The organism is Deinococcus multiflagellatus, from assembly GCF_020166415.1.
Classification (GTDB): Bacteria; Deinococcota; Deinococci; order Deinococcales; family Deinococcaceae; genus Deinococcus; species Deinococcus multiflagellatus.
The window spans coordinates 110,515-163,778 of sequence record NZ_JAIQXV010000007.1 but is presented as its reverse complement, the minus strand read 5'-3'; the positions used below and the strand labels follow the sequence as shown (position 1 = coordinate 163,778).

General features: G+C 69.2%; 67 protein-coding genes and 1 pseudogene. 62 read left to right on the top strand and 6 right to left on the bottom strand.

Annotated elements, in window-relative coordinates:
• Window positions 1-32: 32 nt before the first annotated feature.
• The 4 genes from K7W41_RS10995 to K7W41_RS10980 all read right to left on the bottom strand — a co-directional run bounded on the left by K7W41_RS10995 (window position 33) and on the right by K7W41_RS10980 (window position 2,075).
• On the bottom strand, window positions 33-218 hold the full coding sequence (locus K7W41_RS10995; protein WP_224608081.1) for a hypothetical protein: 186 nt from the start codon (window positions 216-218) through the stop codon (window positions 33-35).
• A gap of 87 nt (window positions 219-305) precedes the next feature.
• The gene (locus tag K7W41_RS10990; protein ID WP_224608079.1) at window positions 306-959 is read right to left on the bottom strand and encodes a hypothetical protein; all 654 of its coding nucleotides are present in this window, start codon (window positions 957-959) and stop codon (window positions 306-308) included.
• Complete coding sequence (locus K7W41_RS10985) at window positions 917-1,384, bottom strand: S24 family peptidase (RefSeq protein ID WP_224608076.1); 468 nt, start codon at window positions 1,382-1,384, stop codon at window positions 917-919. Before K7W41_RS10985 ends, K7W41_RS10990 begins: the two co-directional genes overlap by 43 nt.
• A gap of 16 nt (window positions 1,385-1,400) precedes the next feature.
• Window positions 1,401-2,075 carry an XRE family transcriptional regulator gene (locus tag K7W41_RS10980; RefSeq protein WP_224608074.1) on the bottom strand — a complete coding sequence of 225 codons (675 nt, stop codon included), beginning with the start codon at window positions 2,073-2,075 and terminating at the stop codon, window positions 1,401-1,403.
• 141 nt (window positions 2,076-2,216) lie between these two features.
• On the opposite strand from K7W41_RS10980, the gene K7W41_RS10975 reads away from it, so the two are divergent.
• The 22 genes and pseudogenes from K7W41_RS10975 to K7W41_RS10870 all read left to right on the top strand — a co-directional run bounded on the left by K7W41_RS10975 (window position 2,217) and on the right by K7W41_RS10870 (window position 16,478).
• Window positions 2,217-2,462 carry a helix-turn-helix transcriptional regulator gene (locus K7W41_RS10975; protein ID WP_224608071.1) on the top strand — a complete coding sequence of 82 codons (246 nt, stop codon included), beginning with the start codon at window positions 2,217-2,219 and terminating at the stop codon, window positions 2,460-2,462.
• On the top strand, window positions 2,459-2,731 hold the full coding sequence (locus tag K7W41_RS10970) for a helix-turn-helix domain-containing protein (RefSeq protein WP_224608069.1): 273 nt from the start codon (window positions 2,459-2,461) through the stop codon (window positions 2,729-2,731). The genes K7W41_RS10975 and K7W41_RS10970 overlap by 4 nt, the downstream gene beginning before the upstream one ends.
• Window positions 2,732-2,790: 59 nt before the next feature.
• Complete coding sequence (locus tag K7W41_RS10965; RefSeq protein ID WP_224608066.1) at window positions 2,791-3,231, top strand: hypothetical protein; 441 nt, start codon at window positions 2,791-2,793, stop codon at window positions 3,229-3,231.
• Window positions 3,228-3,473, top strand: coding sequence for a hypothetical protein (locus K7W41_RS10960; protein WP_224608063.1), 246 nt, complete (start codon window positions 3,228-3,230; stop codon window positions 3,471-3,473). Before K7W41_RS10965 ends, K7W41_RS10960 begins: the two co-directional genes overlap by 4 nt.
• Window positions 3,470-3,853 carry a hypothetical protein gene (locus K7W41_RS10955; RefSeq protein ID WP_224608060.1) on the top strand — a complete coding sequence of 128 codons (384 nt, stop codon included), beginning with the start codon at window positions 3,470-3,472 and terminating at the stop codon, window positions 3,851-3,853. Before K7W41_RS10960 ends, K7W41_RS10955 begins: the two co-directional genes overlap by 4 nt.
• Window positions 3,850-4,137, top strand: a complete 288-nt coding sequence (locus K7W41_RS10950) for a hypothetical protein (protein ID WP_224608057.1) — start codon at window positions 3,850-3,852, stop codon at window positions 4,135-4,137. The genes K7W41_RS10955 and K7W41_RS10950 overlap by 4 nt, the downstream gene beginning before the upstream one ends.
• Window positions 4,124-4,746 (top strand): annotated as a pseudogene (locus K7W41_RS10945) (Rad52/Rad22 family DNA repair protein); the annotation flags it as partial. The gene K7W41_RS10950 and the pseudogene K7W41_RS10945, both read left to right, overlap by 14 nt.
• Window positions 4,713-5,213: an HNH endonuclease gene (locus tag K7W41_RS10940; RefSeq protein ID WP_224608051.1), complete on the top strand. Its 501-nt coding sequence runs from the start codon at window positions 4,713-4,715 to the stop codon at window positions 5,211-5,213. The pseudogene K7W41_RS10945 and the gene K7W41_RS10940, both read left to right, overlap by 34 nt.
• Entirely contained in the window at window positions 5,200-6,177 is a 978-nt protein-coding gene (locus K7W41_RS10935; protein WP_224608048.1) for a hypothetical protein, read from the top strand. The genes K7W41_RS10940 and K7W41_RS10935 overlap by 14 nt, the downstream gene beginning before the upstream one ends.
• Complete coding sequence (locus K7W41_RS10930) at window positions 6,174-7,169, top strand: helix-turn-helix domain-containing protein (RefSeq protein ID WP_224608045.1); 996 nt, start codon at window positions 6,174-6,176, stop codon at window positions 7,167-7,169. The genes K7W41_RS10935 and K7W41_RS10930 overlap by 4 nt, the downstream gene beginning before the upstream one ends.
• Window positions 7,166-8,134 (top strand): ATP-binding protein, encoded by a 969-nt coding sequence (locus K7W41_RS10925; RefSeq protein ID WP_224608042.1) that lies wholly within the window; start codon window positions 7,166-7,168, stop codon window positions 8,132-8,134. Before K7W41_RS10930 ends, K7W41_RS10925 begins: the two co-directional genes overlap by 4 nt.
• Window positions 8,131-8,946, top strand: a complete 816-nt coding sequence (locus K7W41_RS10920) for an N-6 DNA methylase (protein ID WP_224608039.1) — start codon at window positions 8,131-8,133, stop codon at window positions 8,944-8,946. Before K7W41_RS10925 ends, K7W41_RS10920 begins: the two co-directional genes overlap by 4 nt.
• A 44-nt stretch (window positions 8,947-8,990) precedes the next feature.
• Entirely contained in the window at window positions 8,991-11,291 is a 2,301-nt protein-coding gene (locus tag K7W41_RS10915; protein WP_224608036.1) for a ParB/RepB/Spo0J family partition protein, read from the top strand.
• 57 nt (window positions 11,292-11,348) lie between these two features.
• A complete protein-coding gene (locus K7W41_RS10910) occupies window positions 11,349-11,831 on the top strand; it encodes a hypothetical protein (RefSeq protein ID WP_224608033.1) in 483 nt (160 codons plus the stop codon).
• Window positions 11,828-12,334, top strand: coding sequence for a hypothetical protein (locus K7W41_RS10905; protein WP_224608030.1), 507 nt, complete (start codon window positions 11,828-11,830; stop codon window positions 12,332-12,334). The genes K7W41_RS10910 and K7W41_RS10905 overlap by 4 nt, the downstream gene beginning before the upstream one ends.
• 2 nt (window positions 12,335-12,336) lie before the next feature.
• Entirely contained in the window at window positions 12,337-12,831 is a 495-nt protein-coding gene (locus tag K7W41_RS10900; protein ID WP_224608027.1) for a hypothetical protein, read from the top strand.
• Window positions 12,828-13,436, top strand: a complete 609-nt coding sequence (locus K7W41_RS10895) for an ASCH domain-containing protein (RefSeq protein ID WP_224608024.1) — start codon at window positions 12,828-12,830, stop codon at window positions 13,434-13,436. The genes K7W41_RS10900 and K7W41_RS10895 overlap by 4 nt, the downstream gene beginning before the upstream one ends.
• Window positions 13,433-13,927, top strand: a complete 495-nt coding sequence (locus tag K7W41_RS10890; protein WP_224608021.1) for a hypothetical protein — start codon at window positions 13,433-13,435, stop codon at window positions 13,925-13,927. The genes K7W41_RS10895 and K7W41_RS10890 overlap by 4 nt, the downstream gene beginning before the upstream one ends.
• A 31-nt stretch (window positions 13,928-13,958) precedes the next feature.
• Complete coding sequence (locus K7W41_RS10885) at window positions 13,959-14,378, top strand: hypothetical protein (protein ID WP_224608018.1); 420 nt, start codon at window positions 13,959-13,961, stop codon at window positions 14,376-14,378.
• A 2-nt stretch (window positions 14,379-14,380) separates the two neighbouring features.
• The gene (locus K7W41_RS10880) at window positions 14,381-15,682 is read left to right on the top strand and encodes a hypothetical protein (protein ID WP_224608014.1); all 1,302 of its coding nucleotides are present in this window, start codon (window positions 14,381-14,383) and stop codon (window positions 15,680-15,682) included.
• On the top strand, window positions 15,679-16,056 hold the full coding sequence (locus K7W41_RS10875) for a hypothetical protein (RefSeq protein ID WP_224608011.1): 378 nt from the start codon (window positions 15,679-15,681) through the stop codon (window positions 16,054-16,056). Before K7W41_RS10880 ends, K7W41_RS10875 begins: the two co-directional genes overlap by 4 nt.
• 2 nt (window positions 16,057-16,058) lie before the next feature.
• Window positions 16,059-16,478 (top strand): VRR-NUC domain-containing protein, encoded by a 420-nt coding sequence (locus tag K7W41_RS10870; protein WP_224608008.1) that lies wholly within the window; start codon window positions 16,059-16,061, stop codon window positions 16,476-16,478.
• A 1-nt stretch (window position 16,479) separates the two neighbouring features.
• Here K7W41_RS10870 and K7W41_RS10865 read toward each other — a convergent pair whose 3' ends face one another.
• On the bottom strand, window positions 16,480-16,947 hold the full coding sequence (locus tag K7W41_RS10865; RefSeq protein ID WP_224608005.1) for a hypothetical protein: 468 nt from the start codon (window positions 16,945-16,947) through the stop codon (window positions 16,480-16,482).
• 36 nt (window positions 16,948-16,983) lie between these two features.
• Here K7W41_RS10865 and K7W41_RS10860 point away from each other — a divergent pair, with 36 nt between their 5' ends.
• The 26 genes from K7W41_RS10860 to K7W41_RS10730 all read left to right on the top strand — a co-directional run bounded on the left by K7W41_RS10860 (window position 16,984) and on the right by K7W41_RS10730 (window position 36,244).
• Window positions 16,984-17,592, top strand: a complete 609-nt coding sequence (locus tag K7W41_RS10860) for a hypothetical protein (RefSeq protein ID WP_224608002.1) — start codon at window positions 16,984-16,986, stop codon at window positions 17,590-17,592.
• The gene (locus K7W41_RS10855) at window positions 17,589-19,019 is read left to right on the top strand and encodes a hypothetical protein (RefSeq protein ID WP_224607999.1); all 1,431 of its coding nucleotides are present in this window, start codon (window positions 17,589-17,591) and stop codon (window positions 19,017-19,019) included. Before K7W41_RS10860 ends, K7W41_RS10855 begins: the two co-directional genes overlap by 4 nt.
• A gap of 411 nt (window positions 19,020-19,430) precedes the next feature.
• On the top strand, window positions 19,431-20,276 hold the full coding sequence (locus K7W41_RS10850) for a ParB N-terminal domain-containing protein (protein ID WP_224607997.1): 846 nt from the start codon (window positions 19,431-19,433) through the stop codon (window positions 20,274-20,276).
• On the top strand, window positions 20,273-21,004 hold the full coding sequence (locus K7W41_RS10845; protein WP_224607994.1) for a hypothetical protein: 732 nt from the start codon (window positions 20,273-20,275) through the stop codon (window positions 21,002-21,004). Before K7W41_RS10850 ends, K7W41_RS10845 begins: the two co-directional genes overlap by 4 nt.
• Window positions 21,001-21,792 (top strand): phosphoadenosine phosphosulfate reductase domain-containing protein, encoded by a 792-nt coding sequence (locus tag K7W41_RS10840; RefSeq protein WP_224607991.1) that lies wholly within the window; start codon window positions 21,001-21,003, stop codon window positions 21,790-21,792. Before K7W41_RS10845 ends, K7W41_RS10840 begins: the two co-directional genes overlap by 4 nt.
• Complete coding sequence (locus K7W41_RS10835) at window positions 21,792-22,454, top strand: class II glutamine amidotransferase (protein WP_224607988.1); 663 nt, start codon at window positions 21,792-21,794, stop codon at window positions 22,452-22,454. Before K7W41_RS10840 ends, K7W41_RS10835 begins: the two co-directional genes overlap by 1 nt.
• On the top strand, window positions 22,442-23,791 hold the full coding sequence (locus tag K7W41_RS23505) for a DUF3440 domain-containing protein (protein WP_263489750.1): 1,350 nt from the start codon (window positions 22,442-22,444) through the stop codon (window positions 23,789-23,791). The genes K7W41_RS10835 and K7W41_RS23505 overlap by 13 nt, the downstream gene beginning before the upstream one ends.
• Window positions 23,788-24,306 carry an IbrB-like domain-containing protein gene (locus tag K7W41_RS10820; RefSeq protein ID WP_224607985.1) on the top strand — a complete coding sequence of 173 codons (519 nt, stop codon included), beginning with the start codon at window positions 23,788-23,790 and terminating at the stop codon, window positions 24,304-24,306. Before K7W41_RS23505 ends, K7W41_RS10820 begins: the two co-directional genes overlap by 4 nt.
• Before the next feature lie 9 nt (window positions 24,307-24,315).
• The gene (locus K7W41_RS10815; RefSeq protein ID WP_224607982.1) at window positions 24,316-24,675 is read left to right on the top strand and encodes a hypothetical protein; all 360 of its coding nucleotides are present in this window, start codon (window positions 24,316-24,318) and stop codon (window positions 24,673-24,675) included.
• A gap of 26 nt (window positions 24,676-24,701) precedes the next feature.
• Entirely contained in the window at window positions 24,702-24,968 is a 267-nt protein-coding gene (locus tag K7W41_RS10810; RefSeq protein ID WP_224607979.1) for a hypothetical protein, read from the top strand.
• Between the two features lie 64 nt (window positions 24,969-25,032).
• Window positions 25,033-25,659, top strand: a complete 627-nt coding sequence (locus K7W41_RS10805; protein ID WP_224607978.1) for a hypothetical protein — start codon at window positions 25,033-25,035, stop codon at window positions 25,657-25,659.
• Window positions 25,643-25,828 (top strand): hypothetical protein, encoded by a 186-nt coding sequence (locus tag K7W41_RS10800; RefSeq protein ID WP_224607975.1) that lies wholly within the window; start codon window positions 25,643-25,645, stop codon window positions 25,826-25,828. The genes K7W41_RS10805 and K7W41_RS10800 overlap by 17 nt, the downstream gene beginning before the upstream one ends.
• Window positions 25,825-27,726 carry a hypothetical protein gene (locus K7W41_RS10795; RefSeq protein WP_224607972.1) on the top strand — a complete coding sequence of 634 codons (1,902 nt, stop codon included), beginning with the start codon at window positions 25,825-25,827 and terminating at the stop codon, window positions 27,724-27,726. The genes K7W41_RS10800 and K7W41_RS10795 overlap by 4 nt, the downstream gene beginning before the upstream one ends.
• Before the next feature lie 16 nt (window positions 27,727-27,742).
• A complete protein-coding gene (locus K7W41_RS10790; RefSeq protein WP_224607970.1) occupies window positions 27,743-29,143 on the top strand; it encodes a hypothetical protein in 1,401 nt (466 codons plus the stop codon).
• A complete protein-coding gene (locus K7W41_RS10785) occupies window positions 29,130-29,291 on the top strand; it encodes a hypothetical protein (protein WP_224607966.1) in 162 nt (53 codons plus the stop codon). The genes K7W41_RS10790 and K7W41_RS10785 overlap by 14 nt, the downstream gene beginning before the upstream one ends.
• Window positions 29,292-29,301: 10 nt before the next feature.
• Window positions 29,302-30,621: a hypothetical protein gene (locus K7W41_RS23500; RefSeq protein ID WP_263489749.1), complete on the top strand. Its 1,320-nt coding sequence runs from the start codon at window positions 29,302-29,304 to the stop codon at window positions 30,619-30,621.
• Between the two features lie 73 nt (window positions 30,622-30,694).
• Entirely contained in the window at window positions 30,695-31,066 is a 372-nt protein-coding gene (locus K7W41_RS10775; protein WP_224607963.1) for a hypothetical protein, read from the top strand.
• 77 nt (window positions 31,067-31,143) lie between these two features.
• Window positions 31,144-32,349, top strand: a complete 1,206-nt coding sequence (locus tag K7W41_RS10770; protein WP_224607960.1) for a phage major capsid protein — start codon at window positions 31,144-31,146, stop codon at window positions 32,347-32,349.
• Between the two features lie 70 nt (window positions 32,350-32,419).
• Entirely contained in the window at window positions 32,420-32,998 is a 579-nt protein-coding gene (locus K7W41_RS10765) for a hypothetical protein (RefSeq protein ID WP_224607957.1), read from the top strand.
• Window positions 32,999-33,001: 3 nt separating this feature from the next.
• Window positions 33,002-33,403 carry a hypothetical protein gene (locus K7W41_RS10760; RefSeq protein ID WP_224607954.1) on the top strand — a complete coding sequence of 134 codons (402 nt, stop codon included), beginning with the start codon at window positions 33,002-33,004 and terminating at the stop codon, window positions 33,401-33,403.
• The gene (locus tag K7W41_RS10755; protein ID WP_224607950.1) at window positions 33,400-33,762 is read left to right on the top strand and encodes a hypothetical protein; all 363 of its coding nucleotides are present in this window, start codon (window positions 33,400-33,402) and stop codon (window positions 33,760-33,762) included. Before K7W41_RS10760 ends, K7W41_RS10755 begins: the two co-directional genes overlap by 4 nt.
• Window positions 33,759-34,214 (top strand): hypothetical protein, encoded by a 456-nt coding sequence (locus tag K7W41_RS10750; RefSeq protein WP_224607947.1) that lies wholly within the window; start codon window positions 33,759-33,761, stop codon window positions 34,212-34,214. Before K7W41_RS10755 ends, K7W41_RS10750 begins: the two co-directional genes overlap by 4 nt.
• Window positions 34,215-34,222: 8 nt before the next feature.
• On the top strand, window positions 34,223-34,918 hold the full coding sequence (locus tag K7W41_RS10745; protein WP_224607944.1) for a hypothetical protein: 696 nt from the start codon (window positions 34,223-34,225) through the stop codon (window positions 34,916-34,918).
• An 80-nt stretch (window positions 34,919-34,998) separates the two neighbouring features.
• Entirely contained in the window at window positions 34,999-35,409 is a 411-nt protein-coding gene (locus K7W41_RS10740) for a hypothetical protein (protein ID WP_224607941.1), read from the top strand.
• A 2-nt stretch (window positions 35,410-35,411) separates the two neighbouring features.
• Entirely contained in the window at window positions 35,412-35,771 is a 360-nt protein-coding gene (locus K7W41_RS10735; protein WP_224607938.1) for a hypothetical protein, read from the top strand.
• Complete coding sequence (locus K7W41_RS10730; RefSeq protein ID WP_224607935.1) at window positions 35,768-36,244, top strand: hypothetical protein; 477 nt, start codon at window positions 35,768-35,770, stop codon at window positions 36,242-36,244. Before K7W41_RS10735 ends, K7W41_RS10730 begins: the two co-directional genes overlap by 4 nt.
• A gap of 3 nt (window positions 36,245-36,247) precedes the next feature.
• Here the strand turns inward: K7W41_RS10730 and K7W41_RS10725 are convergent, their stop codons facing one another.
• On the bottom strand, window positions 36,248-36,703 hold the full coding sequence (locus K7W41_RS10725) for a hypothetical protein (protein ID WP_224607932.1): 456 nt from the start codon (window positions 36,701-36,703) through the stop codon (window positions 36,248-36,250).
• Between the two features lie 41 nt (window positions 36,704-36,744).
• Between K7W41_RS10725 and K7W41_RS10720 the strand changes: the two genes are divergently transcribed.
• The 14 genes from K7W41_RS10720 (at window position 36,745) to K7W41_RS10655 (ending at window position 53,065) form a co-directional block, all read left to right on the top strand.
• A complete protein-coding gene (locus K7W41_RS10720; protein ID WP_224608139.1) occupies window positions 36,745-42,306 on the top strand; it encodes a coiled-coil domain-containing protein in 5,562 nt (1,853 codons plus the stop codon).
• Entirely contained in the window at window positions 42,303-42,683 is a 381-nt protein-coding gene (locus K7W41_RS10715; RefSeq protein ID WP_224607928.1) for a hypothetical protein, read from the top strand. The genes K7W41_RS10720 and K7W41_RS10715 overlap by 4 nt, the downstream gene beginning before the upstream one ends.
• Before the next feature lie 7 nt (window positions 42,684-42,690).
• Window positions 42,691-43,026 carry a hypothetical protein gene (locus K7W41_RS10710; RefSeq protein WP_224607925.1) on the top strand — a complete coding sequence of 112 codons (336 nt, stop codon included), beginning with the start codon at window positions 42,691-42,693 and terminating at the stop codon, window positions 43,024-43,026.
• A gap of 3 nt (window positions 43,027-43,029) precedes the next feature.
• The gene (locus K7W41_RS10705) at window positions 43,030-45,246 is read left to right on the top strand and encodes a hypothetical protein (protein ID WP_224607923.1); all 2,217 of its coding nucleotides are present in this window, start codon (window positions 43,030-43,032) and stop codon (window positions 45,244-45,246) included.
• A complete protein-coding gene (locus K7W41_RS10700) occupies window positions 45,236-46,846 on the top strand; it encodes a hypothetical protein (protein WP_224607921.1) in 1,611 nt (536 codons plus the stop codon). The genes K7W41_RS10705 and K7W41_RS10700 overlap by 11 nt, the downstream gene beginning before the upstream one ends.
• Window positions 46,843-47,313 (top strand): hypothetical protein, encoded by a 471-nt coding sequence (locus tag K7W41_RS10695; protein ID WP_224607919.1) that lies wholly within the window; start codon window positions 46,843-46,845, stop codon window positions 47,311-47,313. The genes K7W41_RS10700 and K7W41_RS10695 overlap by 4 nt, the downstream gene beginning before the upstream one ends.
• Window positions 47,310-48,698: a hypothetical protein gene (locus tag K7W41_RS10690; RefSeq protein WP_224607916.1), complete on the top strand. Its 1,389-nt coding sequence runs from the start codon at window positions 47,310-47,312 to the stop codon at window positions 48,696-48,698. Before K7W41_RS10695 ends, K7W41_RS10690 begins: the two co-directional genes overlap by 4 nt.
• Entirely contained in the window at window positions 48,698-49,507 is an 810-nt protein-coding gene (locus tag K7W41_RS10685; protein WP_224607913.1) for a hypothetical protein, read from the top strand. Before K7W41_RS10690 ends, K7W41_RS10685 begins: the two co-directional genes overlap by 1 nt.
• A 94-nt stretch (window positions 49,508-49,601) precedes the next feature.
• Window positions 49,602-50,063, top strand: coding sequence for a hypothetical protein (locus tag K7W41_RS10680; RefSeq protein ID WP_224607910.1), 462 nt, complete (start codon window positions 49,602-49,604; stop codon window positions 50,061-50,063).
• Window positions 50,063-51,019 carry a hypothetical protein gene (locus tag K7W41_RS10675; protein WP_224607907.1) on the top strand — a complete coding sequence of 319 codons (957 nt, stop codon included), beginning with the start codon at window positions 50,063-50,065 and terminating at the stop codon, window positions 51,017-51,019. Before K7W41_RS10680 ends, K7W41_RS10675 begins: the two co-directional genes overlap by 1 nt.
• Before the next feature lie 78 nt (window positions 51,020-51,097).
• Window positions 51,098-51,478, top strand: coding sequence for a hypothetical protein (locus K7W41_RS10670; RefSeq protein WP_224607904.1), 381 nt, complete (start codon window positions 51,098-51,100; stop codon window positions 51,476-51,478).
• Window positions 51,479-51,487: 9 nt separating this feature from the next.
• Window positions 51,488-51,946, top strand: a complete 459-nt coding sequence (locus tag K7W41_RS10665) for a hypothetical protein (protein WP_224607901.1) — start codon at window positions 51,488-51,490, stop codon at window positions 51,944-51,946.
• On the top strand, window positions 51,900-52,442 hold the full coding sequence (locus K7W41_RS10660) for a hypothetical protein (RefSeq protein ID WP_224607899.1): 543 nt from the start codon (window positions 51,900-51,902) through the stop codon (window positions 52,440-52,442). Before K7W41_RS10665 ends, K7W41_RS10660 begins: the two co-directional genes overlap by 47 nt.
• Window positions 52,439-53,065: a glycoside hydrolase family 19 protein gene (locus K7W41_RS10655; RefSeq protein WP_224607896.1), complete on the top strand. Its 627-nt coding sequence runs from the start codon at window positions 52,439-52,441 to the stop codon at window positions 53,063-53,065. Before K7W41_RS10660 ends, K7W41_RS10655 begins: the two co-directional genes overlap by 4 nt.
• The last annotated feature ends 199 nt before the right edge of the window (window positions 53,066-53,264 follow it).

The following is a 53,264-nucleotide window of genomic DNA, read 5'->3' as shown; positions in this document are numbered from 1 at the left end:
AGAAGATGCGGTCCTGGTTCAGGTAAAGGAAGTCACGAATCGGAGCCGTGACGCTCGGCCCAGCGCCGCCGCCGGGCGTCCCGCTCCCGCTCGAATTCCGTCCGGGCGTCCCTGAAGCGCTGCTCATTCTCGGCCACACCCTTTTGAGCAGTTTCCAGCACCAGGCGCGCCGTGCTCCCTTTGGGAAGCTTGCGGGCGAGTTCGCGCAAGGCCTTCATAGGATTTCATCATAAGAGGAACCTCCAAAAGAATTTCAAGAGCCTGCCCACAGTAAGGGGGCGAGACTACCCCCAACGTGCTCGACATCAAGTAGCGACCTCCCCGCCTGCAGGTCGCTTAGCCCAGGGAAAGTACGGCGTTTTCTGCTCTTCGCTAAAAACCACCCGGACAGGCGCGTCTGGGGTACTCAGTGATTCAAGCGCGTCGCAGATGTAGTCCTCTTCGGTCCGTGCGCGCCAAGCGGACGCCACCGAGAATCGCAGGGTGAAGCCAGAACCCTCAGCGGTAACCGCTGGCCATTGAAAGAACCGGCCGTCGACTTTCAGGCGCACCACAGCGTCGCGCAGCGTGTCCGGGAGGTGGTCGCCTTCAGGCCACAGCAGCGGGTTGCGAAGTCGGCCGCGCCACCACTGGTGCACGATCTTGCCGTGATCCAGCAGATCCGGCTGCATACGGTACGGAGGCTCAATCACGTCGGTGTACAGCGTGCTTTGCATCTTGATTTCCCGAAGGATGCCATTCACCAGATGGTAGATGCCGAAGATCTCCACCTCGCGGCTGTCCCAGGTGACACACAGGATGCTGCGGGCGGCGCCATGTCGACTGAACTGCGGATCAACATCGTTGCGCTTGAACAGGCGGCGCCAGCCGTAGTCGTCAAGACAGTCATACATTTCCAGGACGTGGTGCTGTGGAGTCACGACGAGCGGCCCCACGCCCGGTACTTGGTAAACGCCCACGCCTGCCCGTCCACGCTGTAGGCGTACACCCGGCCCTGATTACGAATGTCGGCGTTCAGCCGCTGGGGCGCATACGCCACGTTGTCGCTGTACATACCCGGGCGCCCGCCCAGAAGGCGGTACCGCTTGGCCACCAAGCTCCCGTCAGGCATGCGGAACGCAAACACGTGTCCGTCGCTTGTGAACAGGTCGTGACTGTCCACGAGTACCCATGCACCCTGCACCAGGCCCGTGCCGTCCGGCAGAGTCATGCTGTCGCCGCTGATCTGGAATGCGAACATCCCGAACCGCCGGAAGGGGGCTGGAATCGGCAGGCGGCGCTGTTGATTGAAGGGCGAGGCATCCAACAGATTTCCAGCCCCGATGAAACCCAGGACGGGCGCTTTGGTGGGGACATAACGGCGGGGCAAAAAGAATGACTGCATGCGGAAGTTCCTCCTCTCAGTTCAGGTTCGGGCTGTAATCGGTGGCGACGGTGACAACCTTCCCGATCACCTGAACGTCACCAGCGGGTATGTCTTCGTGGGTGCGGTTTTCGGCACGGAACACCGCCCCCAGGCGCGTTTGGGCATAGAGGCGGCAGTGCACGCCAGCTTCGTCCGCAATCACGTACACGCGCCCTTCGGACAGCTCACGCTCGGCGCGATCAATGTGGAGCACACTTCCCGGCCGAATGCTGGCTGGCCCCGTCCCCACCATCTCGTCACTGTCCAGTTGCAGCAGCAGCGGCTGCTTGATACCTGGCGCTACCGCGTCGTGGGACACCGGCAGGCCCAGGTTCTCCAGGTCACGCGCGGCCTGCATGGGATAAACGTCGGCGCTCCCCTCCCCCACCAGCGTCAATGGGGCGATGCCGAGGTCAATGCCAGTTTCCTTCTGGAGTTGCGGAAGGGTCCATCCCAGCGCGGTAGCTAAGGCCACCACTTTTGAGAAGCCCGCGTTGCGCAAATCCACCTTGCCACGCTCCACGTCGCTGACCCACCCCTGTGTCATGAGGTCACCAGCCTCAGCCACAATGTCTTCCTGACCCTTTCCCAGCTGCAGGCGGCGCATTTTTAGCCGGAGCGCCCAAGTCGGTGGGGCTGAGCGGTTGGGTTTGGTCTTGGGGTTTGGCATAGTCGTGAGAGCGTACATTTCGCCTGTACTACGCTCACTGTACGGATAGAGTTCCGTTTCATCTAACGATAAATCCGAGTAAGCGCCCCTGGTCCGCGTGGGTACATTGACAATGTACGGATGGATTTATATTCTTGGCATATGCGAATGACCCAATTACGGCGGCTGCGCGAGGAGCGCGACCTAACCCGCGATCAACTCGCAGCGAAGTCAGGCGTCTCCTCGCTGACCATTCGTGCCCATGAGCTTGGAAACGTAAAGGGCACAGAGACACGCACCTCTGAAGCCCTAGCGGAAGCGCTTAGTGTCCCCGTACAAGCTCTTTTTTTTCCTCTCTTTACGGATAAATCTGTAAATATTACCCAGTCCGATCAGGTGCCTGTATGACGGCCCCTGCCACCCAAATTGACGCAGATCTGCTGACCGTCGACGACCTGCGTGCCCTGACCCAGTTGGGCCGGGACCACGTGTACCGGCTGCTGGAGACCGGCGAGATCAAGAGCCTGCGCATCGGGCGCCAGTACCGCGTGCCGCGCAGTGAGTACGAGGCCTGGAAGCAGCGTGCCCTGAAGGCCAGCACGCCCCAGCCCATCTCCATCCCCATCACCCTCGCCGCCCCTCGCGGGCGTGGGCAGCGAACCGAAACCCGGCGCTGAAACACCAAACCCTCCCGGTCATGGCTGTTGGAGCAGCTCTCGGGAGGGTCAGGAGACACATGAACCGTACACCAGCACCACCCACCCCGACTAGTCCCCCCCTGAAGGCCGCGCTCGCCATTGAGCTGCGCGTGCTCGGGGACACCCAGCCCCGCCTGTACCCCGTGGCCAGCCTGGAGGGCAAGCGCCGGCTGTTCAGCCACCGCGCCTGGGCCGAGCGCACCTGCGAGGGCTGGCTGCGCGTGCTGTTCGCACCCGGCTGGCTGATCACCCGCCCCAGCGGCGTGATCGAGCACGTCACCAACGCCGTCTGCCCTGACGAGCCCGGCGCCGTGGAGCGCGTGCTGGCCGACATGGAGGCCCGCTACTGCGTGCACCTGTGGGTGGCGCCGATCAAGCTGCCGCGCAACGTCGAGCCGTTCGGTCAGCGCTACCGGGCGGGCGCCTGCCCCCCCAACGATCACGCCCTGGAGATGGCGCAGGCCTGGGGGGCCGCGTGAGCGCCGACCCAGCCTTTACCGGGTCCCTGACTGGCCTGTTGTCCGGCGGGCTGATCACCGCAGAGGTCGTTCGCAACCCCACCACCGGCGAACACGGCCTGCAGCTGATGGTCGAACTGGCCGGGGGCGAGGGTGAAAACCTGACCGTCACCCTGGACGCCGAGGAGGCCGTGGACGTGGCCACCGATCTGCTGCTGCTGGCCCAGACCTGCCGCGAGCGCAACCGGGGCGGTGGCGCGTGAACGCCCACGATGTCGCCAACCGCCAGCAGATTGAAGTCCTGCTGGCTGACCTGCAGGAGAACGCCCAGACCCAGCGCGAAGCAGCCGAGCGGCTGGCCGAACTGCCGGACGGCCACCCCGACCGCGACCGCTATGCGCGCGTCCTGGCGCAGCAGCGGCAGCAGCGGATCGAGCAGCTGGAGGGCACCGGGGCCTACCGCCCCACCGTCTGGTGCCTCAACCCGGGCTGCCACGCGCCCTACCCGGCCGAGCTGCCCGCGTGCCCCGAGTGCGGCGCCGCCACGCGCCCGCCCCGCCGGCTGGCGGCCACACCCTGCGCGTGCGGGCAGCCGCGCCTGGACAACGTGACGCGCTGCGAGGACTGCGAGGCCCTGCTGTGAGCCCGCTGACCCTCGCCCTGATCGTCGTGCCCGGCGCCCTGGTCGGCTGTGTCTTCTGTGACGGCCAGCGCCTCTCGCCGCGCATGTTTGCCGCCGTCGTGGTTGTGGCCGCAGCGGTCGGCACGTCCTACGGCACGCTGCTGACCCTGGCCCCAGACGCGCGCCCCGACATGCCCGGCGCCCTGAAGGTTCTGCTGGCCCTGCTGGGCGTCCTGGCCGTGGTCCTGCTGCTGACCCTGTTCAACCTGCTCACCAAAAAGGCGGTGCCCAATGAAGCTCAGTGAACTCCAGAAGCGCCTCCAGGCCGCGTTTCCGGCCCACATGATCAACTGGAAGCCCGGGGTGATCAGCAAAGACCGGAAGCGCGCCCTGATGCTGGCCCACATTGACGCCCGCGCGGTGCAGGACCGCCTGGACGCCACCTGCCCCGACGACTGGTCGTTTGAAGTGGAGGTGGTGCCCGGCACCCGCCTGCCCACCGTGAAAGGCCGCCTGACCGTGCTGGGCGTGACCCGCGAGGACATTGGCGAGGCCCAGGAAGGCGACCTGGGCACGCTGAAGGCGGCCAGCAGCGACGCCCTGAAGCGCTGCGCCGTGCACTTCGGCATTGGCCGCTACCTCTACGACCTGCCCAAGACTTGGGCTGACTGGGACGACGCGGGGCGCAAGCCGATGACCACCCCCGAGCTGCCCGACTGGGCGCGGCCGGACCACGAGCGCACCCCCGGCGGCGCCCACCTCGCGCAGGCCATGGAGCAGCTGCGTTACGAACTGCCCGAGGACCTGGAGCTGCAGCGCGAGATCTACAAGCACCTGAAGGCCGCCCTGGGGCGCCTGGACGAATACCGGAAGGCGAATCATGCCTGAACTCGCCCTCCACGGGAAGCGCGGCGCCGGCCGCGTGGCCCTGGTGGATGACGCCGACATGGCCCAGGTCAGCCAGCACCGCTGGCACCTGGGCAAGGACGGGTACGCCCGGACGCACGTCCGGGGCCAGGTCGTCACCCTGCACCGGTTCCTGGCCGGTGAGGGCCGTGAGCAGTACAAGGACCACAAAAACGGCGACAAGCTGGACAACCGCCGCCGCAACCTGCGGGCGTGCTCGCAGCGCGAGAACAGCTACAACCGCCGCCGGCACCGCAACAACCGCAGCGGCTACAAGGGGGTTACCCGCTGGAAGGGCCAGTGGCGGGCCTCCATCCATCAGGACGGCCGGCAGCGGCACCTGGGGCTCTATCCCCACCCCATGCTGGCCGCGCTGGCGTACAACGCGGCGGCCCGCGCCCTGTTCGGGGAATACGCGCAGCTGAACGTCCTGGATCTCGCCGCCTTTGCGGAGGTGCCCCATGCCGCCGACTGAGGCCAACCTGCCCGGGGTACTGGACGATCTGTTCGCCGCCGCCGCTGCACGCGGGAACGGCGTGCGGCACAAGCTGGCCAACGGCCTGCGCCTGAAAGCAGGCCTGCGGGGCGAGCGGCGCCTGCTGCTGGTGTGGCGCTCGGGCGACCGGCTGCCCAGCGCCACCGAGTGCGAGATCGTGGGCCACGACGCGGGCTTCTTCCAGCCCAGATACCAGTTGCGGCCCTGCGCGGAGTCCCCGAACGCCTTTCTGATCACCGAGGGCTACCGGGGCGACGTATGCGAGCACACCTGGGGGCCCACCGACCCGCTGCAGATGGGCAAGGTCAAGGGTGAGCGCTGTGTCTGTACCCACTGCGGCGCGCAGTGGACCCGCCTGGACGGCCGGCGCCCCACCACCACCTACAACGGGCAGAAGGTGCGCCCGGCGGTGCTGGAGCGCTGGCAGGTGCGTGGCCCGGTGCCGCCCCAGATCACGGAGGAGGTGCCGGCCGAGGTGCTCGAGGCCCTGGCCGAGGACCGGGCCGACGTGCCGGTGTACGAACCGGCGCCGAGCTGGCGTGATCGCAAGGCGGCGAAGAAGGCCGCGCCCGTGGACCGCGAGGCCGAGGCCCGTCAGCAGGCGCGCGACGCCGCCGAACGGAAGCGACTGAGTGGGCTGCTGGGCCTCGTGGATTTCTGGTGCATCTTCTGGGATCCGTGGTTTCAGCGGGCCACTGTTATCGCCGTCCGGCGCGACTACCTCAAAGGCGCGGACCTAGAGGACCTGCGCGCCGAGGTGCGGGGCCGGTATTTCCAACAGACCTTGCCGCACGCCCTGCCGTACGTGCTGCTGGCCCTGCGCTGGCGGCACGTGGCGCGCGCCCTGCCCGAGGTGGCCACGCCCGCCCCGGTGGCGTCCAAGCGGGGGCGGAAGGCCAGCACAACCCGGAAGCCCCGCAGCCGGAAGGCGGCAGCGGCATGAGCATCGTCGTGCTGAACGAAGTGCTGGACAGCAGCACCACGAAGGGCAGCGCCCGCTGCGTGATGGTGGTCCTGGCCGAGCAGGCGGGCGAGGACGGCCGGTGCTGGCCAGGACTCGCCCGCGTCGCCCGGCGAGTCAACGTCACCGAGCGCCAGGCGAAAAACCTGATTCACGAACTGGAGACTCTGGGCGAACTGCTGGTGGATTACGGCACAGGCCGGAGCAACACCAACACGTACTGGGTCATCCCGCCAGCGACCGCCGCCCGGTTGATTCAAGAGCTGACCGAGCAGGCCGAAAGGGTGAAATCCAGCGCAGAAAGGGTGAAACTTTTGACCCTGCTGGAAAGGGTGAAATCTAGCGCAGAAAGGGTGAAAAATTCTGCGCAAAGGGTGAAATCCAGCGCCGAAAGGGTGAAGCCCGTTTCACCCGAACCGCCAAGAACCTTAGAACCAAAAGAAGAACCAACAGCAGCAGCAGGGGAAGCCAACCCGGACACTTCCGCTGCGGCGGCTGCCGGTCAGGACCAGGAAGGGCGACACGCTCAGCAGGGCAGCGCCGGTGGCGCTGACGCCCCTCACGGGGCGGATGGAGCGGACGCACCTTCGGTCACGGGTTCAGCTCAGTCGCCAGCAGCTCAGAAACACGGCGCCACCAGCACGGAAAACATTCCGGGCGCGGCGGCGGGCAGCGCGGCGCTGGCCGTGATCGTGGGGGCCCTCCGGGGCATGAAGACCACAGTGCCCGAGCTGATTTCGGAATTCGATTACCGCGCCGAATGGCTCAACATCCCTGCCGAGCAGCTGCGCCAGATGGTGGCCGACGCCCGGAGCAAAGGCACCCGGTACCGGGGGGACTTGATTGCCGCCCTGGACGACGAGGCCCTGCGCCGCCTCGCACCCCCTGAACCCGCTGACACCCATGAAGAGGAATTCGACTTCACCGCTGTCCTGAACAGCGCGCCGCTCGACGGCAACCGGAGGCGTCCATGACCACCACCGCCACCCCAAGAGAACAGGCTGTCGTGACCTTCGCGCAGCAACAGCTGGAACAGGCCCGCGCGAACCACGCCCAGCAGCACCCCCGCCCCGCACCCATCCCCACCGTGGCTGACCTGCTGGACCGCGTGCGCACGGGCAAACCCGCACCCCTGTATCCCCGCCTCTCGGCCGTGCAGGCTCTGGGCCGCGTGCAAAGCGTGCCGGCCTACGTGCGCGCCGTGGCCCTGGCGCTGCATGAGCGTGACTGCCAGGACGGCCAGATCTTTGCGGCGCCTGCACCCGGTGCGTCGCCCATCAGTGTGCCCTGCACGGTCTGCGAGCAGGCCCGCAAGGAAAGCGCGCTGCGCGCCCAGTTGGAAGCCAGTGGCGTGGCCGGACGCTACCTCGATCCTGAATGGCGCGACCTGCAACTGCCACCACCACTGGACCGCGTGGAACGCAAGTGCCGTGATATCTCCAAGCTGCTGGACGCGGGCGTGAACCTGTTGCTGCACAGCGAAAATACGGGCAGCGGCAAAACGCAGGCGGCCATGCTCGCCGCCAAGGCCACCATCCGCGCGGGCCGCACGGTCGCCGTGGTGAACATGGCGCGCCTGGCGCTGGACGTGCGCGAGAAGTACGACAACAAGACCGGCGAAGCCCTCAGCGAGAAGGCCGCGCTGCTGCGCATGGTGAAGCCGGATCTTCTGATCATTGACGACCTGGGCGCGGGCGAGCCCGACGCGGCCAGCATTGAGCGCCGCCTGCTGTTCCTGGCGCTCGACGAACGGCAGGTGCGCCGCAAGTCGGTCATTGTCACCACAAACCTGAAGCTGGCCACGCCGCAGGGCACGAAGGAGCCCAGTCTGGCCAGCATTTTCGGTGCGCGCGTTCTGGCGCGGCTGCAACCGTTGACCATCTTGCACGTCAACCACGGCATCAACTTTCGCGCCCAGCCGGGGCAGGTGAGCTGGTGAGCCACATTGGAGATCCGCTCAAACTGCCGTTTGCCAAAGTGCTGCAGCAGGTCACCCGCCTGCGCGTCAGCGAAGCCTTCCGGATTTTGGTGACGGCTGGGGCCTGCGCCCTGACGGCGGGCCAGCAGGAGGCCCTGTACCTCGACACCATCAAGGGCCTGCACCGCCAGGACCTGGAAACCATCGCTCACGCCTTCGCGCAGCTGCGCCTGGACATGGAGGCCCACCCGTTTGTGGACCTGCTGGGCCCGGTGTACATGGAGATCGCCCACCAGCTCGACAAACAGGCGCGCGGCGAGTTTTTCACGCCCTACGCCCTGAGCTACGCCATGGCGAAGATGACGGCGGGCGACGTGCGCGACCTGATCGAGCCGGGCAAGATCCTGGCGTGCAATGAGCCCGCCTGTGGCAGCGGCGGCATGATTCTGGCGTTCAGCCACGTCCTCGTGGACGGGGGCGTGAGCCCGCTGCACACGCGCTGGGTGGCCCAGGACATCAGCGACACCAGCTGCTACGCCACCTACATCAACCTCACGCTGTGGGGCATCCCCGCCACCGTCGTCTGCGGCAACACGATCACGCGGGAAACCCGCTGGGCGTGGCCGAACTTGTTCTGGAGCATGGCCCGCCCCTACGGCATGTCCGAGGACGAGGCCCGCGCCCGCCGCCTGCTGGACGCCGTGCGGTCCCTGATCGCCGCGCCCGCCCCTGAACCCGCACCCCCGCCCCCGGCCGCGCCAGCCCCCGTGGTGGACGCAAAGCCCGCCCCCTTCGGGGCTGAATTCGGCCCCTTGTTCGGCGGTCCGTCGTGACCCCTACCAAGTCGCCCACCCTCTCCCCCGCCCCGGAGGTTTCTATGCCCGCAACCGACACTGCCGCCACCCCGAAGAAAACCCGCACCAAAAAGGGCAGCGAGGCGCCCGCCGAGCCGGTGGATTTCAAGACGATGGCGGCCCAGACGCGCGCCAAGATGCAGGCCAGCCACGAGCGCGGCAAGGCGCTGGGCGGCAAAAAGGCCGCTGCCGCTGCCCCCGTGGCGGCCGAGGGCGTGCCGGCCGACACCGACCTGCCCTTCCCCGTGAGTGAGGCGCAGCTGGAGGCGGCCAGCACCGAAGGTCAGCCCTTTGCGGCGGCGGTCGTGTCGCCAACTGCCGAGAGTTTCCCCGTGGGCAGCCGCGTGCGCTTTGAGGAATCCGAAGGCGTGTGGCTGGACGGCATTCTGGAACAGCACCTCCAGGGGGACGGCATGGGCACCTGCCTGATCGCGGTGCCGGTCGAATCTGGGCCGCCCCAGCACTTCACGGGCGCCTACGGAGACCTCCAGCTGGTGGCGCTGCCCGGCACGCTGGCCGCCAAGGTCCTGCGCGACCTTGTGCCCGGCGAGCTGATCGGGGAGATGCCAGCCGCCGCCCCCGAGTTGCCCGGCACGCCGGTCCTGATCAGCCCTACAGATCTGGCGCCCGGCACCCTGGGCCTGCACGCGGTGCCCCTGCACCAGACCGCCCGCAGCGGCTGCAACGTCCGCCACCACTACGACCCGGCCGCGATCGAGGAGCTGGCCGCCAGCCTACGCGCGGAGGGCCAGATCGAAAACGCCACCGGCCGCTGGAACGCCGAGGGTGTGGTGGAGATCGTGGCCGGGGAGTCGCGCCGCCGCGCGCAGCTGCTGCGTGCAGAAGGCGGCGAACAGGGCCTGACCCTGCTGGTCAACATCCGCGAACTGACCGACGCCGAGGCCCTGAGCATCTCCGCGACGGAAAACATGCGCCGCCGCCAGATGACGGCCCTGGAGGAGTGCGAGGCCATGCACCGCCTAAACGAGGCCGGGCGCAGCGTGGAAGAGATCCAGGCGATGTTCGGATACAAGTCGGCGCAGCCGGTGGCCGACCGGATTCTGGTGGCCAAGAATCTGCACACCACCCCGCGCGAGCTGCTGGACCGGGGCGAGCTGAGCCTCGCGTGCGCCATGGTGATCGCCCGGGCACCCGGCCAGGACCTGCAGCTGAGCATGACTCAGGACGCCACCCGTGCCTGGAACCGGGCCACCGCCGCCGAGCTGAGCAAGCGCCTCACGCAGGGCCAGTTCCTGGTAACTGAGGCCCGGTTCGACGTGGACACGTCCGGCCTGCAGGTGAAGCGGGACCTGTTCGACGCCTTCGAGCCCTACTTTGAGGACAAGGCCGCCGCGCTGAACCTGCAGATCCAGTGGGCGCAGGCCCGCGCGGACAAATTGCGCCAGAAGGGCAAGCAGGAGTTCGTGCACGTCGTGACGGACGGCTCCTTCGACCGGTACGGCCGCGTGTACTACGGTCACGCCGGGGCAGGCCGTGGGGGCTACGTGATCACCGTCAGCCCACAGACCGGCGCGGTGAATGAGCACGACCAGGTGCTGCTGCGCCCGGGCAAAAGCGTGACCACCGACGAGACGGGCAAAAGCAAGGTGGAGTCCGTCAAGCCCATGCCTGACAGCGCGTATCTGGCCGCCCACCAGATGCGGGCCACCGCCGCCCGGACGACCATCCTCGGCAACAACCACCTGACCCTGGCGATGGCCGTGTGGGGGCTGGTGCTGGGCGGCAGTGACAGCGGCGTGGGCCGCGTCAACCTGACCAGCGTGAACCGGGAGCACGCGCCCATCCCGGCGCTGGAGGAGCGTGCTGAGGCTCTGGGGCAACTGCTGGCGCCATACACCTCCGGCACGTCCGTCCACATTGCGGCGCTGAGCGTGTCAGGGGTTCGCCCGGATCCGGCGCGGCTGCTGGAACGCCTGATCGCCATGACCGACGAGGAACTGCTAGGGCACCTGAACACCCTGATCGCCCGCAGCGCCTACGACTGGTCCCAGTACAACAACAAGGACGCGGCGAAACCAGAATACGCCCTGCTGGCCAGCCTGACCGGTGCTGCGGCGCATCTGGCGCAGTCGTTCAAGTTGACCGACGAGTGGCTGAAGCGGTACCCGCGCCAGGACCTCGTGGCGCTGGCTGAGGAGGCCGGGCTGGGCCGGGCGCTCGTCGAAGACTGCGGAACCCTCAAGGAAATGCGCGCCCGGATCCTGGAGCACGCTGATCAGTTGCACGCGGCGGGCTTCGTGCCCCGGCTGGTGCAGTTCCCCGCACCGCCCACCCCTGCCGCCCCCGCAACCGCCGCCGACTGAACCCCGCACCGGAGGCCACCCGGTGCGGTGGCCTCCGCTCCCCCAAGGAGCAGCGACATGGACGTACTGACCGCCCACAACCCCAGAGGCTTCCTGCACGCCGTCACCCTGGACTGGCAGGCGGGTTTCGGCGCCAGCTTTGAGCAGACGATGCAGCGCCAGGGCTGCACGGTGCGCCGCTACCCCCTGGCCGACTATCTGGCCCAGCAACAGGCCGGGCGCCAAAACAAGCCCACCCCCGCCCCCGCGTCCAGCACGTCGGAAACGCCCGCCAGCGGCACAGTTCCCGACGTGGGTGCCGAATTGGTCCACCCCCTGCTGGGCCGGGCCACCGTGACCCACCACGTCACCCTGGACGGCCGCCCGGTGGCGGTGGCCGCCAGCCCGCGTGGCGCCGGGCTGGTGCGCGAGTGGCAGCCGGTGCCGGCCGAGGTGGCGCCGGTCCTGCCGGCCCCGGTGGCAGCAGCGGCGGCGGCGGAAACGGGCCCGCCCCCCCGCGCGGCGGCCGTCATGCCCAGCCTGTTTGGGGGCCTCGCGTGAGCCGCCCAACCCAAACGCAGGTCAATGCCGCCGTTGAGCAGGAATTCACTGTGCAGGCACCAAGCGAGAACGCGCGTGAGTGGCTGCCCGACGCGGCCCTGCGCTTCACCATCCCCGGCCCGGTGGCCCTGACTGTGGATTCGGAAATGTCCAGCCATGACGAGGACCTGCTGTTCCGGGTGCAGGTGGGCGGGCTGCACCTGCGCGTGAACTGGGGGGGTGCTGAGACCCTGGTGTTCGCCCTGCTGGAACAGATGTACGGCCAGCAGTGGGCGCGCGTCGTCATGGCCCTGTGCATCCGCTGCCCCGTGGACTACGACGAACTCTCGTTTGACCAAGACGAGGACACCGTGCCTGACGACGCCGTGCAGGCGCTCTGGAAGGCCGCCTACAGCTACCGCGACCGCTGGCCCGCCCGGGCGGGCGGCTTCAACGACCACATCTGGGGCGTGCCCGTACCGAAGGGCGTGAAGCCCACCTACCCGAAACCCGAAGGAGCCTGATCATGTCCGACCAACAAACCCCCGCCGTTGCCACCGACACTTCGCTGCCGAAGCGCCCCCGTTTTCAGGTGCTCCTGCCCCAATCCGCCCAGGTCTCGCCATTCACGATGGTGGGCGACGACGAGTACACCGTGGCCCAGGACGTGGCGAAGATGCTCAAGCCCGGCTGCTATGCCAAACGCCACGCCACCAACCCTTTCGAGTGGGAGGTGTACCGGCATTTCCGGGGCGAGGACTGGGCGCAGGGCCGCCGCTTCAAACTCGTTGAGGCCATCGTCAAGCCCGCGCCGCTGCTGCGCGAGGACAGGCTGAAACGGCTGCTGGGCGAGGTGCTCGACGCCCGTGAGTGGGTGGAGGCGTCCAGCCACCTACACCGCAATCAGGCCAGCGGCGTGCTGGGGGCCCTGGCCGGCGCCCTCGGGGACGCCGTGCGCGGGGCGATGCCGGTGCTGGACGACTTGGATATTCAGCAGATGAAGGGGGGTGAGGCGCCGTGAGGGCCCTCTCCCTGTCCCGCCCCTGGACCACGGCGATTGAGCTGCACGGCAAGCGCACGGAAAACCGCACGCGCTGGACCGACCACCCCCACCTCATGGCCCAGGCCCAGCGCATGGTGGGCGAGGACCTGGCCCTGCACAGCAGCGGCACCTATGACAAACAGGGCGCGCTGTACGTGCAGCGGCACACGGGCGTGCTGTACGGCCGCAAGGACACGGCCGACAAGGCCATTACGAGCGTGGCGCGTGTCGAGTGCCTGCTGCGCGCCGGCGACCCCTGCCCACCCGGGCAGGAGGCGTGGTACTTCGGGGACACCGCCCTGCTGCTGGCCAACGTGCGCGTGCTGCCCGAGCCGGTGTGGGTGGCGGGGGGCCTGGGCTTCTGGACCGTGCAGGCCGCCGAGTTGGAGAAGGTGGAAGCCGGACTGGCGGCGCTCGCCAACCAGTGCGAGTGCGGCGCCCAGGCCGACCCGCGCCAGCGGTGCGTGAGCTGCCGTGAGCCGGTGTGCATCCGCTGCGCGGCCTACGACGACGACGGCGAGCTGTTCTGCCCCTCGTGCGCCGATGCCAGGGAAAGCGGGCCGGACGAAGGGCGGTGGGCATGAGCGCCGCCGGACTGGAGCGCCGCACGGGTGAGGCCCACCTGTACATGCAGCTGGCCGAGCAGGCCCAGCGCGGCCCCCTGAACACGGCCGAGGCCTACCTGCTGGGCCTGCTACACGACCGGCTGCGCGCCTTCCGCAAGACGTGGCTGGGCCTCGTCGCGCCCCCGCCCCCCCGCCCAGGGGTGCAGCTGCACATCGTGGCCGAACTGGACCCCGCCCAGGTGCCGCCCCTGGAGGAGGTCATGGACGCGATGGAGCGCGCGGGCTGGGCGTTTCGCCTGACCAGCCGCATGGTGGGCGGCCACCGCATCTACAGCGCGCGGGCGTGGCGCGAGGAAGAAGATCCGGGCCGGCTGCCCACCTGCCGGGACCCCTTCCCGAAGGTGGCCCTGGCCGGGGCATGGGTGGCCACCGAACAGCACTACCGGCGCCGCCTGAACCACCTGGCCGATCAGGTGCCGGCCGACCCCGACGTGGCGAGGGCCGTATGACAGTCACGCATCCCCTGGAAGGAGAACGCTGATGGGCAAGAAGACCCCTCAAGCCGGCCGCAAGCCGGCGCAGGCCCAGCAGCGGCGCCAGTTCATGCGCGGCCTGGACCGCACCCGCCCGGGTGGCGACCACACGGTGATCACGTTTGACGGCCGCCCCATCCCGGCGGCGGGCGAGATCGCTGAACTGGTCCGCGAAGTCATGCACCGCGAGCTGGCCCGCCGCGCGTCGGCACCACCCGCACCGTCCATTCCTGACGTTGGCCGACGGATTGACGCCGCCCTGGCCGAGCTGCAAGAGCCCTTGGCCCCCTGGCAGGAAGAAGTGCTGGACCTGCTGCACCTCGCCCTTGAGCGCGGCGGCCCTGACGCCCTGACCCCTGAGTTCGCCGCCCGTGCGCGCGACGCCGTGCACATGGCCCTGTACGGCCGCCCGGCCCCGAGGTGCTGACCATGACCAGTCTGCTGCACGACGAGCCCCTGTCTGTCCGCATTGCCGCCCTGGAGCGCGCCTGCGCCCTGGGCCTGGATGCCCGGACCCGCGCCCAGGAGTTGGGGCGCCAAATCGCCGCACTGGAAGAGGAGCAACACCGGGCCTGGGATGCCGTGGACGAAGGTGAACGCGCCGCCCGACTGCTGGCCGATCTGGAGCAGCAGGTGGCCCGCCTGCTGGCCGCCGACGAGGCGCAGCAGCGCCACCAGGAGTCTGCCTGGCCGACCGCCGAGGACACCCCCCCGGCGCCGGCTGACTCCAGCCCGCCAGCCGCTCAAGAGACCGCTGCCGCCGCTCCGGCGCAGCCGGAAGAGGGATCGGGCACTCCGGAAATGCCAGCACACGAAGACCACGCCCCCGCATCAGTGAATGAGGCGTCGCAGGCGACAACGCCAGTAGCAGCCGTCGAGACCGAAGAGACGGCCGCCACGCCGCAGGCGGACGGCAAAGAGGATCGCCCTGGGCTCAGCAACCGGCAGCGGGTGGAGGCCTGGGTCCAGGCGCTGCCGCCGGGCAGCATCTGCACGGTGCGCCAGATCTCGCAGCACCTAGGGTTGCCCGAAAAATCTGTGGCCACCCAGCTCCCCAAACTCATGCCGGTCCTGGTGGAACGAGTACCGGACACCGGGGTGATTGGCATCCCCAGCGAGTACCGCCGGGTGGGTGAGCCGGTTGTCGAGTCCATTGCTGAGCCTGTTGCGAAGTTGGCAAGTCCCGAGCCGACCGAACCCGACCAAGACGAGGCGCCCGCCAGCGACCCGGGCAGCGCAGCCGCCCTCATCGCCAACATGACCCCCTCCACCGGCCCCGCCCTGCTGGCCTTCCTGCAGGCACACGAGGGGGAGGAGTTCACGGCCGAGCGGTTGGCGCTGGAGGTGGGGGCGCCCCTGGCCGAGGTGCAGGCGAGCCTGCAGGCCCTGCACCGGCAGGGCACCGTCTCGGCCGGGCCTCAGCTGCCCAGCGGTGAGCAGTGGTTTGGGCTGCCCCGGGCGGCCGGGCACGCATCTGCCCCCGCCCAGGGCGACGCCCTGCCCACCATCCCGCCCCGACTGACCTTTGAGGAGCGCAGTGTGTTTGACGCCCTGCGCCGCGAGCCTGACGGGCTCAGCCGCCGGACGTTGGCCGCCCGGCTGAACTGGGGCCAGGGCCGCACCGACAAAGTGGTGGCCGCGCTCCAGCAGGCCGGCCACCTGGGGACCAACGGCGACCGTGTGCGTGTGATGATGCCCCCTGAGTTGCAGGGCCAGGACGGTGCGGCGTGAGCGGCGACCCCACCCCCTGCCCCTATTGCGGGCGGCGGCACGGCCTGCACCGCGATAACTGCGCCACGCGCCGCTCGCTGCCCGCCCTCCTGCACGCGAGCTGCACGGGGGGCGTGACGGACTGCAGCCTGTTTGACCCCGTGCGGACCACGGTCACGCTCCCCTACGGCGATGACGCCCAGCAGCGCGTGCTGTGCGGCGTGTACAGGGGCATGCCGGTGTGGGACGCCTCGCGGCATGTCGCCTCGGCGCTCACCGAGCACTGGCACCACATCCGGGTGACCGACGTGGTGGTGCGCCCCTGGTGGCGGCTGTGGCGCCGCACGCCGGCCAAGCGCGTCATTCCCAGTCAGCCGCGAGGGGGGCAACCCTGAAGATGTCGGCCGCCGAGCTGCACGCGTACCAGCGCCGGCACCCTCACCTGTTCCCCGAGGTGGGGCAGCGGCCCGCCCCGAAGGGGGCGGGTGTGCCGCGCAGTGTCAGCAACGGCTACGCCTCAGAGGCCCTGTTCCAGGCCGACGCGGTGGAGCAGCTGATTCTGCGCGGCTGGCATGTGCAGGAGACCCTGAAGGGCAGCGCCGGGAATAGCGCCGTGTACGTCACGCCCGGCTGGCCAGACCTCGTGCTGTACCGCGCGCCCCGGCGCATCTGGTTTGCCGAACTCAAACAGCCGGGCCGCAAGCCCAGCGACGCCCAACTGGCCTGCCACGCCCGTCTGCGGGCCGCTGGCTTCCGCGTGGTCGTTGCCTATTTCCTCTCTGACCTGCTGGCCGTCGAGGCCGAGGAGCGTGCGTGAATCACCACGGCAAATCTCCAGGATCAATCAAGACACCAAATGCACCGGATAAGCCTGCCAGGGGCTTAAAGAGCAGCTTGATCTCCAGCACCTGCCCCGGCACGGCCACGCGGTACGTCATCCGGGTAGCTGGGACCGCCTGTGTGCGGCCCATCTGGACCGCACGCCCCCCAGCTTTGAGCACACCCTCAACGGTGCCGGGCGTCATGACGACCAATCCCGCACCCGGCTCAATCCGCTCCGCCAGGGGCAGGTACGAGTGCTCCTGCTGCCCACCCACAGCCCAAGTCGCCATGGCCGATTCGATCCACAAGAAGCCAGGACCCAGGTTCAGCAGGCGCACGTCCAGGGATGCCGTGGGTTCCCGCCGCACATCCGCATCCCGATATGACCGCAGCACGGCGCACGGGCCGAACACTTCCATCACCTGCTGGGCCACGTCCCGTCCCTGCTCGCCAGATTCACCCATGCCTGAAGGTATCGCGCCCCAGGAGGCCGCCCGCAAATGACCAACCACCGCGCACGCCAGGAGGCCGTTCCCATGCTGCAAAAAGACGAAAAACCCGACCTCTACCGCCTGCTGGCTGTGTTCAGTGGCATCCCCCTGCAGACCCTGCCCGCGCTGGTAGCCGCCCGTTTCCACTCGGGGGACCCGCGCGAACCCATTCAGGAGGAGCACCGCGCGCTGCTGCGACTGCTGGCCGATCAGCGGCGGATTCAATGGGTGTCCTGGGGGCCGGATGGCCCCGGGCACGTCCTGACCGGCTTTGGCGAGGTGGCCCTGAAAACCTACGAGGCGAAGTACGGCCCAGCGCTGGCCCCCCGGCGTGGCCCCCCACTGCGCGAGCTCCTGATTCACCGCCTGCTGGCTGGGTTCGACGACACTGCGGTCCGGTCCTTGCAAGCCGCGCTGGTGGGGGCCGAGATGCTGGCCGCCACCGCCACGCCCAGCCGCGCCCACGGCGAGTTCCTGGAGCTGCTGGCCCGGCGCGGCCACGTCGCCCCCGCGCCGGGCGGCTACACGCGCACCGAACTCGGCACGCTGGCCCTGCAGGAGCACCAGCGGCACACGCAGGCGCCGGCCCCCCGCCGCGCCCCCCGGGAGCGCCAGTGAGCGGCCCGAAGCCCGCCGGGCACGCCCCTTCCCTGCTGGCCCTGAAGCCCGGTGATCAGGTGTGGTACCTGCCCCGCCGCATGGACGTGCCTCACGCGGGCGAGCGCTGCACGGTCGTGCGCGGACCCCGCCGCGACGTGACCACGGCCACGGTGCGCCTGGAGTTCAAGGACGGGCAGCAGCGGACCGTGCGCCTGCCGCTGGTCAGCCTCGTGGCCCCGCGCACGGATCCGGCCCCGTTCGTGCAGGAGGCCCGGCGCCTGCCCATCTGGAAGCGGCTGCTGGAGCTGGTGGCCCTGGAGGGCGAGGCCGCCCGGCAGCGGGCCGAGGACCGCGCCCGCCAGATCGTCGGCATGGTCGTCCCCAGGCCGCAGCGCAAGCTCCTGGCCCAGGACCTCACGGCCACACTGTTGGAGGCCGCCCGAGCAGAGCTGGCCGCCGCCGCCGCGAAGCAGGCTGGGCGTGGGGGCAAGGGGCCGCCCCCGGCCACCCACCTGCCCGTGCCGACCGACGAGCTGGCCACGCTGACCCTGAACCAGGAACGCCGGGCGATGATCAACAACATCGCCAAGTGCATTCACCGGCGGTACTTCCTCAGCGACGCCGAGCTGCGCGACCTGACGGACGGTGAGCGCGAGCAGGCCCGCATTGACGGCGTGCTGAGCGCCTTCATTCGCAGCGCCCAGGCGGACAGCGGCCTCGTGCCCGTCAAGGACAGTGGAAAGGGCAAAGGCAACGTCCTGTACGGGCAGTTGCATGACAGCCTCGCCGAGGCGTACCCCCTCGCGCTCGAAGCCTGCCAGATGCTGATTGCCGGCAAGAGCGATCATGCCCTGACCCTGGCCCTGCAGGTGCGTGAGCGGCTGGCGGAGCACGTCGCGGCCAACACGGAGCTGGAGCGCGCGCGGCGCAAGCACCACACGGGGCGGTACTTTCATGGCGACGTGCTGTCCGTCCGTGAAGCGCACGACGACGGCAGCATGACCCAGTTCTACGCGCGGCTGACCATCGTGTACGCCGAGGACGGCCACAGCCTCGTGGTGGCCAACGCCGCCGAGTTAGAAAGCCTGACCGCCACGCGCGCCGGGCCGCAGGCGTGGCAGAGCCTGTGCCGCTGGATGGAAGACCTCAGCGAGCGCGCCGGCGGCCGCAAGCAGGGGCGGCGCCAGGACGACGACGAGCACCTGATCTACCGCGAGGACGACGACCGCCTGAAGCTGCGCGAGTCGGTGGCCGCGTATCCGAACATCCTGCGGGCCTTCGAGTGCATCCGCCGGGCGCTGATGATGCCCGAACGCGCCAAGGACGTGCTGCGCAGCGAAATCCCCGAGCACCACCCCCTCCCGGGCTACCACGCACCGCCTCAAAACCTTCCAAAAACAGGGGGGCTTGACAAATCCGGGCAGAAATCGCCTAATTCCGACTAAGCTGCACAACATGTATCTACGAAAAACCCCCGCCCAGCGCGGGGCTTTGTCATGTGTGTAGCAATTCAACGCCCGGAGGTTCCGAATGGCCCATGGGAACGACTTCGCGTTCTGAGCCGTAAGGGCTCTCAGTACCACCCGCCCGAGTGAAGGCGGTTCAACCTACCCCCGCTTCGGCGGGGCTTTTTCATGCGCCAGCCGAGAGGCTAGCTGCCGCCGTTGCCCGCCAGGGCTCAGGCGAGAGCGGTGACCACCAGGGGCAGGACCTGGGGAGGCGCGCCACCGGGCAGTCGGAATCACCGGCCCCGTGATCACCTCAAGACGCCGCTGCCAGAAGGCAAATCTTTGTGCGTCGCCCCGATGGGAGCCTGCCCCCGACGACGTGGGGCAGGCAGTCGGGTTGGAGCCCCAATGCCCAGGAAAACCCAGAGCCCCGACGCCGCACCGACCCTGCGGATTGAGTACCTGCCCCTGGATCAGCTGGCCCGCTGGCCCGGCAACCCGAAGGAGCACGCCGAGGGCGCCATTGCCGCCAGCATCAGCCGCTTCGGGTTCCGCGACCCCCTGGCGATCGACGAGGCCAGCGGGCGCCTGATCGCCGGCCACGGCCGCCTCAGCGTGCTGGAGCGAGCGCACGCGGCCGGGCAGCCCGCGCCGCAATTCGTGCAGGTGCGCGAGGACGGCATGTGGCTGGTGCCCGTCACGCGCGGCGGCTCGTTTGCCGATCGGGACGAGGCCAGCGCCTACCTGATCGCCCACAACCGCACTGGCGAGCTGGGCGGCTGGAATGACGAGCTGCTGGCCGGGATGCTGGGCAGCCTGGACGACGCCCTGCGCTCAGTGGCCGGGTTTGATTTGGACGGTTTCCTGCAGGAACAGACCGCCGCCGCCGCGAGTGTCCAGTTGCCACCCCCGCCGCCCAGCGAGTTCCTGAACGACCTGATCACGCCCAGCGCGCCGCCTGCTGCGCCCCCACCGGCTGCCGACACGGTGGCCACGCCCGCCGCTCCAGCAGCGCCCGGTGCCGTGGTGGCCCCCGAAGCCCCGCCGGCCCCCGCTGCGCCCAGCATCACGTCCCCGCCCGCCCAGGGCGCCGAGGAGTACGTGCAGCTGGCGTTCGTGTTGCCGGTCAGCGAGCGCGCGGAGGTCACGGCCGCCATCAAGCACGCCAAAGGCCACTTCGGCGCCGAGACCAGCCCGGCGGCCTTCATGGCGATCATCCGCGCGTATGCCCAGCAGCACGGGGTGGGCGCATGACCGGCGAGCGCCTGAAGCACCACGCGGACGACGAGAACGAAATCCACGACGTGGCCACCTTCCAGGATCCGGCCCGCAACGTGGTGACGCCCGTGCTCCAGCTGCCGCCCGAACTGGCCCTGCCCATCGTTGAAGCGCTTGCAGGCCTCGTGCGCGCCGCCCACGTGGCGCCCGTGGCCCTGGCGCCCGACGAGGACGGCATCACGCGCGCCCAGACCTTCGAAGAGGGCGACGTGTACATGCTGGAAAAGCCCTTTGACGGCTACTTCTCCAGCCGGTACCTGATGGACTTCTATGACGTGACCGAGCGCGGGATCTGCAGTCGGATGCATCTGCACACGGGGCTCAGGTTCGTGCGCATGATGACCGGCCCGGGCACCACCATCCGCGTGGGCAGTCTCTCCCCCTTCGTGGTGACCGACGTGCCGGGCGTCACGCCCTTCGCGCCCGAGCAGTTCACCGACGCCCTGCCAGATCTGCCAGAGGGCGTGCAGCGCACCCGGTACAACCTCGTGGTGCCGGAGAACAGCTTCGTGGACATGCAGATTCCGCGCGGGGTCAGCCACCAGTTCAACGCGATTGGGCCTCATGCCGTCATTGACAGCGTTCACCCTGAGGAGAGCATCGAGGTGTTCCGCGAGCGCATGAGCGGCTTCCGGATGATGGCCCAGACCATCTTCCTGACCGAGGACCGGCCCGACGTGGCCAGCTGCACGGGGGACGCATGACGGCCGCCCTGATTCCCCGCAAGCAGATCTCGGGGCAGCAGGCCTGGCACGATGCCTGGGCGAACGTCGAGCAGGTGTTTCCTGCCCCGCGCCTGGACGCCCTGGTGGCCCGCACGCTGGAGGAAATGACGGTGCAGCTGCACGGGAAGCGCGCCGCCTTCGCGTGGTCTGGGGGCAAAGACAGCCTCGTGATCGAGTGGCTGTGCGCGCAGCTCGGCGTGCAGGCCTGCGTGTTTGCCATGACCAACTTGGAGTACCCGGAGTTCCTGGCCTGGGTCACCGACCACATGCCGCCCCTCCTGCAGGTGATCAACACGGGGCAGGACCTCGCGTGGCTGCGCGGCCAGCCGCGCCTGCTGTTCCCGCAGACGCCGCAGGACAACGCCCGCTGGTTCCGACTGGTGCAGCACACGGCCCAGAAGCGGTACTTCGGGCAGCACCGCCTCGACGTCCTGGTGCTCGGCCGCCGGCACGCGGAGGGGAACCACTGCGGCCCGGGCGGCGTGTACACCAACCGCGAGGGCGTCACGCGCTACAGCCCCATCCGCGACTGGCCGCACGAAGCAGTCCTCGCGCTCCTGAAACGCGAAGGCTACAGCCTGCCGCCCATTTACGGGTACCCGCGTGGCTGGCAGGTGGGCACCGGCAACTGGGCGCAGCGCCTGTACACGTCCTCGCCGGAACAGGGCTGGGACGAAACCTGGCAGATCGACCCGGCCATCGTGCACGAGGCCGCCCGGGTGCTGCCCCAGGCCCAGGCGTACCTCCAGCGCCGGGGGGTGGCCTGATGTGCGGCCTCTATGGCTTCCACAGCCGCGGCCGCCCGCCGCAGGCGGACCTGCTGCGCGCCCTGGCCGGGCTGGCTGGCACCCGGGGCCCCCACGCCCACGGGCACGCGAACCAGGGCGTGCGCCACGTCGCACTGGGCGCCCTGCGGCCCGAGGGGGTGGCCGGCGTGACCGGCAGCGTCATCGGGCACGCGCGCATGGCCACCGCTGGCCACTACCAGGACCTCGCAGCCGCCCAGCCCCTGCAGGCAGGCCGCCTGTTCCTGGCCCATAACGGCACCGTGCCCGGCCACGAGCTGCTGGCCGCCGCGCACGGCCTGACGTTGGCCACCGGCAGTGACAGCGAGGTCCTCGCGCAGCTGCTCGCCCAGGCCGGCACGCTGGCCGGACAAGCAGCAGTACTCGAGGCGCTGACCCCAGGGCTGCCGCTCGCGCTGCTGGCCCTGGAGGGTGACACGCTCACCTCTGCCCGGCGTGGCCACCCGCTGCACGTCCGGCGCGCCCCCGAAGGCACGTACCTGTGCAGCCTGCCCTTTGCGGGCAGTGAACCTCTGCCCGACGCCACGGTCTGGCACTTCGGACCCCAGGGCGAGGCCTCGCACGCGCTGGCCACCACGGCGGACCTGCGCCGCAACCAGGGAGGCCCCGCATGGACCCCCTGAGCCAGCAGGCCATGCGCGAGGCGCTGGGCATCGCGGCCCCCGCCGAGGGCCTCAAGCCCTTCCGGTACAACCCCGCCAATAGCCGCCTGAAGTCGGCCGAGACAGACGAGGACGTGCTGACCCTGGCCCGCGCCCGGATCCGGCACATCTTCGAGCTGTTCGACCACGTGAGTGTGTCCTTCTCGGGGGGCAAGGATTCGACGATCGTGCTGAACCTGGCGCTGGAGGCGGCCCGCGAACTCGGCCGCACGCCGCTGGAAGTCGTGTTCTGGGATGAGGAGTGCATTTACACCGAGAACATCGACTACGTGCGCCGCGTGGCCGCCGACCCGGACGTGCTGCTGAAGTGGCTGTGCATCCCGGTCAAGCACCGCAACGCCTGTTCCAGCGAGTCGCCTGTCTGGTACCCCTGGGCGCCCGAGGACCGCCACCTGTGGGTGCGCGACCTGCCGCCCGAGGCCATCACCAGCCTGCCGGGCTACGACCCTGCGGACCCGGCCGCGCGCCTCAGCATCCCGGAGCTGTCGGGGCTGCTGTTCCCGCCGCACCTGGGCAACTGCGTGCAGCTGCTGGGCATCCGCGCCGACGAGTCCCTGATTCGCCGGGCAGCCGTCAGTCGCCGGGTCGAAGACAACTACATCATCAAGGACTCGGGCGGCTATGGCGGTGCGGACAACGTGCAGCACGCTGGCAACGTCTATAAGGCGTATCCCATCTACGACTGGCGCACGGACGACGTGTGGCTGGCGCCCAAGCTGCTGGGCTGGGATTACTGCCGGGTGTACGACCTGCTGGACCAGATCGGCTTCACGCCGGGCAAGCAGCGCCTCGCGCCGCCCTTTGGCGAGGAGCCCATGCAGCGCCTCGACCAGTACCACCAGTGCGAGCCCGCCCTGTGGGACCGCATGCTCTCCCGCGTGCCGGGCGCCCAGACGGCCAAGCGGTACAGCCGCACCGAGCTGTACGCCTTCGGGGACGTGCCGGACAAACCGCCGGGCATCACGTACGAGGCGTGGCTGCGTGACCTCGTCCAGGCGAATTTCCCGCCCAAGGAACAAGTCCAGGTCAGCAAGGCGATCAGAGCCCACCTCCGGATGCACTACCGGAAAACGGCAGACATGCTCGCCCCCACCGTCGCCCACCCCCTGACGGGTTACGACTGGGCGTTCTTCGTGAAGATGGCCGTGCGCGGCAACTTCAAGGGCCGCCGCCAACCGCGCATCGGCCGCAAAACCGAGGCCGAGTTCGCGGCCGCCACCGCCAAGTACCGCGCCGACCTCCAGCCCTACCTGCAGGAACTGGCTGAGATCCGCGCCCTCACAGGAGAGACCGAATGAAGCGAGGCCGCGACGCGCAGCCCCTGAGCCGCATTGAGTGGGTCCACCGCGACGACCTGCACGCCAACGGCTACAACCCCAACCACGTCGCCAAGCCGGAACTGGAGCTGCTGAAGGTCAGCATTCTCGAAGACGGCTGGACCCAGCCCATCGTGGCCCGCCCCGACGGCGAGATCGTGGACGGCTTCCACCGCTGGACGTGCAGCGGCGACCCCCGCCTGTACGCCCTCACAGACGGCTACGTGCCCGTGGTGCGTCTGGAGCCGCCCGCCACCGGAGACCAGATGCTCAGCACCATCCGGCACAACCGCGCCCGGGGCGAGCACGGCGTGCTGCCCATGGCGGCTATCGTGCGCCGCCTCAGGGATGAAGAGGGCCTGACCGTGGAAGAGGTCATGGTCCGGTGTGGCATGGAGCGCGAGGAAGTCACCCGCCTGTACGACCGGGGCGGGATGACAGAGCGGGGCACGGTGGGCAAGGCCGAGTTCAGCAAGGGCTGGACGCCCACGCGATAAGCTCGGTCCATGACGCGTGCGCTGTTCGAAGCCGTAACCCAGCAGCCAGACCAGAACAGCCAACTTGCTGTCCTGCAGGAGTATGTGGAGCGGAATGCAGATCCTAAGCATTTCGCGCACATCCTCGAACAAGCCGATTGGGACGTCTTCTTTCAGCCAGAAACTGAGACCGTCGTTTTTCGCCTGAAACTGCGACGCTCCCCGCCGATCAAGGGTCTTGCGGTCGCCATTGACATTGATGATCTAGGCGTGATGCCGGAGCCGCGGTTTGTACACATGGTGGGCAATATCTTCTTGAAGCACTTGGAAAATGGCCTGCCGCTCCGCGCACGAGGCGCCGCTTATCACACCGTCTTTGTGGAGAATTGACTTCAGACGCTTGATACCCTGAGGGCATGGACACTGACCTGCAAGAGAGTCCCTCCGGCGCTTTCCTCCGTCTTCCCAATGGCGAGTGGGTTCGTGCAGCTGCAGTCGAGTCCCTGAGCTTTGAACGTGGAGACAATGAAGGCCGCACGCAGGCCTACCTGCTGACCACGACGGGGCAAAAGCATTACGTGTACGAAGACCCCGAAGAACACGACGACACACTTGAACGGTTGCAGCGGCTGGCTGCGCAGCTTGACCGAATGCTCAACTCGTTCAACGCTCCTCAGCGCTAAATCTGCTTCCCTCGCTCGCCCCACTTCGGTGGGGCTTTTTCATGCCCATAGGAGGTGATCAACCATGCCCAGCCCCGCCAAGCCCCGCAAGCCCGTGGCCAAGCGCCCCCCGCCCCCTCAGGCACCCACAACGGCCGCCACGAAGAAAGAAAAGTCCAAGAAGGACCGCCGCCGCAGCGGGGCGAAGCCCCAGGAAGACAAGCGCGTCAAGCACGACTGGCTGGCTATCCGCCGCGAATACATACGCGGAGAAGACGCCGTCACACTGGCCACCCTCGCCGACAAACCTGGTGCACCGAGCCTGAGGCAGATTGAACGCCGTTCCAGCGAAGAAGACTGGCCCGAGCTTCGGCTGCAGATGCGTCGGGAAGTTGACGGTCGTTTGAGGGCCGCTGACCTCGACATGAAGACCGAGGTGCGGCGGCGCCAGCTGAAGATCGGCACGGCGCTGACCACGCTGGGCGTGCAGGGCATGGCCCACCAGAAACCCGAAGAGATGGACATGCTCGACGTGGCGCGCGCCATCAAGATCGGGACGGATCTGGAGCGCAAGGCCCTGGGCATGGAAGAGCTCAACGTAAACCTTCGGGGCATCAAGTCCCCCGAGGATCTCGACAAGCTGGGCGAGGCCGCGCTCTGGCAGTTGGCGGCCATGCTGCCGCCAGAGGATGAAAATGACGATGACTTTTGACAAATCGGACGATCAGGCGCAGGTGCGTGCGCTGGCGCAGGTGAAGCCTGAGGACCTGACGACCATGGACGTGGAACAACTGACCGCACTGGGCAGGCAGCTGGAGCAGAGAGCGCGTCAGCTGGAAGAACAGCAGGGCACCCTGCCTGCCCCAGAGGCTCAGCCATGACCAAACAGTCCACCGGCCGCCTGCCGGGCTGGTTGAACCGCAGCGCCGTCATTCAGGCCATTGCCCGGCGCCGCCTGCGGGACGCCGGCAAGCTGAAGACGCAGCAGCCGACGCGGGATGAGCAGGCAAAGTGGCGGGAACGCTACGGCCACGACCTGATCGGCTTCTGCGAACGCGTGCTGGGCATGACGCCCTGGAAAGGCGTGAACGGCCACCCGGGACAGTACGAGATCCTGCAGGCGATTCAGGAGAGCGTGACTCGCCAGCTGGCCGGCGAGCAGGCCGTGCCCTACGTGTTCGTGATCGAGGCGGCGCACGGCGTGGGGAAAACGTACGGCATCGGTGCGCCGGTGATGATCTGGTTCTATCGGTGCTTCGGCCCCTGCGTGGTGCAGTCCACGGCGAACACCAACGACCAGGTGCGCGACACGCTCTGGAAGAACATCCGCATGCACGTCGCCAGCGCCCTGATGCGCCGCCGCAACGTCATGCCCGGCCTGATGCCCAAAGACATGCGCGCCGAACAGTCGGCCGACCACTTCGCCATGGGCTTCGTGACCAACGACGCGGGCGGCACCGGCACCGAGCGCGTGCAGGGCCAGCACAACGACTTCCACCTCTGGGTCTTCGAAGAGGCGGAGGGCATCGCGGAATTTATGTATGACGCGGCGAAGCGCCAGTTCACGGGCAACACGGTGCGCCTGTGGCTGCTGTACGCCAACCCCAAGACGAGCACCAGCGCCTTCCAGGAAATGATGCGCCACCCCCTGGCCCAGGTGTTCCGGCTGTCCCTCATCAACTTCCCGAACGTCTGGAACGGCACGTCAGAGGTGCCGGGCGGCACCATGCGCAGCGTCTTCAACGAGATGATCGAAGACCAGCGCACCTTCGGCTGCGAGGTGGTGCCCAAGATGGATGAGGCCCGCCACACGTTCGTCGTGCCCTGGGATGTCCCCAAGGCGGGCGGCGGCTTCCACCCAGCCGGCACGGTCTTTGCCCCCAAGCGCGGCTTCCTGTACGGCGCCCTGGGCATTCCGCCCACGGGCGGCGGCGGCGACACCTTCATCAGCGCGGGCCGCTTCGACGCCTGCGTGACCCGTGAGGTCACACCTGTGCCCGACTTCCAGGTCATGCCCCCGCTGGGGCTGGGGCTCACGGTGCAGGACCTGTTCCCCCATCTGGACCCCACCACCCTGGACCCGGGCATCACCCACCGGGCACAGGGTCACGAGGTGCGGGTGATTTGGAGCGCGCAGATCGGTGTGGACTGCGGGCGCTACGGCGACGACGCGGGCACCATCTACAGCTTGGCGCGGCGGATCCTGCGCTTTGAGGAGGCCATTCAGGGCGCCCAGGAACTCGACGCCATGACGCGCACCGACCGCTACGTGCAGGCGGTGGCTAAGGCCGCCCGGCGACTGGCCGCCCAGGGCATCACGCGCCTGAGCATCCGCGTGGACGCCGGGTATGGCAGCGGCATCATTGACGGCCTGCGCAAACTCGAGGAGCTGGCTGCCCTCTTTCCGGACGGCTACGTGGTGCACGAGGTGCCTTTTGGCAGCGCGGCCACGGACGGCGATCAATACGCGAACCTCGTGACCGAGATGTACGCCCAGGCCGACGAGGTGCTGAGCGTCGTGCGCATCGAGCACCCGCCCCTGCTGCTCAAGCGCGACCTGACCGAACGCAAGTATGGGTACGTCACGCGCGGCGACCGCGACGTGCGCCAGCTGGAGAAAAAGCAGGTGTTCAAGAAACGGAGCAAGGGCCAGTCGCCCGACGACGGCGACGGCGCGGTGCTGGCTCTGGCGCCGGAGCGCTTGTTTAAGGACCGCACCCCGGACCTGACCAGCGCGATTGCTGCCCTGGCGGAACTGGAACTCGACGACCTGAACTGACCCAAGGAGGTGAACGATGCTGCTCTACGGCCCAGACGGTGAACCCATCACCGAAAGCAACAGCGAGACCACCCAGGGGGCCGGCCCCTGGTGGCACGAGGGCGCCCTGGGCGACAGCCTGCAGGGCGGCCCCCGGATTTATGGCCTTGACCGGGCGGCCACCCGGCGGCGCACCCGGCGCGCCTTCTTCACGAACCCGCTGTTCGGCGCGGCCGTGGAGATCGCGGTGGCCCTCCTGATCGGCGACGAATTCACGTACAGCCCCCTGAACGCGGACAAGACCGCGCAGCAGGCCCTGGCCGACCTGTGGGACACCAACGACCTCGGCCAGCTGATGAGTAACCGGCTGGTGACGGAATACCTGCTCGACGGCGAGCTGTGCGCGGTGTTTCCCCTCGAAGACCTGGGCGACCAACCCGCCCGCCTCGCCCACCTGGACATTGACCGGGGCGTGACCCTGAAGGCGGACGTGCTCCAGGGCGTCACGCAGGTGCGTGCCCCCAGCGGCAGCGGCGGTGAGCTCACCTGGGATGCCGGCGAGTTCGTGTGGACGGCCCACAACGCCCTGTGGAACGACGTGCGCGGCTGGCCGGTCGCCATGCGTGCTGTCGCGCCTGCTGAGGCCTACCTGAACCTGCTGGGCCACCGGCTCAACACCCACGACCTGCAGGGCCGCATTCTGGGCGTGCAGACCGTGTTCGTGGACCGCAAGGATCCGAACAGCCGGGCCATTTTCAACGAGAAGCGCGCGGCCTACCGCCGCCTCCCCAGCAAGGGCGGGGTCCTCACGCTGGCCAAGGTGCTGGCCGACGACGGCAAGACCGTGATCAGCGACGAGATCAACTTCAACACCCCCGCCTCGGGCGCCGCCAACGCCCAGCACGACGCCCGGGCGTTCGTGCGCCTGACCGCCCTGTGCCTGCTGGGCCTGCCCGAGCACTACATGGGCGAGGGCGGGACCGTGACGCGCACCACGGCCGACAGCATGACCCTGCCGGCCATCCGGAGCGTGCTGCGCATCCACGCGGCGCTGCGCTCGCACCTGGACCGGATCTACCGCGCGGACCTCGTGCGGCGGCATGGGCCAGAGCGGGTGTACACGGTGAGGACCTACGACGTGCGCGACGGGGGCCTGACCCGCGTGGAGAAGAAAAAGCGGGTCAAGGCCGGGCAAATCGAGGTGCCGTGGAGCTTCCCCACCATCTCGCAGGACACGCTGGACGAACGCATTCGCCGCGCGGAGGCCGCCCAGCGCCACAACTGGGCCAGTCCGCAGACGCTCAGCGCCTCGCTGGGCTTCGACACCGCCGAGGAGGTGCAGCGCCTGGCCGCCGCCGGGCAGCCCTTCGGGCGAAGCGGCACACCGCCGCCGCCGCCACCCGACCCGGAAGGAGGTGACAAGAATGCCGGATCCTAAACCTGAAGTGCGGGAACGCCACACGCTGCGCGAACCCGCCCCCGATGAACAGGGCCGCCCCACGCATGAAGCGGGCGGCCCTGAAGCGCCAGACCGCCGCCAGCGCGAGCAGCGCACCCGCCCCACCGTTCTGCGCGAGGAGCGCTAAAGGAGGCTCTATGCCCGACCAGCTGAACCGTTCGCCCTGCCCGCCCGCCCCCGAGCGTCCCCTGCCGCCTGGGCGCCTGCTGCTGCAGGAAAGCGTGACCACAGAGCACGGCATGCGCCTCACCGAGCAGCTGGGCCCCGACCGGGGGAACGCCTCGCTGCGCGAGGAAAAGCGCAACGGCGAGACGGTCACCCTCGTGGACGTCACGGTGGCCACCGCCGGGCGCGTCAACCGGAACAAGCGCTACTACTCGCGCGAGGTGTGGCAGGCGGCCATTGACGCCGCCCAGCCCGAGATTGAAGCCGGGCGCCTGTGGGGCCTGCTCGAGCACCCGAAAGACGGGTGGAACGACTGGGACCCCCTCAAGGGCCGCCTGGAAACCATCTGGGTGATCTACGAGAAGCTGTGGCTCGAAGGCGACGTGGTGAAAGCCACCGGCATCCTGATTGACGACCACGCCTCGGGGCAGACCATGCGCGCCCTGCTGAAGAAGAAAGTCGCCGTGGGCATCAGCAGCAACGGCACGGGCAGCGCCCAGTACCTGCCGGCCAAGGAAATCCCCGGCCTGCAGGGCTACCCCGACCCGGAAGAAACCATCTGCGTGATTCAGACGGACTTCCGGCTGCTGACCATTGATGCGGTCTCCGACCCTTCCGACCTGTCGGGCCTGGCCCGGCAGAAGGAAACCCACCGCCCGAAGGAGGGCAAGATGCACCCGAAACTGAAAGCACTGCTGGAACGCTTCCCCGGGCTCACGCTGGAGCAGATCAAGGCCCAGCACCAGACCGAGTACGCGGCGGCCATGATCGAAATGGCGGAAGCCGTGGCCCGCGAGGGGGCGCCCACGCCGGCCCCCGCCCCCACGCCGACCCCCACCCCTGCGCCCACCCCGGCCCCGAGCCCCACGCCGGCCAGCAACGTGGAGAACACGCTGGAGCGCACGGTGCTCGGCCTGACCAGCGAGCTGCAGCGCGAGCGCCGCGAGAAGGTCATCGAGAAGCGCACCAACATCGCCATCACGGCGCTGGAGGCCGCCGGGCTGCCCAAGGCACCGAAGGTCAAGGACATTGACCTCGACGCGCGCTTCCGCGACTCGCTGATCGCGGCCGCAACGGCCGCCAACAGCGACACCGAGGCCCAGGAACTCGTGGCCGAGATGATCGCCGAGCGCCGGGCGCTCATGCAGGGCGCGGCCCAGGAAGGCCAGCGCGGGCGGGGGGGCGGCCACATCAACCTGCCCGTGGGCGACAACAGCCGCGAGGACACCCGCCGCACCGACGAGGGCGTGCGCCGCATGGAGGGCGTGCGCTCGCGCGCCGGCCTGATCTGAAGCCTCCCCCCGGCCCCTGGCCCTCTCACCGCCCGCCCCTCTCGCCGGGGCGGGCGCCCTTACGGAGGCGAGCATGAAGAACAAAAAGCACCACGCCTACACTGGCGGCTCGGTCACCCTCGCCCTGCCCGTGCCTGCGGGCACCAAGAGCGGCCACATCGTCAAGCTCGGCAACGCCGGGTTCTACGGCATCGCCGCCACCGACGTGGTCAGCCCCGAGCAGGCCACGTCTGGTAAGCACCCCCAGGGCCTGATCGAAGGGCAGGCCAGCGTGTTCCTGCCGGGCATTGTGCTCACGGTGGGCGTGCCGGCCGCCGACGTGGCGGCCGTGGCCGACTTCGGCAAGGTGGACTGGGACGCCGGCACCAAGAAGTTTGTGGCCGCCGGCGCCGCCTTCGTCGGTTACAAGCTGGGCGCCACCACCATCGGCCTGCGCGCGAACTAAGCCGCCCCCCGGTTCCAGCCCTGGCCAGCCCGCCCCCCCGCGCGGCTGGCCCTTTTCCGTGCCTCACAAGGAGCCCCATGAGCATCAAAGACATTCGCCACGAGCTGGAGCGCGCGGCCGACCGCAAGATCATCCCCGAGCACCGCGTGGTGCCCCTGACCATCCTCACGGTGCTCGAAGCCGGCCAGCAGTCGTTCCACAAGGCGTACTACGGCGAAATTCTGGACAAGCAGATTGCCAGCGTGCGCGCCATGGACCACGTGGCGACCGACCTGGCGCTGGCCAAGGTGGAACACACCATCCAGGACCTGACCAAGGTGCGCCGCATGCACCAGGAAACGCACACCACCAGCGACTTCCCCCTGGCGCTGGCGCAGGCGCGCGACTTCGCGCAGCGGGACGCCTACACCCTGCCGGAAAGCGACCTGATTCAGTTCGCCTTCCGGCGCCCCGCCCCCAACTTCAAGCCCCTGAACGCCACGCGCCCGGGCGTGCTGAGCCACCGCTTCGCGCCCATCCGCCCCGAGGCCACGAACATTGAATACGCCAGTTTCTTCCAGACCGAAGAGGGCTACACGGTGTCCGACGTCGCCCTGGCGCTGGCCTTCACGTGGGAGATGTACGTCAACGACGACCTGGGCGCCTTTACCCAGGCGGCCGCGCAGCTGGGCGTGACCTTCCGCGCCACCCGTGCCTTCACCATCCTGGACGTGATTCTGCGCAAGGCGGGGCGTATTCCCCTGCAGAACGGCGAGCTGGGGCCGACCACGGAAAACCTGGACGAGATCGCCGAGTGGATGGCCCAGCGCGTGGACCCCACCACCGGCCGCCGCGTGGCGCGCAAGCCGTCCGATCTGTTCGTGGGGACCAAGTGGGAGCGCATGGCCCGCCGCAGCATGGAGAGCGAGTACCTCGTGCCCACGGGTGGCGCCGGTGGCCCGCTGGCCATGCGCGACAACCGCAACCCGGTCTACCAGATGGCGAACGTCCACCTGGAAGACATGATTGCCGACGTGCTTGAGGAGTTCCCCGAGCGCTACGCCGGCAAGGGCCTGAGCGCCGACGACTACATCGTCATGGCCAACGGGGCGCAGAAGCCCATCGAACTGGCCACCCTGAAGGGCTACGAGGGCGGACCCAAGACCTTCACCCGCATGGTGAACGTGGACGAAACCGACCTGGAAGGCGATTTCGACAACCGGGGCTTCGCCCTAAAGGTGCACGACGTGGTGGGCGCCGACCTGCGCGACCCCTACGCCGTGGCCATCGCCGCCGGCAACTGAGCGGCCCTCCGCCCGTTTCCCCACCACCCGCTTGACCCCCGCCCCAGGGCATGGGGCCCCCAGGAGCACCATGAACAACCTCATCACGCCCACTGGCCTGCGCATTGCAGGCCAGTGGCTCAAACCCGGCGACGCCGTGCCCGGCGACGTGCCGGGCTTCGACTACGAGAAGGCCGCCCGCAAGGGTCTGCTGAAAGACACGGAGGGCGGCGAGATCCGCAACCTGTCGGCCGAGCAGCCGGTGCCCGAGCCGGTGGCCCAGGCGGTGCACAAGGCCCTGACGGGCGAACGCACCTACACGTACGAAGAATTCAGCCGCGTGCAACAGGACCGCGACGCGCTTCAGCGCCAGCTGGACGCCGAGCAGCGGACCACCACGCGCCTGCGGGGCGAGCTCACCGACGCCCAGGCGAAGGCCGCCGACCCAGCCGACGCGGCAGCGCTGGCCGAGTACCGGGACGTGGTGGGCGACCTCCTGTCCAGCACGTTCCCGGCACGCAAGGTGCTGTTCGAGAACGGGTATTACACGGCGGACAGCGTGCGGTATGCCGACGACGAGGCGCTGCTGGCCGTGAGGGGCATTGCGGACGCCACGCTGGCCGAAATTCGCAAGCTGGCGCCCCACCCGGCCGACGAGCCCCAGGGGTAAGCGGTGGCGGCCCCGGAACCCCTGCCCGAGGAGGTGCAAGACGAACTCGAAGTCCTGGTGGGGCCCGACGCCTGGACCTACCACGAGGCCCTGACCACGGGGCGGGTGGACGTCGCGCGCGCCTACCGCGTGCGCCGGGACGTGCAGCTGGTGGCGGCCGACGTGCTGACCGCCGCTGCCGCCGCCGCCCAGGGCGTGGCCGCCGGGCAGGCCGAAGGGAAGGTCAAGCGCTTCCGCATTGAGGGCAAGTACGAGGAGGAGTACTTCCCCAGCACCTCGGTGGACGGCGCGGCCGCCGCCCGCTGGCTGGCCCTGGCCGAGACCTACCGGCTGGCCGTGGCCGCCCGGCCGACCTCCCTGCAGGCCTTCATGCCCAGCGTGGACCCCTGGGGCGTGGAGCCGTGAGCCGCCTGGAGGACATCCGGGCGCGCGTGCAGGGCCGGCTGCGCGCCAAGGCGGACCTCATGTACCCCGAGACGCTCACCTTCCGCCTGGGCCCGCACGAATGGAAGGACGTGCGGTGCAGCGTGGTGGACAAGCAGCTGCTCAAGCCCGACGCCCTGGCCCGGCTGCAGGCGGTGGCCACCGACCAGCGGCTCAGCGTGCTCCAGCTGCGCGTGGTGGACGTTCATCCCGACGACACGGTGCCCTTTCCCGGGGCCAGCACCCCATTCCAGGGCGGCACGCTGGAGATCCTGGAATGGAGTGACCCCGACCCCTACACGGGGCTGCGCGTGGGCACGGCTGTGAAGCGGGACCCATGACCAGCATCCCCGAACACCTGCGCGCCCTGCTGGTGGCGGCCCTGCCCGCGCGAACCCGCGTGCTGCTGCCCGAACAGGCGCAGGAACCCCTGCGCGCGGCCGCCGTGGACGCCCAGGGGCGTCCTTCAGTGGATGCGGCGGCCGCGCGTGGCCTGGGCGCCTACCTCACCCAGTACCCTGCCGGGTTCGTGCAGATCGAGCTGCCGCAGGGCATCACGAGTGACGGCGTGCAGGCCGTGTTCTGGGTGGCGGTGGCCACGCTCGCGCCCACCGCTGAAGCCTGCGGCGTCCTGGGCGCCGCCGTGCACGAAGCGCTGAACGGCACTCCCCTGGAGCCTGGCCCCTGTCCTGAAGTCACGCCGTCCGAGCCCGCGCTCATGCAGACCGGCGCGTGGCTTCGGCGGCCCACCTATCAAGTCCTCACCATTGCGGGCAGCGTCGCTGCCCCCTAGGAGCCCCCATGCTCGTCACCAAGAACACCGCGACCGCTCGCCTGTCGGCCAACCTGACCAAGGAAGGCCGGCAGGCCCTTTTCAGCCCTCTGGAAGACTTCGGCACCGTGCTGACCGCCGATGAATGGGCCGATCTGGGCCTGTTTCCACCCGCTGAAAAGCTGGCGATCACGACCAACATCAGCAGCACGGACATCAAGGCCCAGGACCCCGAGGGTGGGCCGGACCTGACGCTGGCCACCGACGTGACGGACGTGACCGCCACGTACGACAACATTCCCATCCTGACGCCCGACGCCCTGGTGCGGGCGCTGCACGTGGGCAGCATGCCCACGGCCATGGCGGGTGCGCTGGCCGGGGCCACCATCAGCCCCTTCGCCCCGGGCGCGAGCATCATGGGCCGCTTTATCCTCATTCGGCGACACAAGGGGGCGGGCGACCCCATCTTCAAGGTGTACTGGCACCCGCGCTTCGCCCTGCAGAACAACGGCGAGGGTGACAGCCAGGGCAAGGACACCCTTCAGTTTCGGGGGGCCGTGCGCTCGTTTATTGATCAGGACAAGCTGCCGGCGGAGCTGCAGGCCTACAAACCACAGGTGGCACCCCTCGGCGCGATCATCACTGTGCCGCGCAGCAAGCTCGACGCGCTGCTGGACATTCTGAAAGGCGCGGCCAAGCTCGACGCCGTGGCGCCCGCACCCTAATCCCGTACCCTTCCCTGCCCCCACGCCCACTTTCGGGGGCAGGGTCATAACACCAGAATTCCTATTTTCCGGAGGCCTGCATGCTGCTGCCCGTGCGCGAACACGTACACCTGTCCCGCGGCGTGGTCACGCTGGCCGCGTGGCCCGCCACCCTGGCCGACGCCCACCTGATGGACCTCCTCACGCTGTCTGCGACCCTCGTGCACCTGCAATCGGAGTGGCACGCCTACACCCGCCAGGACGTTGAGTCCCCCATTTGGGCGACCTTCTGGCGGCTGGTGCAGGCCAGCCTTGTGCCGGGCAGCCGCCTGCCCCGGCCCATCACCTGGGCGGACCGGCTGCTGCTGCTGGACGCCATGTGGCGGCTGAATGATCTGGAGGATGTGCAGGGAAAACTGATGGCCCTGGCACAGCGAAGCCTGAACCTGACGCAGAGGGTGAAGAAGGCGACAACGAGCCAGGGCCCGACGACACCACACTTGATGAACTGATCGTGCGTGAGTATGGCGCTGCGGCCTACGCCTCAGTCATCGTGTGGCCCTACCGGCTGATTCTCCGGGGCATCGAGATTGAGCGGCAGCGCGAGGCCGCCCACAACCTCGCCCGGTTGCGCCTGCAGGCGGTGGCCGATGGCCTGGACCAGGGCCGGGAGTACGTGCCGGATCCCAACGACCCGGCCCCTACGTCCACGGCCCATTACACCCTCAAGCCATACCTGACGACCCTGGAGCAGTTGGATGAGGCCGCGCACCCCTGGCGCTACACGCTGGAGATGCGCATTCGCCGGCGCGAGCGGGAAGAGGCCGCCGCGTTCGATGAACTGGAGCGCGCCATTGGGAGGCTACCCGCATGATGGACTTCGACCTGGACCTGCGCGACCTGACCGACACGGTGACCAAGCTGATCAGCGCGTGCGACAGTCTGCCGGAGATTGCCGCGCAGGTGGAAAAGGAAGCGCTGGGGCACGCGATTCTGGGCGCCCGGCGCAACATCTACGACACCGTCGAGCCAGAGCACTACCAGCGCACCGAGGACTACCTGCGCGGCCTGCACGCGAAGGGCCAGGCCACCCTCAACACGGCCAGCGTCCGCGTCTGGAACGACGTGGCGTACGCGGCCGTGGTGGAAGCAGGACAGGAGGGCATGAGCCTGGCCATGCTGCAGCAGCTGGCAGCCATGCAGACGGATCCGTCTCAGCCTCTCACCCTGGGGCGCAGCGGCCGCCGCTGGCAGGTTGCGGCGCCCGTGATCACCGGCGCGCAGGCCTACGCCCGGTACCGCCTCGTGCAGCTGTTCACCCAGAAGGTGCAGCAGGCGCTTCGGTAAGGTCTACACCTCGCAGAGGAAGAGGGCGTTGTTCGTGGTGACCACGAACAACGCTTTGGGCCCCTTCAGCGCAAACGCCGCGCCATTGTCCGAGGCCTGCAGACTGGTGCGCTCGAAGCCCTGGGTCTGCACGGCCGTATTGACCGCGTCCAGCGCCGCCACATCGTCATCAAGGAGGTACAGCTCCTGATTGGTGGTGCACGGCAGGTTGAAGTCCCGAGCCAGATTGAGCGACGTGGTCAGCACGATCTCCCGGTTTTCGCCACTGGGAAACGCGCTCGCGCCGGGCAGGGCCGCGCCCAGCAGGGCCGAGGAGACCGTGCTGGGCGCGGGGAGGGTGGCCGGTTTTGACCGCATCAGCCCCAGCCCGTAGTACCCGGCTGCACCGAGCGCCGCCACGATGACCACCAGCCCCAGGCAGCCGGTCGCTGCACTGGGCTCCGCTTTTTGCTGCGTCATTTTTCAACCGTACACCGCGCCCAGCACCAGGAGGTGCCAATATGCCCCAGCCCGACTTGAACAGCAGGGCATCTCTCAACGTCAGCGATTTTCGCAAGGGCGCGCAGAGCATGCTCACCGACCTCCGCGCCATCCACGAGATGGCCAAGAAGATCGGCACCATTCGCATCACGGCCGACCTGTCTGCCGGAAAGGACATTCAGCGCACCACGGCGTCCGTGCGGGCAGCCCTGAGCACCATGGTGCCCACCGATATGCAAGACCGTATCAGCGGCCTGTTTGGCGGCTTCGACACCGGCCTGAAAAGCGCAAAGGCCAGCGCAGGCGCCTTCCAGGCCGAGGCGCAGGCGGTGCGCGCGCAGATCAACCAGCTCAGCAACGCCGTAGACATCACGCGCCGGCGGTTTCAGCAGGGCCTGGGCGAAGCCACACCCGAGGAAGTGGCTGAACTGACCCGCGAGATGAACCGCCTGACCGATGAACTCAATCAGGTGGGCGTGACCGCCAAGCGCGTCTTTGGCGAGTACAGCAACGAGATGAAGGCCGTCGAGCAGGCCAACGCCCGCGCGCAGACGACGGCGGCGGCCGCCCGGGGCGAGATCTCGCGCTTAGGATTGGCGTCGCAGGTCAAGCTGGGGGCCGGTGAAGCCCTGGCCCAGTACGGGGCGCAGGCGAACGTCACGGCGTTCAACCTGTTCAATCTGACGAAGGCGACGGACAACGCCCGCATTGCCAGCGGCCTGTTTGACAAGACCGTGCAGAAGACCGGCCAGAGCACCGCCGTCGCCGAGAAAGCCGTGGACGCCCTGCAGGACAAGCTGGGCGTTACCGAGGACGCGGCGCGCGAGGGCATCCGGGGCCTGCTGCGCCAGGAATTCACGTTGCAGCAGGCGAACAAGGCCCTGATCGGTGCGGGGGCCAGCGCGATTGCGGCGGGGAAAAGCGCGCAGGAGGGCATGTCGGCCTTCGTGGACGCCATCACCAGCGGCACCTCGGCGCGTCTAAACGAGGTTGGAATCTCAGAAAACTTGAGCACCTTCCTGCAGAAGGAAGCCACGATGCGCAAGACCAACGTGGACGCCCTGGACAAACAGGCCCGTGCCGCTGCCGCCCTGAACCTGATCACCACGGCGACCAACGATGAAGTCGAGGACCTGGAGGCGCTGCTGGGCGGCGTGACCGGCAACATGAGCGCCGCCACCCGCGAATTCAGCGAGGCGTCGAAGACCATGGGGCAGGCCTTTATCCCCGTGGTGACGAACGGCATCCGCGTGGCCACCCGGTTCTTGGACGTGTTCAATGCCATGCCGCCCGTGGTGCAGAACGCCACCGCCCTGCTGCTGGCATCCACCGTGGCGCTGGGCCTGCTGGCGACGCCCGTGGCGTCCCTGGTCACCCTGTGGCAGGGCCTGACGGCCAGCATGGCCTCCCGCGCGGCCGCCCAGGGGGTGGAAGCTCTGGCGGCCGGCACAGCGGGCCTGAACCGCGTCACCATGATTCAAAAGGTGCTGCTGACCGAGGTGTCGGTGCTGTTCACCCGGGCCAAGGTGCAGGCGGTAACGTACGCCGGGGGCCTGTCTCTCGGGGCGACGGCCAGCAACGTCTTCTCGGCGGCCACCACGCGCGCCTCGGTGGCGCTGGGCGTCTTCACAAAGGCCATCAGCGTGTACACCATCGCCGCGACGGCCGCGCTGGCCCTAGGGCTGTACTGGGCTGATCAGGTCAAGAAGACAACCGAGATCTACGCCCAGGCGGACGAAGCGAGCATGAAGTCGTTTAACGCCATGCAGGCGCGCATCACCCAGCTTGCCAAGAGTGGCAACGAACTGGACCGGGCCCGGGCCCGGTACTTGATCACCCAGCAGGCGCTGATGCAGGCGCAGGAAGCGCCCATCGTGGGCACCAACTTCTTCACCGGCGAGCGCATCTACGGCAAGGTGGACGAGGCCCGGGTGAAGAAACTGCAGGGCGACCTGGTGGCCGCAAAGGATGAGGTGACCCGGCTGTACACCGAGGCCCAGCGCCGCGGCCAGCTGAACCTGAAGCTCACCCAGGACCAGACCAAGGCCGTCAAGGAACTGACCAAGACCCTGGAAGGGCGCCAGTTCGACCTGAAGATCGAGGGGCTCAGCGAGATGGGCGCCGACCTCGCCCGACTGGGCAAGGAATTTGACGATCTGAAGATCAAGTTCAAGGCCCCGTTCACCGTGAACGGGAAGTTGATGGATCCGGCGCAGACGCCGGCGCTGCGCCAGGGGCTCGCCCAGATTGACACCCAGCGGCTGGCTGAAGAGGCCGCTGTGCGCGCGAAATACGCGCGTGAGGCCGCCGCCGCCGCCCGCAAAGCGGCGCTGGACACGCAGTCGGCGGAAATTGAGGCCATGCGCGACGGGGCGGCCAAGCGCACGGCCGAGCGCCGGGCCGAGATTGCCCAGATCCAGCAGGCGGCAAAGGAGGAAGCCGCCCGCTACGCCGACTTCCCGAAGCAGAAGGCCGCCATCGAATCCGAGGCCCGGCGCACGATTGCGGCCAAGCGCAAGCTGTGGGCGCGTGAAGACCAGGACCTCAGCAAAGAGGAGGCCAAGAAAGCCCAGGAGCAGGCGGCCACCACTGCCGCGCGCATTCTGGAGGCCGAGCAGGCCGCGCAAACCTCCCAGATTGCCGCCATGGCCGATGGGCGTGCCAAGAAGGAAGCGCAGCGCCAGGCGGAACTGGATGAGCTGAAGGCCAGCATCGCGCAGAAGGTGGCGGCCCTGGCCGACGACCCCGAGGCCCAGGCCGCGCAGCGCGCCTCGGGGGAAACCCAGGTGGCCGCCAAGCTGATCGAGCAAGCCCGGCAGCGCGCGCAGGAGGAGCGCGACGCCCAGCAGCAGGTCACCGAGGCCCGGCGCGCGGCCCGTGAAGCCGAGTTGGCCGCCATCAAGGATGAGGGGCAGCGCGTCCGCGCGCAGCGCGAGCTGGAGGTGGAGGATTACCGGGCCGCCGTGCAGCGCCGCCTCGACGCCCTCAAGGGGTACCCCGAGAAGCAAGCGGCGGTGCTGGCCGCCGCCCGCACCCAAACCCAGGCCCTGGAACGGCGCTGGGCCCAGGAAGATGTGGAGCGTGCCAAGGCCACGGCCCAGCGTGTCGCGGACGCTTGGCTCAAGGCCCAGGGCGCACAGTTCCAGGCCCAGGAGGCCACCCGGGACGCCGAGGCGGCCGGCTTTGAGCTGCGCCTCTCCCGGCAGCTGGCTGCCGCCCAGGGCAACGCCCTGCGGGTGGCGAAACTGGAGGCGGGTGCGGTGCAGGAACGGGCCCGGCTGGCTGAAAACGCGGCCAAGGCCCGCTACGACAATGAACGCAAGACGCTGCGCACCAACCTGGACCGCGCGCTCGCCGACGAGAAGCTCACGGCCAGCGAGCGCCGGGCCCTGTGGGCGGCCTACTACGCCGACCTGAATCAGCTGGCCGCCGCTTTCCAGGCCGATGAACGCAAGCGGCAGCAGCAGCGGGAACAGGAGGAGCGCGAGGCGGCCGCGCGGCTCGCCCTGCTGCCGGCGCGGCAGGCCCTGCAGGGGGCCGACACCCGGGTGAGGGAAGCCGAGTGGCGCCGCGAGCTGGCAGTGGGCACCCAGGCGCAGCTGGAGGCGGACGCTGACCTGTACCGGTCTCACCGCGAACGGCTCGCCGCCCTGCAGCAGATCCTCGCCACCACCCAGGCCCAGAACCGGCCCCAGGAGGAACAGAAGAAAGCGGCCGACGACGTGGCCGAAGCCCAGCACCAGATCGCGCTGGACATGAAGGCCCAACTCGACACCGCCCGCCAGCTGAGTCGGGAGGCCTACCAGCGCCGGCAGGATGAAACCGCCTACGCGGAGGCCACCGCGCGCACCGACGCCCAGGTGCTCGACGCCCGGCTGGCCCGACTGGGCAACATGCAGGCGCGACTCGCGGAGCTGGCCGGGCAGCTGACCACCCTGCCAGCCGGGCAAGAGCGGGACGGGGTGCTGCAGGAATGGCGCCAGACCTCTCAGGAGATCCTGACCCTGCAGGGCCAGATCGCTGCCATGCCCACCCAGGCAGAGCAGCGCCGCGTGGCGCTCTTGCAGGCCCAGCGCGCGCTGCTGCTGGAACAGGTGGGCTTGGGTGACGACCGGGTGGCCCAGGCCCAGCAGGCGGTGATCACCGCCGAGGAGGAGGTGCGGCAGGCCGAGCAGCGCCTGGGGCTGGCCCGCACGGAAGCCGAGCTGGACACCGCCAGAACCGAATTGACCCAGAAGCGCACGGCCGCCCTGGCCGCCGAACGCGACCTGGTCAAGGCCCGCAACGACGAGGAGAACCGGGCGCTCGACGTGCGTGAAGCCCAGGCGCGCGCGCTGCTGCAGCTCCGGGATCTGGGGGACGACGCGCTGGCCACCGCGCAGCTGGACCTGGATCTCACCCGCCAGAAACTGGCGCTGGTGGGCGGGCAACTGGCCCGGGGTGGCCTGGGGACAGGCGACACCCTGGCCCTGCAGAAACAGCAGATTGAGCTGCTGGGGCAGCAGGCGCAGCAGGAACGCGCCCTGGCGCAGGCGCAGCGTGACCGGGCCGACCTGTACGCGGGCCTGGAAGAAGCCCAGCGGCGCCTGCGGCTGGAACAGCAGGGGGGCGCGGCCAGCACCCGCAGCATGGGGGCCGCGCTGGAGGGCGTGGCCAGTGCGCGCGCGGCCCTGGCCCGGGCCGAACGGGACTACCAGCTGGCGGTGGCCCGTGGCCGCCCGGAAGCCTTGAAGACCGCCACCGAGGGGCTCACGGCCGCCATCAAAGGCCAGCGGGAAGCCCTCACCGGGCTGGCCGAGGAATACCGCAAGCAGATCGCGGGGATGGAAGGCGTGCAGGCCGCCGCCGGGCGACTCGACAAGGTGGCCTACGGCGATGCGGGGCGCACATACGACTTCAACCGTGAAAACGAGCGGCTGCAGGCGATTCAGGCGCGGCGTGACGCCGCCCAAGTGGCGCTGGCCACCGCGCTGCAGACGGGGCAAAAAGACCAGATCGCCGAGGCGGCCGACGAGCTGGCGAAACAGGAGGAGCGGTACAAGAAGCAAGCGGACCTGATGGAGAAAAACGGCTCACAGATCAACCGGACGGGCGAGAAGACCACCCAGAAACTGGCCGATCAGGTGGACCAGTTGGGCATTCAGTACGACCGGGAGATCTTGAACCTGCAGGAACGCGCCCGGGTGGTGGACCGGGAGGCGGAGGCCGTCATGTCGTTCGGCGTGTTTGTGCGGGACTTTGCGGGCAGCGTCCAGGCGCTGCGCGCCCCGGCGGCCACCGCTCCAGTGGCCACGCCCAGCAGCACGACCGTCACCCTTGACCAGGTCAGCCTGGACGCCCTGCGCCGTGTCCGCCCGGATCCCGTGAGCGTCCTGTCCGATCAACTTCAATTTGCCCGTTGGCTGCGGCAGCACCAGGGCGCCACCACCATGGCGGCGCCCACGTACATCACCAACGTGGAGGTGGGAGAAATCATCGTGAAACCACCGCCCGGCAGCGACATCAAGCGCGTTGCGCGTGCCGTGAAGGCCGAGCTGTTCGACGAAGCCCGCAAGAGCGGGAAGGGAACGTGCTGGCCATGAAGCCCTACGAATTCAGCATTGCCGGCGTGAGTTTCAACCCCACGGTGCCCCCGGGTGCTGTGAAACGCAGCGGCGGCGGCCGCGAAGTCCGGGAAAAGGTCAGCATCACGGGCAGGATCATCCGCACCATCGGACACGTGACCGCCCGGCGCGTGCAGGTGGTCAGCCCGGGCCCCGAGTGGGTGCTGAGCGCGGCCCAAATCGCCCACCTCCGGGCCCTGGAACGCAGCGGCGAGGCCTTTGAAGTGATCCTCGGCCCCGGCTACGAGGTGTCCGGCACGTTCCCGGCCTGCAACCTGGACGGCGACGCCCGTTTCGAGCCCCAGCGGGGCGCCGGCGGCTGGGTCAATTACGACTTCACGCTTTATCTCGGCTAGGAGACGCATGAAACAACTCACCCTGCAGGACGGTGCCGGCGGGGCACCGTCCCTTGATTTTGGCGAGGTGCCGCTGGGCCAGCAGAGCCCGCCGCGCGCCATCGCCCTGCGCAATACGGGCACCGAGCCCCTCACCGGCATCAAGGTCTGGATTGAACAGGCCAGCGCCGAAGACGGCGAGTTGCTGGTCACCCTGGCCGGCGTGGCCATCACGGGCACCAGCCGGGCCACCGCCACCCCGCTGCCCAATCTGGTGCCCGGGCAAGCGCACACGGGCACGGCCGCCTTCACCAGCCCCAGCGCCCCGGTGGATTCGGCCACCCTGCGCTGGGCGGCGGACTGAGCCATGCCGCTCTCCGTTCTCCAGCGCCGCTACCGGGGCCCCAGGGGCAGCGCCACCTTCACGGCCCAGCGGCCGCCAAGCGTCTGGGGCCAGGCCACGTTCTTCGCGCACCGTCCCGTGCCGCTCACCGGCCATGCCACCTTCCGGGCCAGCCGCCCCACGCCGGCGCCCCAGGCGGGCTCTCCCCTGCTGGAATACACCCTGGAGGTCAGTGGCCTGCCGGGGGAGGTCCTGCGCGCCGAGTACCGGCACGGGGGCCAGTACGAGGAACTGACAGCCACTGTCGGCGGCCTGTGGCCCCTGGAGATGCCCAGCGTCCTCGTGCACCTGAAGGCTGAGGCCGGTGGGGTCCTGTTGGGTGAACTGCCCCAGCGCCTCTTCGACGGACTGGCCCAGGAACCGGAACTCGACACCGCCGAGGCCACCACCACCTTCACCTTCCGCAACAGCTTTGACCACCTGCTGCGCGGGATCCGGCTGGGGGAGCTGATTCCCTGGAAGCTGGCCCCCACCCCGGACCCCTGCCTGCGGGTGCGCCAGCGGGTCAACATCAGTCAGCTCGTGACACAGACCCTGCGCGACCACGTGGATTTCTTTTTCGTGCTCGAAGACGACCCCCTGGTGTCCTCGTCCTGGGTGGAAGGCCGCGTGGATTTCTCGACGCTGAACATCACGCCCCAGGCCCTCTGGGACGCCACGTATGGCGCGCTGGGCATGGTGCTGCATGTGCAGCCGCGTGGCCAGGGCCTGCAGCTCGTCGGCCGCTGGCCGCAGCCCACCGAAGAGGTCACGGGCGGCGCGCGCATTGACGCCGACTGGCGACTGACCGAGCTGCCCCAGCGGCAGTGGTGGCAGACGCCGACGCGCCTGACCGTGCGCGGCGCGGACCACGTCACCGAACTCACCCCGGCGCTGCTTCTGGAATGGGTGGGTGAGGACGACCCGGCCTACCCCGAGGTCATGCGCGCCGTGCTGCCCACTCAGGAGTGGTACGACGAGCCTGCACCGAACGGCACTACCACGGTCTACCGGGGCTTCAACAAGTTGAACGGTCAGCTGACCCGACAGGTGGAATTCACTGTGGGCGACGTGTTCGTGAAGGAAACCATTGACGGCAAGCCCAAGAGCAAGCTGTTCCGCGACGTGGCCACCGGCTACAAGTCCACCGAGACGCACTATGACCCCGACTGCCCTGCGCGGCCGGTGTACCAGCGGGTGGAGACGCGCAGCTGGGCCTACCCCTACCACGTCACGCTCGGCACCTTCCAGGTCCTGGGGCCGGGCATCATCCGGCCCCTGACAGTGGGCGAGGAGGCCGAGTCGGGCGTCACCACCACGACCTACCGCTACAGCCCCCAGGGGCATTTGGCGGCTGAGACCACCACAGGCCCGGTGTTGATGAGCGTGCAGCAGGAGAACGCCGAGGCGGAGGCCGACGAGCGCGGCCCCATTGAGCGGCGTGAGGCCGTCATGCGCACGGTGACGCAGACCTGGGCGTACCTGGGTGGGGGCCGCTGGCAGCACACCCCCGGCACCAGTGGGCAGACCCTGGTGCCGGTGTACGACAAAGACACCGGCGAGGCTGTACGCACGGTGGCCGTCACGCGCAGCACCCCCGACGCGCCGCGCGTGACCGATCAGGCGCCCCCCAGCTACGACTGCAAACCGTTCTGCGGTGTGCTGCGCGATGTGTTGGACCCAACCGGCCTCGTGTTGCATAGCGGCGATGCTGGGCTGGGCGAGGAACGTGACGTCAATGTGCCATTCCTGGATCCAGCGGCGCTGGAGCGGGTGGGGCGCAAGCTGCTGAGCAGTGAGTGGCACCGACTGGTAACGAGCTTCAGCGTGCCCTTTCCACTCGGGTATCTACCCGGCACTTGGCTGGAGGATGGCCGCGTTCAGGAGCTGACCATCGCGCTGGAGGAAGGCGAGGCGACCAGTACTGTCACCTGCGCCCGGCTGGACACCACCCTGCTGGCCCCCAGCGCGGCAGGCGTGGAACCCTGGCGGGCGGACCCGAACAGTGGCCGGGCCATCATGCTTGCTGGCCGCGCGAATGGCGCGCGCGCCAGGGTGGTGACCGGCTGGGACCCGGCCACGAATCAGCCCCTGGTGGACGACGCCCTGATCGTCTTCCGCACCGGCTTCCCGCCCGGGGCGGGCGACGAACTGGACTGGCAGCTCATCCGAGGGCGCCGGGAGGCCACCAATGCCCGATGACCTGCTCGACGTGCTGCTGGGCTGTGGGTGCCGGGCCCGCTGCTGCTGCGGGAAGGGTCAGGAAGAGGCGCCGGGCCCCGGCAGGGCAGGGGCCACCCTGTTCCTGCAGCAGGGCCGCGCCCCGGCCCCACCCCGTGCGCCCGACGAATCCCCTTTCGTGCCGCCGCCGCCGCCGAGTTTTGACTCGCCCCAGCGCCCCGCCCCCGGTCACCTGCCGGGGGTGGATGCGTTTGGGGCCTTTACTGGCACCGGCACGCTGACCGACCGCCCGGTCCTCACCCTGGACGACGGCAGCCTGCGCCCCCTGCAGACATGCGCGGTCAACCACGTCGAGCGCTGGGCCGAGTACCTGCCCGACCCTGTCGTTGAGGACCACCCCCCGGATCTCAATCCGTTGGGCATCCGCTCGGATTACGCCTGGGCAGACAAAAACGACCCGCGCGTGACCGTGGTGGACCGGCAGACCACCAGCGGGGGCCTGCTCACCGCCCGGCATGACCTCACCCGGGTGTACTTTGACGGCCGCGAGGAGGTCACGCCGATCACCCTCAGCGCGCCTTTCACGATCTACAAAGCCCGGGTGCGCGTCCCTGGCGTGGACTACCCCGAGCCCACGCCCGACATCCCGGCGCACACCATCACCGAGTACCGGCTGCGCGAGGCCTGGTTCCGGGTGGGCGAGGACCTGGAGGCCCCTGACGGCCCAGACGCTCTGTGGCGCCGCCGCGTGCAGGTCTATGCCGTGGACCCCCTGGCCCCGCTGGGGGGGACTGGTTTCGTGCTGCAGGAGCTGTTCCTGCCTGACCGCACCCGCAAGGAATGGGAGCAGCTGGAAACCCCCCCGAACCCCCAGGACCCCAACCACCCGGACACGCCCTGGCGCACCATCCAGGTCAGCGACGTGCTGGTGGACGCCCCCAGTGCCCCGCCTATTCCCTATCCCGCCCGCCAGGGCCCGCGCTTCGTTGCCCCGGGCGTCACGGTGTGGGGCAGCCCGAACCGGCCCTATACCGATAACCACGCCCTGCTCGAAGACGGCGCCCGCCTGGAGGCGCACGGGCATACCTTCGAGACCGGCTCCTGGGCCGCCCTGTGTGGGCCCGTGAACGCCCAGGGCGTGCCCGAGGTGTGGGTGCTGCACCACGCGGCGTTCGGCCGTTCGGTGGCCCTGATCACGCCGGCCGGCGTGACCCGCCTCCCCTTGCTGGACTTCGAGCTGGACGTGCTGCGCACAGCCCCTGACACCTTCCGCGAATTTCACCCCAGCGGGACCCTGACCCACAGTTGGCCGCCCCACTGGGCCATCTGCGACTGCGGCGGCGGACTGGCGCCCCAGTTCGCCCGGGGCGAGGTGCGGGGGCTGGCCGTGGGGGACGCGGACGGCGGGCTGCGCGCCGTGGTCCGGTATGACCCCTGGCGCGATACCCGGGCGGGCGAGCCCCCGGAGGGCAGCACCGAACCCGCGTTCTGGTGGTGGAAAAAGCGGCCCAAGCGGCGGCCCACGAAGCCGCCCGTGGACCCGCCTGTGCCCCCTCTGCCCCTGACCCTGGCCGATGTGTTTGCCGGGGGTGGCCCGCCTGATCCGGGGGGCGGCTCGTGAGCCCCCTGATGGGCGAAGCCCTGCGCCGGGGCCAGGCCCCGTGGCTGCGGCCGGCCAAAGTGGAGGTGTTCCGGGACGGCGTGTGGCGCCCCAGTGCCAGTGCCCTGAAAGCGCTGGACAAGCGTATTTCGTACCCCCCCACCCGCTGGCCCGAGGAGCTGGATGACCGGACCAATGCCTCCGGTCGCCTACGCCTGACCTTTACTGACTCGTTTCCCGGGGGCGGCGAGGGCGTGCTCGTGCTGCGCGTGCGGGTGCGCCGCGACGTGCCGGTCTGCGCCGTGCACGGGCCGGTGACCCTGCTCGGGCACCACGCCGGGCAGCCGCTGGCCCGGGGCTGGCACCCCGCCCTGCTGCCCGTGGGCCCGCTCGCCGTTCCATTCATCACCGAATTGCGCCTCGACGTGCCGGTGAGCCGCGCGCTGCTGGGCCGCAGCAGCCTCGCCCTCCCAGGAGGTTTCCCTTGACCCTACCGACCAACCCGCCGCCCGATCCGGCGCAGTGGAGCTTTACCGACACCTTCAACCGCACGTTCCTCGGCCCAGACTATGTGACCAACCAGGAGGGCAATCTCGACCCCCTGATCTACCTGGACGCTGGCGAACTGGTCATGGGCCCGATCAACCTCAACACCGGCAGCGACAGCGGCCCCGTGCAGGGGCAGGTGGTGGCCCTGAGCGCCACTCGGTTCCAGGGCCCGCACCTGCAGCTGCAGTACGACCACCGGGTGCTGCTGGAGCCTTCGGACGGCCCCTCGCCCCTGGTGCCGTGCGGCTTTACCCTGCACGGCGACGGCGCGGTGCTCAATTGGGACGGGCGGGCGCTGCGCTTCGTGGTGGCGCCCGGTACCGGGCAGGAGGCGGTCACCACCCTCGGCGTGCTGCCCGCCCCGGTCGTGGGCACCCCCTACCGCACCCGCTTGACCGTGGACACGGCGCAGGGGCGCGTGCAGCTGAGCCGCAACGCCCAGGGCCTGGACGCCGCGCTGCCGGCCGCGTGGGGCACCCACATGGGGCAGGCCACGCTGAGCCTGTGGCTGCGCAACACCCAGGGGGCCATCGCAAGCAAGCAAATCGCCGCCCGCTTCGACCATCTGGCGATCCGCAATGGGGACGGCACCGCCGACCTGAGCACCGGCCAGACCAGCAGCGGCGGCCTGCGGCTGGGCGGCGAGTGGCGCTTCGTGGCCGGCGTGCCGGACAACGGCGTGGGGTCAGACGGCGACGTGTGGGCCGACACCAGCGGCACCGGCAACATCTACCAGCGCCGGAATGGGGCCTACGTCAACGTGCTGCAGCTGCTGGGCGCCCCCGGCGCCAAGGGGGACAAAGGCGACAAGGGCGACAAAGGGGACAAGGGCGATCAGGGTGAACCGGGCACAGACGGCGAGGACGGCATTCTGCACGGCGCCGTGCCGGTGACGTTCATCCTCGCCGACGCCACCCCGGAGGAAGGCGTGCTGTTTCCCGTCACTGATGAGCCGGGGGGCCTCGCGGGCATCCGCCTGGAGGGTGTGACCGGCATCCCGGCCGACGTGGCGTTCCAGCCGGACGGCGCACTGGACTTTCAACCCGTCACCTTCCCGATGGTGCTGCCGCCGGGCATCCTCCGCATTCACCGCACCGACGACAGCGGGGCGGCGACGCTGCTGCGCGCCCTGGTGCCGGCCCAGGGTGGCTCGCTGGAGGGTGGGAGCAGCCCCGGGCCCTACATCACCACGACGGACCCGGCTGGCTATCTCACGATCACGAACGCGACTGGCACGCTCGACGCGCAGGGCTACCTGACCCTGCCGGATGGCACCGCCACCCCCGAAGCAGACGGCTATCCGGTCGTCGAAAGGAGCAACTGATGGCTGCAGGACCACTGGTGACCAAAGCACAGCACGAAGCCGCGCTCACGCGCATCACCACCCTGGAACAGGGCGGCGGTGGGGGAGGTGGGGGCAGCGTGGGCAGCCTCACCGGCACGCCCACCGACATGCCCAACGTGGCCAGCGGCAATGGGGCCACGGCGGGCGGGATTGGCGCCGAGGCGCAGGGCGACGGGGCCTTCGCCCACGGCCGCGTGGCCGGCGCCTACAACAACTACACAGCGGCCTTCGGCGACACCAGCCAAGCCTTTGCGCCGAACAGCGTGGCGCTGGCGGGCGGCACCACGGACGGTGCGGGCAGCCTGGCGTTGGGCGGCCACAGCCTGTTTGCCGGTGGGATCGCCCAGGGCGTGCCCGTGGAGGGCGGCAGAGGGGCCTCACAGATCGAGCGCGTGGTGCTGGCCGGGCAGGCGCTGGGCCAGGGCAACACCTTTGAGCTCCTGCCCGGCACAGGGCAGCTGCCACCGGACATGCAGCCCACCCCCAACCGCTGGTTCTATGCCGAGGGCGTGCTGACCTGCACGGATTCAGGTGGGGCCTATCACGTTCAGCATGTGCGCTTCGCTTACGCGCACGACGCCCTGATTGGCATGGCAGAGCTGGACGGATTCACGGCCGGGTTCAAGACGGTGTTCCAGGTAGGGGCGCGGGTCTGGACCGCAGCGGTGGATCTGGTGCCGGCCATCGTGAGTCACCGCTTGCGGGTGCAGGTCACCACGCCGCCCGACGCCTCGGGTCAGTCGCGTGCCCTGCTGGTCATGAACCTCTACGCCCGCCGCCGCAGTTGAGCCCCGCTTCACCCCACCCCCCACGTGCCCGGCCGTGGGGGGCTTCGCATTCCGCCGGGCAGGGAGCGACATGACATTCACACTGAAGCAATTCTTGGGCGCCCAAACCCGCAAGGTCCTGCTGATGGTGCAGGGGCCGAACAACACGGTGGTCCCCGTGCAGCAGGGGGAGTTGGGTGGGGGCGGCAGTGCCCCAGGCCCCTCCCCCACACTGGCCACCGAGGCGCTGCGCGCGACCACCGTGCAGGTGCCGGACAACGACCTGCCCACCGCTCTGCCGCCCAGCTTTGTGGACGGTGTGGAGGGCTCAGGCATGTCCGCCGTGGTGTACGTCCAGGGCGGTCCCGTGCGCGCCACATGCGTGGAGGGCTATCAGCCTGTGCAGGGGCAGCCGTTCGGCGCGCTTTGGCCCGAGGGCAGCATCATCGCGCTCGACACCCGGGCCCAGCTCGAATCGTTTCGCGCCCTGCCTGCCGATGAGGGCGGGCCAGCGGTCAGCCTGTATGTCGAGGTGAGCGGCGTGCGCACCGCGCCGCCCTTCGGGGGGAGCAGCTGATGCGCGCCCTGTTTCGCCCCCAGCCCTCGGCGGCGCCGACCCCCCCGGCCGCCGCCGGGCCGGTGCGCCTGAGCGCGCTGCCCCCACAGGTCTACCGGCTGTTCACCGTGGCGGGCAGCAGCGTGGGGAGCAGCCTGGCGAACGGCAACCATGTCTCGGAGTTCAGGGCCCTGCAGCCGCTCACGTTCAATGCCCTCGAATCCGAAAACAACTTCGAGGTGGGGCACACGGTGGAGGTGCTGGACGCGAACAATGCCGTGCTGGCCTCGGGCACCTGGGCCCTGGCCCCGAATCCACAGCAGCCCAACCGGCGCGTGGTGCAGCTGAACCAGACCGTGCAGCTGCCCACCAACGCGATTTTTAAGGCCCGCATCACGCAGGGCATGGTGTGGGTGGACGTGAACCGCACGGTGGGCTTCGAGCGGGCCGGGATTCGCTTCCTGTCGAACCCCAATATGTTCCTGCCCACCTTCAACTTCTTCAGCGGCACGTATCTGCCCAAAGGGGTGGCGGGCCCAGTGGACCCCGAGGACCTGCCCGGCGGCGCGCTGCTGACCCTGGGCGGCAATCTGGTCATCCCCAACGCGGCGGACACGGCACTGGCCTGGAGTGAGGCGGCCTACGATGACCAGGAGTTCTGGTCGCCAGCGGCGCCCACGCGGCTCACGGTGCCCGAGGGCGTGAGCCGCGTGGGCCTGTCCGGCGCGGTGAGCTTTGATGGCGCGAGCGCCACAGGTTACCGCTCGGCCCTCATCAAGAAAAACGGCCAGCGATTCGCGGGGGGCCGGGAAGGGTTGCAGGGCAATGGGCTGTTCCTGACGCAGGCCTCGACCGCAATGGTGCCAGTGCAGCCGGGGGACTTTTTCGAGCTGTTCGCCTACCAGAATTCAGGCAGCGCGCTGGCAACCGACAACACCACCTACCCCATGCACTTCAGCATCCAGATCGAGCGTTAACCCCTCTGTGCTCACCACCCCGCCCCAGCCGGCCAGCGCTGGGGCGGTCTTCATTCCTGCTGGCCACCCAGGAGGCCCATGAGACGCCACACCCTGGCCGCGCTGCTGATCGGCGCGGCCCTCGTCCTGTCCGCGCCACTGTCGGCCGCCGCACCCGGCGCACCGCCGCCGGATCCCTGCGCGGTAAAGGCCACGTCCAGGCCCACCATCACGCCCGGCATCTACCACGTCACGCTCACGGTGTCGAAGCCCTGTGTGCAGGTGCAGGTGCGCCTGGAGAGCTATGTCGGCGGCACCTTTCCGCGCAACGGCTGGTTCACCCTCACGCCCAGCCGCCCGCTGACGCGCGACGGCGTGCCGTGGTACTGGCGCGCCAGTGTGCGCAGCGCCTCTGGCACCACCTCGTATCCCCTGATCATCCCCGGCATGGTCAATCCGTTTTCTCCGAGGCCGCAATGAGGAGGGCCAGTGACACAACCTGCAGCATTTCTAAGCGCCGTCGATTGGTCGCTCGTCGCCTACGCGGCCGGCATGGGGGCGCTGGTGTCGCTGCTGGAGACCGTGCGCAGCCGCAACGCCCAGCGCGGCAAGCAGCTGCCGCTCAGCCCGTGGGGCACGGTCCTGCCCGAGTCCCTGGTCAGTGCCCTGGTCGGCACGTTGGGCACGCTCGTCATCACGGGACTGGTCAAGCCCCTGCGGACCTTCGAGGGCGTGGGGCTGGTGGCGGCCGTGCTGGCCGTCATCGTGCCCCGGGCCTGGGAGTTTCTGCGCAACAACGGCTGGGAGGTGGCGGTGGATTGGGCCGCCGCCAGCGCCACCGGGCCGCTGCAGAAGCTGGCCGAGAAGGCCGCCGCCCGCACCAAGAAAGGAGGACCACCGGATGACCCGCAAGGCACTGAATCCGAAGGTGACGAACGTGAGCCGTGAGCGGGCCAGCCGCTTCGCGCGCGCGCACAATCCCCTGCAGCCGCCGCCGCTGCGGGCCTGGCATGTCCTGCTCGCCCTGGTGCTGCTGGGGGTCATGGTGGGCAGCGTGACCGCCTCTGGGCTGTTTGGCGAGGCGGGCCGCGCCGGGCTGGGGGGGAACACGTGGCAGGTCACGGTCTGGGCCATTGAGGGCGTCGCCGCGCTGTGTCTGTGGGCGCTCCTGGGCGTGCGCGCCATGCACCCGCTGATGTACCTGGGCCTGAGTCTGGAGGTGGTGTTCCTGGCGCTGTGGCTGGGGATTTCGCGCACCGAGCGCCTGGAGTTCACGGTCGTGAACCTCATCCTGCTGGCCTTCTGCGCCATCGTGCCTATGCGCGTGATCACCCGTCCCAACGACACCGACCGCCTCAACGACTGCGAGGCGCGGGCCAAGAAAGCCGATGAAGAGCGGGACGCGGCGCTCGCCGAGCTGGCCCGCCTGAAAGGAGAGCAATGATCACCCCAGCCCTGATCCGGGTGCTGGTGCCCCGGCACCCCACGTCCGATGTCACCGCCGAGAAAGCCCAGCGCGCCGCCGACCTGTTCGGCATCACGGACCCCAAGAGCGTGGCAGCGTGGCTGGCGAACATGACCGTTGAGGCTGGCATTCAACCTAAACGCGAGGACCTGTTCTACACCACGGCCCAGCGGCTGCGGACGGTCTGGCCCAGCCGCTTCGACCCCCAACACGGCGGCCGCCATGACCCGAACGCCTACCTGCGTAACCCTGAGAAGCTGGCAAACCTCGTGTACGCCGGGCGCCTCGGGAACGGGGACGTGGCCAGCGGGGACGGCTGGGCGTTCCGGGGCTGGGGCCACCTGCAGATCACGGGCCGGGCCAACACCCTGGCGGTCGAGCGGGCGGTGGACCTGCCCCTGACCGCGCAGCCGGAGCTGCTGGAGCAGATTGGCGTCGGGCTGCTGGGCGGCGCCTATTACTGGGTCCGCATGAGTGCGGCGAACCGGCTGGCGACCGCCGGCAACATCCGTGAGACGCGCCGAGCGGTGAACGGCCCAGCCATGCTGCATGCCGACGAGATGGTGGCCCTATACCACCGGGCCCTGCCTTATCTCACCTGAAGCCTGCTCGAATGGGGACAGCTTCTCCAATCCGCCCCATTCCCCCTATGGCGGAATAATTTCCACGTTTCTCCGCTCCTGGCGGCCCTCCCCCTGACTCCGCGTGGGCACTTTCCTGCCTTCGGAATACTCAGCCCGCCCCATTCCACCCCATTCACCGGCCCCTGCAGATGCGGGGGCCGCGCCCTTTGGAGGGCTC

What these genes read in the sequence shown, in the direction of transcription:
- K7W41_RS10995 (WP_224608081.1), bottom strand. Translation starts at nt 218, where the DNA reads ATGAAGGCCTTGCGCGAACTCGCCCGCAAGCTTCCCAAAGGGAGCACG.
- K7W41_RS10985 (WP_224608076.1), bottom strand. Translation starts at nt 1,384, where the DNA reads ATGCAGTCATTCTTTTTGCCCCGCCGTTATGTCCCCACCAAAGCGCCC.
- K7W41_RS10980 (WP_224608074.1), bottom strand. Translation starts at nt 2,075, where the DNA reads ATGCCAAACCCCAAGACCAAACCCAACCGCTCAGCCCCACCGACTTGG.
- K7W41_RS10975 (WP_224608071.1), top strand. Translation starts at nt 2,217, where the DNA reads ATGCGAATGACCCAATTACGGCGGCTGCGCGAGGAGCGCGACCTAACC.
- K7W41_RS10970 (WP_224608069.1), top strand. Translation starts at nt 2,459, where the DNA reads ATGACGGCCCCTGCCACCCAAATTGACGCAGATCTGCTGACCGTCGAC.
- K7W41_RS10965 (WP_224608066.1), top strand. Translation starts at nt 2,791, where the DNA reads ATGAACCGTACACCAGCACCACCCACCCCGACTAGTCCCCCCCTGAAG.
- K7W41_RS10940 (WP_224608051.1), top strand. Translation starts at nt 4,713, where the DNA reads ATGCCTGAACTCGCCCTCCACGGGAAGCGCGGCGCCGGCCGCGTGGCC.
- K7W41_RS10935 (WP_224608048.1), top strand. Translation starts at nt 5,200, where the DNA reads ATGCCGCCGACTGAGGCCAACCTGCCCGGGGTACTGGACGATCTGTTC.
- K7W41_RS10930 (WP_224608045.1), top strand. Translation starts at nt 6,174, where the DNA reads ATGAGCATCGTCGTGCTGAACGAAGTGCTGGACAGCAGCACCACGAAG.
- K7W41_RS10925 (WP_224608042.1), top strand. Translation starts at nt 7,166, where the DNA reads ATGACCACCACCGCCACCCCAAGAGAACAGGCTGTCGTGACCTTCGCG.
- K7W41_RS10915 (WP_224608036.1), top strand. Translation starts at nt 8,991, where the DNA reads ATGCCCGCAACCGACACTGCCGCCACCCCGAAGAAAACCCGCACCAAA.
- K7W41_RS10910 (WP_224608033.1), top strand. Translation starts at nt 11,349, where the DNA reads ATGGACGTACTGACCGCCCACAACCCCAGAGGCTTCCTGCACGCCGTC.
- K7W41_RS10900 (WP_224608027.1), top strand. Translation starts at nt 12,337, where the DNA reads ATGTCCGACCAACAAACCCCCGCCGTTGCCACCGACACTTCGCTGCCG.
- K7W41_RS10890 (WP_224608021.1), top strand. Translation starts at nt 13,433, where the DNA reads ATGAGCGCCGCCGGACTGGAGCGCCGCACGGGTGAGGCCCACCTGTAC.
- K7W41_RS10885 (WP_224608018.1), top strand. Translation starts at nt 13,959, where the DNA reads ATGGGCAAGAAGACCCCTCAAGCCGGCCGCAAGCCGGCGCAGGCCCAG.
- K7W41_RS10880 (WP_224608014.1), top strand. Translation starts at nt 14,381, where the DNA reads ATGACCAGTCTGCTGCACGACGAGCCCCTGTCTGTCCGCATTGCCGCC.
- K7W41_RS10870 (WP_224608008.1), top strand. Translation starts at nt 16,059, where the DNA reads ATGTCGGCCGCCGAGCTGCACGCGTACCAGCGCCGGCACCCTCACCTG.
- K7W41_RS10865 (WP_224608005.1), bottom strand. Translation starts at nt 16,947, where the DNA reads ATGGGTGAATCTGGCGAGCAGGGACGGGACGTGGCCCAGCAGGTGATG.
- K7W41_RS10860 (WP_224608002.1), top strand. Translation starts at nt 16,984, where the DNA reads ATGACCAACCACCGCGCACGCCAGGAGGCCGTTCCCATGCTGCAAAAA.
- K7W41_RS10850 (WP_224607997.1), top strand. Translation starts at nt 19,431, where the DNA reads ATGCCCAGGAAAACCCAGAGCCCCGACGCCGCACCGACCCTGCGGATT.
- K7W41_RS10845 (WP_224607994.1), top strand. Translation starts at nt 20,273, where the DNA reads ATGACCGGCGAGCGCCTGAAGCACCACGCGGACGACGAGAACGAAATC.
- K7W41_RS10840 (WP_224607991.1), top strand. Translation starts at nt 21,001, where the DNA reads ATGACGGCCGCCCTGATTCCCCGCAAGCAGATCTCGGGGCAGCAGGCC.
- K7W41_RS10835 (WP_224607988.1), top strand. Translation starts at nt 21,792, where the DNA reads ATGTGCGGCCTCTATGGCTTCCACAGCCGCGGCCGCCCGCCGCAGGCG.
- K7W41_RS23505 (WP_263489750.1), top strand. Translation starts at nt 22,442, where the DNA reads ATGGACCCCCTGAGCCAGCAGGCCATGCGCGAGGCGCTGGGCATCGCG.
- K7W41_RS10820 (WP_224607985.1), top strand. Translation starts at nt 23,788, where the DNA reads ATGAAGCGAGGCCGCGACGCGCAGCCCCTGAGCCGCATTGAGTGGGTC.
- K7W41_RS10815 (WP_224607982.1), top strand. Translation starts at nt 24,316, where the DNA reads ATGACGCGTGCGCTGTTCGAAGCCGTAACCCAGCAGCCAGACCAGAAC.
- K7W41_RS10810 (WP_224607979.1), top strand. Translation starts at nt 24,702, where the DNA reads ATGGACACTGACCTGCAAGAGAGTCCCTCCGGCGCTTTCCTCCGTCTT.
- K7W41_RS10805 (WP_224607978.1), top strand. Translation starts at nt 25,033, where the DNA reads ATGCCCAGCCCCGCCAAGCCCCGCAAGCCCGTGGCCAAGCGCCCCCCG.
- K7W41_RS10800 (WP_224607975.1), top strand. Translation starts at nt 25,643, where the DNA reads ATGACGATGACTTTTGACAAATCGGACGATCAGGCGCAGGTGCGTGCG.
- K7W41_RS10795 (WP_224607972.1), top strand. Translation starts at nt 25,825, where the DNA reads ATGACCAAACAGTCCACCGGCCGCCTGCCGGGCTGGTTGAACCGCAGC.
- K7W41_RS10790 (WP_224607970.1), top strand. Translation starts at nt 27,743, where the DNA reads ATGCTGCTCTACGGCCCAGACGGTGAACCCATCACCGAAAGCAACAGC.
- K7W41_RS10785 (WP_224607966.1), top strand. Translation starts at nt 29,130, where the DNA reads ATGCCGGATCCTAAACCTGAAGTGCGGGAACGCCACACGCTGCGCGAA.
- K7W41_RS23500 (WP_263489749.1), top strand. Translation starts at nt 29,302, where the DNA reads ATGCCCGACCAGCTGAACCGTTCGCCCTGCCCGCCCGCCCCCGAGCGT.
- K7W41_RS10775 (WP_224607963.1), top strand. Translation starts at nt 30,695, where the DNA reads ATGAAGAACAAAAAGCACCACGCCTACACTGGCGGCTCGGTCACCCTC.
- K7W41_RS10770 (WP_224607960.1), top strand. Translation starts at nt 31,144, where the DNA reads ATGAGCATCAAAGACATTCGCCACGAGCTGGAGCGCGCGGCCGACCGC.
- K7W41_RS10765 (WP_224607957.1), top strand. Translation starts at nt 32,420, where the DNA reads ATGAACAACCTCATCACGCCCACTGGCCTGCGCATTGCAGGCCAGTGG.
- K7W41_RS10750 (WP_224607947.1), top strand. Translation starts at nt 33,759, where the DNA reads ATGACCAGCATCCCCGAACACCTGCGCGCCCTGCTGGTGGCGGCCCTG.
- K7W41_RS10745 (WP_224607944.1), top strand. Translation starts at nt 34,223, where the DNA reads ATGCTCGTCACCAAGAACACCGCGACCGCTCGCCTGTCGGCCAACCTG.
- K7W41_RS10740 (WP_224607941.1), top strand. Translation starts at nt 34,999, where the DNA reads ATGCTGCTGCCCGTGCGCGAACACGTACACCTGTCCCGCGGCGTGGTC.
- K7W41_RS10730 (WP_224607935.1), top strand. Translation starts at nt 35,768, where the DNA reads ATGATGGACTTCGACCTGGACCTGCGCGACCTGACCGACACGGTGACC.
- K7W41_RS10725 (WP_224607932.1), bottom strand. Translation starts at nt 36,703, where the DNA reads ATGACGCAGCAAAAAGCGGAGCCCAGTGCAGCGACCGGCTGCCTGGGG.
- K7W41_RS10720 (WP_224608139.1), top strand. Translation starts at nt 36,745, where the DNA reads ATGCCCCAGCCCGACTTGAACAGCAGGGCATCTCTCAACGTCAGCGAT.
- K7W41_RS10715 (WP_224607928.1), top strand. Translation starts at nt 42,303, where the DNA reads ATGAAGCCCTACGAATTCAGCATTGCCGGCGTGAGTTTCAACCCCACG.
- K7W41_RS10710 (WP_224607925.1), top strand. Translation starts at nt 42,691, where the DNA reads ATGAAACAACTCACCCTGCAGGACGGTGCCGGCGGGGCACCGTCCCTT.
- K7W41_RS10705 (WP_224607923.1), top strand. Translation starts at nt 43,030, where the DNA reads ATGCCGCTCTCCGTTCTCCAGCGCCGCTACCGGGGCCCCAGGGGCAGC.
- K7W41_RS10700 (WP_224607921.1), top strand. Translation starts at nt 45,236, where the DNA reads ATGCCCGATGACCTGCTCGACGTGCTGCTGGGCTGTGGGTGCCGGGCC.
- K7W41_RS10685 (WP_224607913.1), top strand. Translation starts at nt 48,698, where the DNA reads ATGGCTGCAGGACCACTGGTGACCAAAGCACAGCACGAAGCCGCGCTC.
- K7W41_RS10675 (WP_224607907.1), top strand. Translation starts at nt 50,063, where the DNA reads ATGCGCGCCCTGTTTCGCCCCCAGCCCTCGGCGGCGCCGACCCCCCCG.
- K7W41_RS10670 (WP_224607904.1), top strand. Translation starts at nt 51,098, where the DNA reads ATGAGACGCCACACCCTGGCCGCGCTGCTGATCGGCGCGGCCCTCGTC.
- K7W41_RS10660 (WP_224607899.1), top strand. Translation starts at nt 51,900, where the DNA reads ATGACCCGCAAGGCACTGAATCCGAAGGTGACGAACGTGAGCCGTGAG.
- K7W41_RS10655 (WP_224607896.1), top strand. Translation starts at nt 52,439, where the DNA reads ATGATCACCCCAGCCCTGATCCGGGTGCTGGTGCCCCGGCACCCCACG.